This window comes from Arthrobacter sp. D1-29 (assembly GCF_054130585.1).
On sequence record NZ_CP096383.1, the window covers coordinates 1,941,253 to 1,998,194 of the forward strand.

At 62.8% G+C, this 56,942-nt stretch carries 53 protein-coding genes, 7 tRNA genes, 1 pseudogene and 1 riboswitch (1 of these 62 running past the window's edge); of the genes and pseudogenes, 46 read left to right on the forward strand and 15 right to left on the reverse strand.

The features are described 5' to 3' along the window. Positions 1–4 precede the first annotated feature (4 nt). Both M1E17_RS08985 and M1E17_RS08990 read right to left on the reverse strand, forming a co-directional pair. On the reverse strand, positions 5–466 hold the full coding sequence (locus M1E17_RS08985) for a SufE family protein (RefSeq protein ID WP_457967661.1): 462 nt from the start codon (positions 464–466) through the stop codon (positions 5–7). Between the two features lie 54 nt (positions 467–520). Continuing rightward, the gene (locus tag M1E17_RS08990) at positions 521–1,438 is read right to left on the reverse strand and encodes a sulfurtransferase (protein ID WP_457966815.1); all 918 of its coding nucleotides are present in this window, start codon (positions 1,436–1,438) and stop codon (positions 521–523) included. Between the two features lie 217 nt (positions 1,439–1,655). Between M1E17_RS08990 and zapE the strand changes: the two genes are divergently transcribed. Next, positions 1,656–2,693 (forward strand): cell division protein ZapE, encoded by a 1,038-nt coding sequence (zapE, locus tag M1E17_RS08995; RefSeq protein WP_457966816.1) that lies wholly within the window; start codon positions 1,656–1,658, stop codon positions 2,691–2,693. 147 nt (positions 2,694–2,840) lie between these two features. Here the strand turns inward: zapE and M1E17_RS09000 are convergent, their stop codons facing one another. The 7 genes from M1E17_RS09000 to M1E17_RS09030 form a co-directional block, all read right to left on the reverse strand. Next, entirely contained in the window at positions 2,841–4,055 is a 1,215-nt protein-coding gene (locus M1E17_RS09000) for a benzoate/H(+) symporter BenE family transporter (RefSeq protein ID WP_457966817.1), read from the reverse strand. 206 nt (positions 4,056–4,261) lie between these two features. Beyond that, the gene (locus tag M1E17_RS09005) at positions 4,262–4,510 is read right to left on the reverse strand and encodes an antitoxin (RefSeq protein WP_457966818.1); all 249 of its coding nucleotides are present in this window, start codon (positions 4,508–4,510) and stop codon (positions 4,262–4,264) included. Positions 4,511–4,741: 231 nt separating this feature from the next. Next, positions 4,742–4,813: transfer RNA gene (locus tag M1E17_RS09010), tRNA-Val, on the reverse strand. Positions 4,814–4,874: 61 nt separating this feature from the next. After that, positions 4,875–4,947: transfer RNA gene (locus M1E17_RS09015), tRNA-Gly, on the reverse strand. 54 nt (positions 4,948–5,001) lie between these two features. After that, positions 5,002–5,076 (reverse strand) — tRNA-Val (locus M1E17_RS09020). 40 nt (positions 5,077–5,116) lie between these two features. Further along, positions 5,117–5,187, reverse strand: a tRNA-Cys gene (locus tag M1E17_RS09025). Positions 5,188–5,234: 47 nt separating this feature from the next. Continuing rightward, a tRNA-Gly gene (locus tag M1E17_RS09030) sits at positions 5,235–5,307 on the reverse strand. 272 nt (positions 5,308–5,579) lie between these two features. Here M1E17_RS09030 and M1E17_RS09035 point away from each other — a divergent pair. From M1E17_RS09035 to hisF, 14 genes are all read left to right on the forward strand, one after another. Beyond that, positions 5,580–5,651: transfer RNA gene (locus M1E17_RS09035), tRNA-Val, on the forward strand. 92 nt (positions 5,652–5,743) lie between these two features. Beyond that, positions 5,744–6,604, forward strand: a complete 861-nt coding sequence (locus M1E17_RS09040; protein WP_457966819.1) for a cytochrome — start codon at positions 5,744–5,746, stop codon at positions 6,602–6,604. Positions 6,605–6,698: 94 nt separating this feature from the next. Next, on the forward strand, positions 6,699–7,316 hold the full coding sequence (gene def, locus M1E17_RS09045) for a peptide deformylase (RefSeq protein ID WP_457966820.1): 618 nt from the start codon (positions 6,699–6,701) through the stop codon (positions 7,314–7,316). Beyond that, on the forward strand, positions 7,313–8,233 hold the full coding sequence (fmt, locus tag M1E17_RS09050) for a methionyl-tRNA formyltransferase (RefSeq protein WP_457966821.1): 921 nt from the start codon (positions 7,313–7,315) through the stop codon (positions 8,231–8,233). Before def ends, fmt begins: the two co-directional genes overlap by 4 nt. After that, positions 8,230–9,846 (forward strand): RsmB/NOP family class I SAM-dependent RNA methyltransferase, encoded by a 1,617-nt coding sequence (locus M1E17_RS09055; protein WP_457966822.1) that lies wholly within the window; start codon positions 8,230–8,232, stop codon positions 9,844–9,846. The genes fmt and M1E17_RS09055 overlap by 4 nt, the downstream gene beginning before the upstream one ends. Before the next feature lie 77 nt (positions 9,847–9,923). Beyond that, entirely contained in the window at positions 9,924–10,604 is a 681-nt protein-coding gene (gene rpe / locus M1E17_RS09060; RefSeq protein WP_457966823.1) for a ribulose-phosphate 3-epimerase, read from the forward strand. A gap of 40 nt (positions 10,605–10,644) precedes the next feature. Further along, positions 10,645–10,799, forward strand: a riboswitch (FMN riboswitch). Positions 10,800–11,121: 322 nt separating this feature from the next. Continuing rightward, positions 11,122–12,189: a bifunctional diaminohydroxyphosphoribosylaminopyrimidine deaminase/5-amino-6-(5-phosphoribosylamino)uracil reductase RibD gene (ribD, locus tag M1E17_RS09065; protein ID WP_457967663.1), complete on the forward strand. Its 1,068-nt coding sequence runs from the start codon at positions 11,122–11,124 to the stop codon at positions 12,187–12,189. Continuing rightward, the gene (locus tag M1E17_RS09070; RefSeq protein WP_457966824.1) at positions 12,189–12,911 is read left to right on the forward strand and encodes a riboflavin synthase; all 723 of its coding nucleotides are present in this window, start codon (positions 12,189–12,191) and stop codon (positions 12,909–12,911) included. The genes ribD and M1E17_RS09070 overlap by 1 nt, the downstream gene beginning before the upstream one ends. Then, positions 12,908–13,639 (forward strand): 3,4-dihydroxy-2-butanone-4-phosphate synthase, encoded by a 732-nt coding sequence (gene ribB / locus M1E17_RS09075; protein ID WP_457966825.1) that lies wholly within the window; start codon positions 12,908–12,910, stop codon positions 13,637–13,639. The genes M1E17_RS09070 and ribB overlap by 4 nt, the downstream gene beginning before the upstream one ends. Continuing rightward, positions 13,636–14,427, forward strand: coding sequence for a GTP cyclohydrolase II (ribA, locus tag M1E17_RS09080; RefSeq protein ID WP_457966826.1), 792 nt, complete (start codon positions 13,636–13,638; stop codon positions 14,425–14,427). Before ribB ends, ribA begins: the two co-directional genes overlap by 4 nt. 18 nt (positions 14,428–14,445) lie before the next feature. Then, positions 14,446–14,931, forward strand: coding sequence for a 6,7-dimethyl-8-ribityllumazine synthase (ribH, locus tag M1E17_RS09085; RefSeq protein WP_267278685.1), 486 nt, complete (start codon positions 14,446–14,448; stop codon positions 14,929–14,931). 96 nt (positions 14,932–15,027) lie between these two features. After that, a complete protein-coding gene (locus M1E17_RS09090) occupies positions 15,028–15,291 on the forward strand; it encodes a phosphoribosyl-ATP diphosphatase (RefSeq protein ID WP_028270786.1) in 264 nt (87 codons plus the stop codon). Positions 15,292–15,384: 93 nt separating this feature from the next. Next, positions 15,385–16,245 (forward strand): ATP phosphoribosyltransferase, encoded by an 861-nt coding sequence (gene hisG / locus M1E17_RS09095; RefSeq protein ID WP_457966827.1) that lies wholly within the window; start codon positions 15,385–15,387, stop codon positions 16,243–16,245. Between the two features lie 58 nt (positions 16,246–16,303). Continuing rightward, a complete protein-coding gene (gene hisF / locus M1E17_RS09100; RefSeq protein ID WP_457966828.1) occupies positions 16,304–17,080 on the forward strand; it encodes an imidazole glycerol phosphate synthase subunit HisF in 777 nt (258 codons plus the stop codon). A 79-nt stretch (positions 17,081–17,159) separates the two neighbouring features. Here the strand turns inward: hisF and M1E17_RS09105 are convergent, their stop codons facing one another. Then, positions 17,160–17,804 carry a TIGR03085 family metal-binding protein gene (locus M1E17_RS09105; protein ID WP_457967665.1) on the reverse strand — a complete coding sequence of 215 codons (645 nt, stop codon included), beginning with the start codon at positions 17,802–17,804 and terminating at the stop codon, positions 17,160–17,162. Between the two features lie 111 nt (positions 17,805–17,915). Between M1E17_RS09105 and hisI the strand changes: the two genes are divergently transcribed. The 11 genes from hisI (at position 17,916) to pyk (ending at position 33,446) form a co-directional block, all read left to right on the forward strand. Next, the gene (hisI, locus tag M1E17_RS09110; RefSeq protein ID WP_457966829.1) at positions 17,916–18,401 is read left to right on the forward strand and encodes a phosphoribosyl-AMP cyclohydrolase; all 486 of its coding nucleotides are present in this window, start codon (positions 17,916–17,918) and stop codon (positions 18,399–18,401) included. 127 nt (positions 18,402–18,528) lie between these two features. Continuing rightward, on the forward strand, positions 18,529–20,130 hold the full coding sequence (locus M1E17_RS09115; RefSeq protein WP_457967667.1) for an anthranilate synthase component I: 1,602 nt from the start codon (positions 18,529–18,531) through the stop codon (positions 20,128–20,130). Continuing rightward, positions 20,130–20,795 (forward strand): Trp biosynthesis-associated membrane protein, encoded by a 666-nt coding sequence (locus tag M1E17_RS09120; protein ID WP_457966830.1) that lies wholly within the window; start codon positions 20,130–20,132, stop codon positions 20,793–20,795. The genes M1E17_RS09115 and M1E17_RS09120 overlap by 1 nt, the downstream gene beginning before the upstream one ends. Positions 20,796–20,903: 108 nt before the next feature. Next, the gene (locus tag M1E17_RS09125; RefSeq protein WP_457966831.1) at positions 20,904–21,191 is read left to right on the forward strand and encodes an HGxxPAAW family protein; all 288 of its coding nucleotides are present in this window, start codon (positions 20,904–20,906) and stop codon (positions 21,189–21,191) included. Beyond that, positions 21,191–22,012, forward strand: a complete 822-nt coding sequence (gene trpC, locus M1E17_RS09130; protein WP_457966832.1) for an indole-3-glycerol phosphate synthase TrpC — start codon at positions 21,191–21,193, stop codon at positions 22,010–22,012. Before M1E17_RS09125 ends, trpC begins: the two co-directional genes overlap by 1 nt. Positions 22,013–22,151: 139 nt before the next feature. After that, positions 22,152–23,567, forward strand: coding sequence for a tryptophan synthase subunit beta (gene trpB / locus M1E17_RS09135; RefSeq protein ID WP_457966833.1), 1,416 nt, complete (start codon positions 22,152–22,154; stop codon positions 23,565–23,567). Beyond that, positions 23,567–24,373, forward strand: coding sequence for a tryptophan synthase subunit alpha (trpA, locus tag M1E17_RS09140; RefSeq protein ID WP_457966834.1), 807 nt, complete (start codon positions 23,567–23,569; stop codon positions 24,371–24,373). The genes trpB and trpA overlap by 1 nt, the downstream gene beginning before the upstream one ends. Before the next feature lie 4 nt (positions 24,374–24,377). After that, on the forward strand, positions 24,378–25,532 hold the full coding sequence (gene lgt, locus M1E17_RS09145; protein ID WP_457966835.1) for a prolipoprotein diacylglyceryl transferase: 1,155 nt from the start codon (positions 24,378–24,380) through the stop codon (positions 25,530–25,532). Between the two features lie 264 nt (positions 25,533–25,796). Beyond that, a complete protein-coding gene (gene gltB / locus M1E17_RS09150; protein WP_457966836.1) occupies positions 25,797–30,413 on the forward strand; it encodes a glutamate synthase large subunit in 4,617 nt (1,538 codons plus the stop codon). Then, the gene (locus tag M1E17_RS09155; RefSeq protein WP_457966837.1) at positions 30,406–31,863 is read left to right on the forward strand and encodes a glutamate synthase subunit beta; all 1,458 of its coding nucleotides are present in this window, start codon (positions 30,406–30,408) and stop codon (positions 31,861–31,863) included. The genes gltB and M1E17_RS09155 overlap by 8 nt, the downstream gene beginning before the upstream one ends. A gap of 95 nt (positions 31,864–31,958) precedes the next feature. Further along, entirely contained in the window at positions 31,959–33,446 is a 1,488-nt protein-coding gene (gene pyk, locus M1E17_RS09160; RefSeq protein ID WP_457966838.1) for a pyruvate kinase, read from the forward strand. A gap of 99 nt (positions 33,447–33,545) precedes the next feature. Here the strand turns inward: pyk and M1E17_RS09165 are convergent, their stop codons facing one another. Then, positions 33,546–34,151, reverse strand: coding sequence for an ANTAR domain-containing response regulator (locus tag M1E17_RS09165; RefSeq protein WP_267278698.1), 606 nt, complete (start codon positions 34,149–34,151; stop codon positions 33,546–33,548). 207 nt (positions 34,152–34,358) lie between these two features. On the opposite strand from M1E17_RS09165, the gene M1E17_RS09170 reads away from it, so the two are divergent. Further along, positions 34,359–34,440, forward strand: a tRNA-Leu gene (locus M1E17_RS09170). Between the two features lie 87 nt (positions 34,441–34,527). Next, a complete protein-coding gene (locus tag M1E17_RS09175; protein ID WP_457966839.1) occupies positions 34,528–35,658 on the forward strand; it encodes a tyrosine-type recombinase/integrase in 1,131 nt (376 codons plus the stop codon). 38 nt (positions 35,659–35,696) lie between these two features. On the opposite strand, the gene M1E17_RS09180 is transcribed toward M1E17_RS09175, so the two are convergent. Then, complete coding sequence (locus M1E17_RS09180) at positions 35,697–35,975, reverse strand: hypothetical protein (RefSeq protein ID WP_457966840.1); 279 nt, start codon at positions 35,973–35,975, stop codon at positions 35,697–35,699. Between the two features lie 253 nt (positions 35,976–36,228). On the opposite strand from M1E17_RS09180, the gene M1E17_RS09185 reads away from it, so the two are divergent. Genes M1E17_RS09185 through M1E17_RS09200 form a run of 4 tightly spaced genes read left to right on the forward strand, consistent with a single transcriptional unit; the run spans position 36,229 to position 39,410 of the window. Next, a complete protein-coding gene (locus M1E17_RS09185) occupies positions 36,229–36,717 on the forward strand; it encodes a hypothetical protein (RefSeq protein WP_457966841.1) in 489 nt (162 codons plus the stop codon). Continuing rightward, positions 36,714–37,745 (forward strand): hypothetical protein, encoded by a 1,032-nt coding sequence (locus M1E17_RS09190; protein WP_457966842.1) that lies wholly within the window; start codon positions 36,714–36,716, stop codon positions 37,743–37,745. Before M1E17_RS09185 ends, M1E17_RS09190 begins: the two co-directional genes overlap by 4 nt. Then, positions 37,742–38,203 carry a hypothetical protein gene (locus M1E17_RS09195; RefSeq protein WP_457966843.1) on the forward strand — a complete coding sequence of 154 codons (462 nt, stop codon included), beginning with the start codon at positions 37,742–37,744 and terminating at the stop codon, positions 38,201–38,203. Before M1E17_RS09190 ends, M1E17_RS09195 begins: the two co-directional genes overlap by 4 nt. Continuing rightward, the gene (locus M1E17_RS09200) at positions 38,178–39,410 is read left to right on the forward strand and encodes an alpha/beta hydrolase family protein (protein ID WP_457966844.1); all 1,233 of its coding nucleotides are present in this window, start codon (positions 38,178–38,180) and stop codon (positions 39,408–39,410) included. Before M1E17_RS09195 ends, M1E17_RS09200 begins: the two co-directional genes overlap by 26 nt. A gap of 37 nt (positions 39,411–39,447) precedes the next feature. Here the strand turns inward: M1E17_RS09200 and M1E17_RS09205 are convergent, their stop codons facing one another. Then, complete coding sequence (locus M1E17_RS09205) at positions 39,448–39,726, reverse strand: ArsR/SmtB family transcription factor (protein WP_457966845.1); 279 nt, start codon at positions 39,724–39,726, stop codon at positions 39,448–39,450. Between the two features lie 202 nt (positions 39,727–39,928). Here M1E17_RS09205 and M1E17_RS09210 point away from each other — a divergent pair, with 202 nt between their 5' ends. Further along, positions 39,929–40,435, forward strand: a complete 507-nt coding sequence (locus M1E17_RS09210) for a hypothetical protein (RefSeq protein ID WP_457966846.1) — start codon at positions 39,929–39,931, stop codon at positions 40,433–40,435. Here the strand turns inward: M1E17_RS09210 and M1E17_RS09215 are convergent. Further along, positions 40,389–40,712, reverse strand: coding sequence for an ArsR/SmtB family transcription factor (locus M1E17_RS09215; protein ID WP_457966847.1), 324 nt, complete (start codon positions 40,710–40,712; stop codon positions 40,389–40,391). The two genes, M1E17_RS09210 and M1E17_RS09215, sit on opposite strands and share 47 nt — an antisense overlap. A gap of 310 nt (positions 40,713–41,022) precedes the next feature. Here M1E17_RS09215 and M1E17_RS09220 point away from each other — a divergent pair. From M1E17_RS09220 to M1E17_RS09255, 8 genes and pseudogenes are all read left to right on the forward strand, one after another. After that, positions 41,023–41,223 (forward strand): annotated as a pseudogene (locus M1E17_RS09220) (sigma factor); the annotation flags it as partial. Between the two features lie 207 nt (positions 41,224–41,430). Then, a complete protein-coding gene (locus tag M1E17_RS09225; RefSeq protein ID WP_457967979.1) occupies positions 41,431–41,808 on the forward strand; it encodes a hypothetical protein in 378 nt (125 codons plus the stop codon). 50 nt (positions 41,809–41,858) lie between these two features. Beyond that, the gene (locus tag M1E17_RS09230; RefSeq protein ID WP_457966848.1) at positions 41,859–42,587 is read left to right on the forward strand and encodes a hypothetical protein; all 729 of its coding nucleotides are present in this window, start codon (positions 41,859–41,861) and stop codon (positions 42,585–42,587) included. A 335-nt stretch (positions 42,588–42,922) separates the two neighbouring features. After that, entirely contained in the window at positions 42,923–43,717 is a 795-nt protein-coding gene (locus tag M1E17_RS09235) for a C40 family peptidase (protein WP_457966849.1), read from the forward strand. Positions 43,718–45,564: 1,847 nt separating this feature from the next. After that, on the forward strand, positions 45,565–47,385 hold the full coding sequence (locus tag M1E17_RS09240) for an AAA family ATPase (protein ID WP_457966850.1): 1,821 nt from the start codon (positions 45,565–45,567) through the stop codon (positions 47,383–47,385). A gap of 484 nt (positions 47,386–47,869) precedes the next feature. Further along, entirely contained in the window at positions 47,870–48,256 is a 387-nt protein-coding gene (locus M1E17_RS09245) for a GHKL domain-containing protein (RefSeq protein ID WP_457966851.1), read from the forward strand. Then, positions 48,256–49,659, forward strand: a complete 1,404-nt coding sequence (locus M1E17_RS09250) for a response regulator (RefSeq protein ID WP_457966852.1) — start codon at positions 48,256–48,258, stop codon at positions 49,657–49,659. Before M1E17_RS09245 ends, M1E17_RS09250 begins: the two co-directional genes overlap by 1 nt. Before the next feature lie 351 nt (positions 49,660–50,010). After that, positions 50,011–50,145 (forward strand): hypothetical protein, encoded by a 135-nt coding sequence (locus M1E17_RS09255; RefSeq protein WP_457966853.1) that lies wholly within the window; start codon positions 50,011–50,013, stop codon positions 50,143–50,145. A gap of 129 nt (positions 50,146–50,274) precedes the next feature. On the opposite strand, the gene M1E17_RS09260 is transcribed toward M1E17_RS09255, so the two are convergent. Further along, entirely contained in the window at positions 50,275–51,474 is a 1,200-nt protein-coding gene (locus tag M1E17_RS09260) for a hypothetical protein (protein ID WP_457966854.1), read from the reverse strand. A 281-nt stretch (positions 51,475–51,755) separates the two neighbouring features. Between M1E17_RS09260 and M1E17_RS09265 the strand changes: the two genes are divergently transcribed. The 5 genes from M1E17_RS09265 to pglX form a co-directional block, all read left to right on the forward strand. Beyond that, positions 51,756–51,956: a helix-turn-helix domain-containing protein gene (locus tag M1E17_RS09265; RefSeq protein ID WP_347783594.1), complete on the forward strand. Its 201-nt coding sequence runs from the start codon at positions 51,756–51,758 to the stop codon at positions 51,954–51,956. A gap of 74 nt (positions 51,957–52,030) precedes the next feature. Beyond that, the gene (locus M1E17_RS09270) at positions 52,031–52,663 is read left to right on the forward strand and encodes a DUF1819 family protein (protein ID WP_457966855.1); all 633 of its coding nucleotides are present in this window, start codon (positions 52,031–52,033) and stop codon (positions 52,661–52,663) included. Next, a complete protein-coding gene (locus M1E17_RS09275) occupies positions 52,660–53,259 on the forward strand; it encodes a DUF1788 domain-containing protein (protein ID WP_457966856.1) in 600 nt (199 codons plus the stop codon). The genes M1E17_RS09270 and M1E17_RS09275 overlap by 4 nt, the downstream gene beginning before the upstream one ends. Before the next feature lie 4 nt (positions 53,260–53,263). Further along, on the forward strand, positions 53,264–56,749 hold the full coding sequence (brxC, locus tag M1E17_RS09280) for a BREX system P-loop protein BrxC (protein ID WP_457966857.1): 3,486 nt from the start codon (positions 53,264–53,266) through the stop codon (positions 56,747–56,749). Further along, a protein-coding gene (gene pglX, locus M1E17_RS09285; protein WP_457966858.1) for a BREX-1 system adenine-specific DNA-methyltransferase PglX crosses the window boundary here: on the forward strand, positions 56,749–56,942 show its start. Its footprint extends 3,256 nt past the window's final position; 194 of the gene's 3,450 nt are visible here — the first part of the coding sequence; the start codon lies at positions 56,749–56,751; its stop codon lies beyond the right edge, outside the window. Before brxC ends, pglX begins: the two co-directional genes overlap by 1 nt.

Sequence of the window (56,942 nt, forward strand, 5' to 3'; positions counted from 1 at the left end):
GGGTTTAGGCGTGAAGCCGCGTGGTGGCGGCAACCTTGCGCTTGATGCGGCCCAGCATGGCCGTCATGCCACGCATCCGCAGCGGCGTGATGGCGCGGGTGAGGCCCAGCAGTTCCGGCATGTCGTCGGGGACCGCCAGGATCTCGGCCGCAGTGAGACCGTCAAGTCCTTCATGCAGTACACCTGCGAACCCACGCGTCGTGGGCGCTTCCGGCGGTGCTTTGAAGTACAGCCGGACAGCGTCCGCGGAGCCGTCGTCGTTCTTCTGCGTCTCGATGGTGAGGAACAGCGGCGACTGGCATTCCACCACCTGCTCCAGGAGTTCAGGATGGTTCTTCAACCTGTCCGGAAGCTCAGGCAGCCCGCGCGAGAACTCGAGCAGCAACTGCAGCCGGTCCGGTTCGGACAGGGCCTGGAAGTCATCAACGATTTCCGCCAGTGCGGCGGGCAGGGCATGTGTGTTCATCATGTCCAGCTTACGCAGGTTTCAGGCGGGCGTCCGCGCACAAACCGGGCCGCCTCAGTTGGCCGCGGGCACGGTGCCGCGCTCGGCGCCCTTGACGATGGGGACACGGACGGCGTTGCCCCACTCGGTCCAGGAACCGTCATAGTTGCGGACAGTGTCGAAGCCCAGCAGGTACTTGAGGGCAAACCAGGTGTGGCTGGACCGCTCACCGATGCGGCAGTAGGCCACCACGTCGTCGCCCTCGCTGAGGCCTGCCTCGCCGAGGTACAGGGCTTCAAGTTCTTCGCGGCTGCGGTAGGTTCCGTCCGCAGCGGCTGCGCGGGCCCACGGAATGGATGCCGCCGTCGGGATGTGGCCGCCGCGGAGGGCGCCTTCCTCGGGGTAGGCAGGCATGTGGGTCCGCTGCCCGGTGTATTCCTCGGGGGAGCGTACGTCGATGAGGGGGTTCCCGAAGTGGGCCAGGACGTCTTCCTTGAAGGCGCGGATGGGGGCGTCGTTGCGCTCCACCACCGGGTATTCGCCGGGGGCCGGCGTGGAGGTGTCAGTGGTCAGTTCCCGGCCTTCGGCAATCCACTTGTCCCTGCCGCCGTCCAGCAGCCGGACGTCCTCGTGGCCAAAGAGCGTGAAAACCCACAGGGCATAGGCAGCCCACCAGTTGGACTTGTCGCCGTAGACCACCACGGTGCTGTCGCGGGAGATGCCCTTGGCAGCCACGAGGGCTGCGAACGCCTTGCCGTCCACGTAGTCCCGGGTCACTTCGTCGTTCAGGTCTGTGTGCCAGTCGATCTTGACGGCGCCGGGTATATGGCCCGTCTCATAAAGGAGGACGTCTTCATCGGACTCCACCACCACAAGCTTTCCGTCGGCAACGGCGCCGGTTTCAAGGGCGGCGGCGAGCCATTCGGTGGAAACCAGCCGCTCGGGGCGGGCATAGGCGGCGAACTTCTCGTTCTGTTCAACGGGGTAGGACATGGTGATGGCCTTTCACTGAAACCTACGGCGGACCTGCAGTAGGACGTTGGTAACCTGTTCCAACACTAACCACGGCCGGGAGTGATTTCCGCTTTGCGTTAACAGAGGGAAATATGGCCTTCGTCACGCCCTGCCGCCCGTGCCCGCCAAGGCGGGGGAGCCCTGCCGTATTGCCGGTATTCTTTCTGGGGACACGTCACCAGCAGAACGGACCACCTTGGTACAGATCGAACAGCTTGCCGCCCGGACTCCCAAAGTTTCGGTGGATGAGCTCCTCAAGGGTTTCTTTCCCTCGCCGAGGTTTGGCCAGGTCTCTTTTGCCAGCTACCGTCCGGACCCCCAGCAGCCCAGCCAGGCTTCCGCGGTCAGGGCACTGGAAGGATTTGCGGGCAGTGTGGGTGCCGGCGAGGGCGCCGGCCTCTTCAAGAGGCTCTTTGCCAAGAAGGACGTATCCCGGGCGGGCATCTATCTGGACGGTGGATTCGGCGTCGGGAAAACCCACCTGCTGGCCTCGACGTGGCACGCTGTCCCCGGCCCGAAAGCCTTCGGCACCTTTGTGGAGTACACCAACCTGGTGGGCGCACTGTCCTTCCGCAAGACCGTGGAGGCCCTGAGCCACTACAAGCTGGTGTGCATCGATGAATTCGAGCTGGACGATCCCGGCGATACTGTCCTGATGTCCAGGCTGATGCGGGAACTCGCTGACGCCGGTGTCAAGCTCGCCGCGACGTCCAACACCCTTCCCGGCTCGCTGGGAGATGGCCGGTTTGCCGCCGTTGACTTCCAGCGTGAAATCCAGGTGCTGGCAGACCAGTTCGACGTCGTCCGGATCGACGGCGAGGACTACCGCCACCGCGGCCTGCCCGCCGCTCCCGCTCCGCTGAAGAACAGCCAGCTGACCGCGCACATGAAGGCCGAATTCGACGGCAAGACAGTGGCGCAGGACGAATTCAGCACCTTGATCAGCCACCTGGCCGGTGTGCACCCCAGCCGCTACCGGAAGCTCATTGACGGCATCGACGGCGTGGTGTGGCGCAACGTTGAGACCATTACCGAACAGGCTGTGGCGCTGCGTTTTGTGGTCCTCGCGGACCGGCTGTACGACAAGGACGTTCCCATCCTGGCCAGCGGCGTTCCCTTTGACCAGCTGTTCACCGACGAGATGATGCACGGCGGGTACAGCAAGAAGTACTTCCGCGCGGTTTCGCGGCTGACTGCCCTTGCCCGGGAGGGCCAGAACCACGAGCCGTCCTAAGGATCTGCGCCTGCCGTTGTAACTGCGGCGGTGCTTCCCGTGGTGCCGCCCGAGCCGAATCGGGGCACTTCGACACGGACACGCCGCCGTTCCAGCCTGTTTCCTGGGTTTTGTGGTCCAAAGTGCCCCACGACGGCGGGGCCAACTTCAGCCTTGTGGCTTGCGGTCCTTGAAAATCCAACGCACCGCCAGGCCGGCCGCCAGTGCCCAGAATGCTGCCCCGATCCCGGCAAAGCTGAGTCCGGAGGCCGCGATGAGGAAAGTTATTGACGCGGCGGTCCGGTCCTCGGGTACGGCCAGGGCGGAGGAAACAGAAGCTGCCAGCGTGCCGATCAGGGCCAGGCCTGCCACTGCCTCCAGCATTCCCGGGGGAGCGGACGTCACCACCGCCACGAGGGCGGCAGAGAAGAGCGCCAGCACCGTATAGGCAAGGCCGGAGGTAAAAGCCGCAATCCACCGTTTCTTCCTGTCCTGGCCCGCTTCGGGGCCGGCAGCAAGGGCTGCGCTGAGGGCGGCAAGGTTGATGGCATGGCCGCCGAACGGAGCACTGAGCATGGTGCCGGCTCCGGTAAGCAGCATGGACGGGGCCCACGGCGTGGTGTAGCCAAAGGACTTGAGCACGGCCACCCCCGGGATGTTCTGCGATGCCATGGTCACGATGAAAAGCGGCAACGCAATTCCGGCAATTGCCTGCAGACTGAACGCCGGTGTGGTCCAGATAAGTTCCGGAAGCAGGCCCGCCTGGGTGGGGGCTGGACCGTCAATGGCCACCTGGATTCCGATGACGGCCAGTGCCACCAGCAGCGACGACGGTACCGACCAGCGGGGCGCGAACTTCATCATGAGCAGCCAGCAGATGATTACCGGGGCCACCAGTACCGGGGTGCTGCCCAGTGCTTTGAAGGGTGCCAGGCACAGGGACAGCAGTACGCCGGCCAGCATCGCCTGCGCCAGGGGCTCAGGAATACGGGTAAACAGCCGGCCCAGTGCCGGGATGAGGCCCGTCAGGGCAATCAGGACGCCCGTGATGAGGAAAGCGCCGACGGCGGCCGGCCAGCCGCCGTCGACTCCTCCGGAACCGGCAAGGAGTGCCGCTCCGGGGGTGGACCACGCCAGGGTCACCGGGACTTTGGAGCGCCAGGAAAGCCACAGGACCCCGAGTCCGAAGACCAGGGTCAGGGCCAGCAGGCCTGAAGCCGCCTGCCGGGGATCGGCGCCAACTGCCTGAAGTCCGGCGAGCACTACGGCAAAGGATGAGGTAAAGCCCACCAGGGCGGTGACAATGCCGGCGACGATGGGCTGGGAGAGGCGGTGAAGACTGCGGGAAGCTGATACCGGGGTGGCTGCGGGGGACTCAGGCATAACCAGCACGTTACCGGGAGGGATGCTTTGACTTGTAACACGCGGCGTCCTGAAACGCGTGGTGTCCTGAAACTCGGGGTCCTGAAACCGGAGTGCCAGCCCACGGCGGCGAGGATGCCTCCTTAAATGCCAAAGGTGCAGGTGCCGCCTCGCGGCGGGACCTGCACCCCCTTGACGTGTAGGGCAAAGCCCTGGCCAAATCCTGCTTACGGAGCCCTGTCTGCCGGAGGAGCCGGCGGTACCTGCCCGCTGGCAGGTGGCTGGTCAGGTGTTCCGTCGTTTTTGTCAACGAATCTGGAAGCGCCATCCTGGATTTTGTCCACGTGACCTGCGTACTTGCCGCCGGTTTTCGTGTCGACAAAATCGCCGGCCTTGGTGATGCCGTCCTTGATGGCCTGCTCGTTGCCATGGATGAGACCTTGAGCCTTGCCCTTAAGATCGTCAATCAGTCCCACGAGCACCTCCCTTCAATCGCGGAGCCAGGTCGCTCCTCGCGCAACCGATCTTAGCCCTGTTGCCGGAGCATTCCAAGGTCTTTGACAAAAGTTGTCAAGTGTTGGTCAGTAAGGCTGGGGGGTTGGGAAGGGTGGGCACATTTGGAGTCGATGCGGGGCAGATCGGCAGGAAGTGCCGGTCCTGTGACAGGCAAGTGCAATAAAAAAGCAGCTCCGTCAGAGCTGCTGCTGTGGGCGATACTGGGATCGAACCAGTGACCTCTTCCGTGTCAGGGAAGCGCGCTACCGCTGCGCCAATCGCCCGGAACCGGAAGTCCGGCCATCTCTTCAGGAACTTGTGTGCCTAAGACATGGGGAAGAAGAGAGCGGACGACGAGATTCGAACTCGCGACATCCACCTTGGCAAGGTGGTGCTCTACCAGCTGAGCTACGTCCGCAATGCATCGGTTCCGCCGGGGCCGAACCTACTGCAAGAAGCAAGTTTCCTTGCCTGGTGGGCGATACTGGGATCGAACCAGTGACCTCTTCCGTGTCAGGGAAGCGCGCTACCGCTGCGCCAATCGCCCATTGCCATCCGGCCTGAACCGGAAACCATGGTTTTCACCGAGGTGGGTACGGGATTCGAACCCGTGTATACGGCTTTGCAGGCCGCTGCCTCGCCTCTCGGCCAACCCACCGTGTAAGCGTCGATTCCGAAGAATCATTGCCGTGACAGTGTCCTGCGAGCGGACGACGAGATTCGAACTCGCGACATCCACCTTGGCAAGGTGGTGCTCTACCAGCTGAGCTACGTCCGCATTTTGGAGTGCGAATTCCGTGCCGTTACCGGCATTTCCTCGCGTTCCAACGAGTAAAAACTCTATAGGAGGTTCAGGGAATCTCCAAATCGCCGGGCGTCGGGCGGTCATAAGGGGCCTGGATCCCTGCAATCTAGGGGTTTTTCTAAATTACAGGCGTGTAATTTGCGCTGGATTCGGCAATGATTTGCTGGCGGTTTGCTGGCGTTCTTCCGGCCATGAGCAACGGATTTCCAAAACCCTCCAGGGTGGGCTAGCATTCAAATGCATCGGGGCGATTGGCGCAGTGGTAGCGCGCTTCGTTCACACCGAAGAGGTCACTGGTTCGAACCCAGTATCGCCCACCGAGGAATCTGGTCCGTTTCTGCTCATTCGAGTGGAAACGGACCTTTTTTGTGCGTGCCTTTCTGTCACCCCCTTGTGAAAGAGTCTTTCTATGACTGATCCACTTCTTGCCCACGCCACGGAGTATGGCCGCATGTATGCGCGGTCCACCACTGAGCAGTTCTCCGTTCCGTCCATCACCACTGTCATCGGCCAGCAGCCGCACGGCCTTGACGGCTGGTTCGGATACATGGGGGCCAGCAGCCTGGCGAAGGATCCGCTGCTGGCTGACTGCCTGGGCAGCCCCGCCAAGATCAGGCAGGCCGTCAACCGGGCCTCCAAGGCGGCCGAGACCTACCGTGATGAAGCAGCCCGGCGTGGTGACCGTGTCCACAGCTACTGCGAGCAGGTTGCCCTCCGCGCCCTGGGCCGGCCCCACACCATGAAGGAAACGCGGGAAGCACTCGCGGCTAACGGGGAGGAAGCCTTCGCCGTCCGCTTTGACGAATGGTGGGAGCTGTTTGGTGTGGAGCCCATAGCCCCGGAAATCACTGTCTGGAACAAGTCCGTTGGCTACGCCGGAACCCTGGACCTGGTGGCCCGGATCAATGGCCGCATCTGCCTCATCGACTACAAAACAAAAGGCACCACCCGTGAGGGCACCGTCAAACCGCTCGATGACAAGGTGGTCATGCAGCTGGTGGCCGGCATGAAGGCTGAAGAAAGCCTGGTGGATGCCGTCGCGGGGGAATGGGAGGCCTGGAAATACGGGGAGAACCCCGTCCTCCTGGCTGTGGCGATTGGTGAGACGGAAGTCCGCCCGGTCCGGGCCAACCCGGAAGTCCTCAAACACCACTGGTGGAAGTTCTGCGCGCTGAGGCGGGTTTGGGAGCTGTCGGCGGACACCATCAGCGCAGGCTCCGCCCTGCTTCCGGTTGCTCCACCACCCTTGGCGCAGGTCCGGATGGCCTAGCGGCCGGTCTCCGCAAGTAAAGTCCCTGCCCTCAAGTACCTGCACCTAAACTGGATTGGTTCCCTTTACCGTCCACCGTGAGGAAAAACAGCACATGGCCATTCTGAATATCCGCATCATCGGTGATCCTGTGCTGCGCACAGTCGCCGATCCCGTGACGGAATTCGGGCCGGAGCTGGCCAAGCTCGTAGCAGACATGACCGAAACCATGGAGGACGTGGACGGTGCGGGGCTCGCTGCCCCGCAAATAGGCGTAAGCCAGCGGGTCTTCACCTACCGCATCGACGGCGTCGAGGGCCACATCATCAACCCCGTCCTGGAAAACAGCGACGACTACCAGCCGGACCAGGTGGAAGGCTGCCTCTCCATCCCCGGGCTTGGTTTCCCGGTCCGCCGTTTCCGGGCCACCCGGGTCACGGGCGCTGACCTCCACGGCAATCCCGTCACCGTGGAGGGCGAAGGCATGCTGGCACGGTGCTTCCAGCATGAGACGGACCACCTGGACGGCATTCTCTACACTGACAGGCTGGAGGGCGAGGATCGGAAGGCAGCCCTGCGCTCCATCCGCAACGCCAACTATGACGCCGTCACGGAACGCACGACGGCGGAGCGCGCCAAATCTGTCGGGTCCAGTTTCGGCGGCGCAAGCTTTGGTGCCGCGGCAAGTTTTGGTGCCGCTGCCGGGACGAATCCGGCCGGCCGCAGCAAATGAGGGTACTTTTCGCCGGGACCCCTGCCGTGGCGGTCCCATCGCTGGACGCCCTCGTCCAGGCAGGTTTCGACGTCGTGGCGGTCCTGACCCGGCCGGACGCGCCGATCGGCCGTAAACGCGTGATGACGCCGTCGCCCGTTGCGGCGCGGGCCATGGAGCTGGGCATCGAGGTCATCCATGCCGCCCGCGTGGATGAGTCCGTCACGGCGAAGATCGCCGGGGTGAAACCGGACGTGGCCGCCATCGTGGCCTACGGCGGGCTGATTCCCCGCGCGGCCCTTGATATTCCCCGGCACGGTTGGATCAACCTGCACTTTTCGCTTCTTCCCGCCTGGCGCGGCGCAGCTCCCGTGCAGCGGGCCGTGATGGCCGGCGATGACATCACAGGGGCCGTCACCTTCCTTCTGGAGGAAGGGCTGGACACTGGTCCCGTCTTCGGGACACTCACGGAGCAGGTTGGCCCTGACGACACCGCAGGAGAGCTGCTCGAGCGGCTGTCCCACAGCGGTGCGGTCCTCCTGAGCCAGACGCTGTCAGCAGTGGAGGCAGGCAGGGCCGTTCCCGAGCCCCAGCAGGGCGATGTTTCGCTGGCTCCCAAGCTGACCCTCGACGACGGCCGGATCCATTGGAACCAGCCGGCACTGGCCATCGGCAGAAGGGCCCGCGGGGTTACCCCGGAGCCTGGCGCCTGGACCACCCTGGACGCCCAGCGCGTCAAACTCGAGCCGGTGCGGCTCCGGCCGGAAATCCAGGACCTGGCCCCCGGTGCTGTGGCGGTTGACGGGAAGAGCGTCCTGGTGGGGACGGGATCCCACGCCGTGGAGCTGACCCGGATCCAGCCCGCCGGCAAAAAGATGATGGCCGCCGCTGATTGGGCGCGCGGCATGGCTTCCCTTGAAAGCGTGGTGTTCGAATGAGCGGGTCCGGCGGAAATCCAGGCGGCCGCGGCCAAAGTGGCCGCGGCCAAAGCGGCCGCAGCCAGGGCGGCAGTGGCGGACAAGGCAGTGGCGGACAACGCGGCGGCGGGGGGCCGCGGGACGGCAGCCAGCGCAACGCGCAGGGCCGGGAACGGAACCGCGGCCCGCAGCGCAGCTTCACGGAGAATGCCCCGGCACAGCGCACCCGGAGGGCAGATCCGGCTCGGCTGGTGGCCTTCGAAGTCCTGCGGGCTGTAGCGGCCGAGGACGCCTACGCCAACCTGGTGCTGCCTGCTCGGATCCGGCACCACGGGCTGGACAAACGCGACGCCGGCTTCGCCACCGAACTCAGCTACGGGGCACTCCGTGGCCAGGGGACGTATGACGCCATCCTGGCCCGGTGCGTCGACAGGCCGCTGGATCAGCTGGATCCCGCCATCCTGGACGCCCTTCGGATCGGCACCCACCAGCTGCTGGCCATGCGTGTCCCTGCCCATGCCGCGCTGGACCAGACTGTTGGCCTGGCCCGCGCTGTTATTGGAGCGGGCCCGTCCGCCCTCATCAACGCGGTGCTGCGCAAGGTGACAGCGCACACGCTCGAGGAATGGCTGGAGCTGCTGGTCGCCGGGGAAACCGATGAAACCAAGGTATCCTCCATTCGCTATGCCCACCCGGAATGGATTGTGCGCGCCATGCGCCAATCGCTGGTGGCGCATGGCCGCCCGGCCACCGAAATCAATGAACTGCTCGACGCCGATAACGCCGCTCCCGTAGTCAACCTGGTTGCGTTGCCGGGGCTGGGGAGCCTGGATGAGGCGCTCGAGAACGGTGCAACACCTGGCGGGCTTGTGGAAGGTTCCGCACTGTCCAGCGGCGGCGACCTTGGCCGCCTCGCATCAGTACGGGCCGGGAGCACCCGTGTCCAGGACGTGGGCTCCCAGCTGGTAGCCCGGGCCATGGCGGCTGCAGACGTTCTGCCGCGTGCCGCGGCTGGTACGGACGGCGGGGCCACGGACGAGTCATGGCTGGACCTGTGTGCAGGGCCCGGCGGCAAGGCTGCGCTTCTGGCCGCCCTCGCCAAACAGCAGGGCGCCACACTCCTGGCCAACGAACCTGCCCCGCACCGGGCCAAGCTGGTCAGCCAGGCCCTGGCCGCCGTGCCGAAGGACGTCTGGCAGGTGCGCACCGGCGACGGCCGCGAACTGGGCACCGAACAGCCGGAATCCTTCGACCGCGTCCTGGTGGATGTGCCCTGCAGCGGGCTCGGTGCGCTCCGCCGCCGCCCGGAATCCCGATGGCGCCGTACCCCCAAAGACCTTGCCGACCTGGGGCCGCTGCAGCGTGACCTCCTCAAGTCCGCCCTTGCCGCCGTCCGCCCGGGGGGAGTGGTGGCCTATGTGACCTGCTCACCGCATCCTGCCGAAACCACAGCCGTGGTCACCGATGCCCTCCGGAAGCGGGATGACTTTGAGCTGCTGGATGCCGGTGCCGCGCTGGATAAAGTGAGCCTCACCGGCAACCTCGGCGCGGGCAACGGGTCCACCGCCCAGCTGTGGCCGCACGTCCACAGCACTGACGCCATGTTCCTTGCCCTCATCCGCAAAAAAGCCTGACCTGTCATTACCGGGCAGTGCCAGACAGCCTTCCGGATGCAGAAGTCGTATCCCGCAGACCCAGTGAAAGGTTCACCATGACCCAATGCTGCATCAACCCGAGCATCCTCTCCGCAGACTTCGTCAACCTCGAAGCCGAACTGCAGCGCATCGGCAATGCCGACGCCGTGCACGTTGACGTGATGGACAACCATTTTGTTCCCAACCTCACTATTGGCCTGCCCGTGGTCCAGCGGATCCAGGCTGTCAGCCCGGTGCCCCTGGACGCCCACCTGATGATTTCCGACGCCGACCGCTGGGCCCCCGGATTTGCCGAGGCCGGGCTTGCTTCGGTGACCTTCCATGCCGAGGCATCCATCGCACCGGTCAAGCTTGCCCGTGAGCTGCGTGCGCGCGGATCCAAGGCGGGGATGGCACTGCGGCCGGGAACGCCGGTGGAACCGTATCTTGACATGCTCTCCGAGCTGGACATGCTGCTGATCATGACGGTGGAGCCCGGCTTCGGCGGGCAGTCCTTCCTGGACCTGACGCTCCCCAAGATCCGCCGTGCCCGGGCGGCCATAGACGGATCGGGGATCGGGGTGGCCATCCAGGTGGACGGGGGCATCACGGAGGAAACCATCGTCCGGGCAGCCGAAGCCGGTGCCAACGTCTTTGTCGCGGGTTCCGCGGTTTACGGCGCAGAGGACCCCGCAGCTGCCATCGAGCGGCTGCGCGCTGCTGGCAGCCAAACATTAAGTGCTGTGTCGGCGGAATAGTCTGGAGCCCTTCGGGGTTGTGGCAGAATAGCAACACACAATACGTGCTCCGGGGTCGGTGTAAGTCCGAACCGGCGGTGATAGTCCGCGACCCGCGAGCCGGTGCTTTTCCACTTCAGGAGAAGAGCCGGCGGACGGTTGAACCGGTGAAATTCCGGTACCGACAGTTAAAGTCTGGATGAGAGAAGCACGTACAGCTGTATCCGTGGTGTCCTGTGACGCCCCGTTTTTCCGCTGTCGTATACCCCCGGAGCCATCGCGGTTCTAGAGGGAAGGAACGACACACAGATATGAACCCCTTGCGATGGCTCTTTGATGCCAGGACCTCTGCACGTGCAGGGTCCGCCTTTACCGATCCGGTGGCCAGTCCGTGACGGCGGCACCCGAGCAGCGGATCGAAGCCCGGCCCGCCACACAGCCGGCTACCCAACAGCCAGCCACCCAACGCACAGTCACCCATCAGGCAGCGCCGCCCGACGGCGTCGTGACCGCTTTCACCGCTGCGGAAACGGCTGCCATGGATGCCGCCCTTGAAGAAGCCCTGCGGGGGCCGCGTGGTGCGAATCCGCTGGTGGGCGCCGTCGTCGTGGATGCCGAGGGCAAACAACTTGTCACCGGATACCACCGCGGCGCAGGTACCGCGCACGCGGAAGCTGACGCGATTGCACAGGCAGCGGCCGCCGGAGTTGACCTCCGCGGTTCAACCATGGTGGTCACGCTGGAACCCTGCAACCACTCCGGGCGCACGGGCCCCTGCGCCCAGGCGATCATCAGTGCTGGCATCACGGATGTTATTTACGCCGTCGATGACCCCCATGACCCCGCTGCCGGGGGCGCGGCCACGCTGCGGGAGGCAGGTGTTAGTGTCCGCAGCGGCCTTGCAGCCAGCGAGGCGCTGGAACTGAACCGACAGTGGTTCCAGGCAGTTGCCGCGAAACGTCCCTTCGTGACGCTTCACATCGCCCAGACCCTGGACAGCCGGATCGCGGCCGAGGATGGCACCAGCCAATGGATTTCGAGCCCCGAATCCCTGGCCGACAATCATGCCCTGAGGGCCCGGATCGATGCCATCCTGGTGGGAACCCAGACTGTCCTGGTGGACAACCCGCGGCTGACCGCCCGTGACGCGGGCGGGGCCCCCGCTGGAAAGCAGCCATTGCGGGCAGTCATGGGGCTGCGGGACATTCCTGCCGATGCCGCCGTCCGCGGCGACGACGGCCGCGTTCTTCATCTGCCCACGCGTGATCCACGGGAAGCGCTGTCGCTGCTTTATGCCGCGGGCGTCCGCCACCTGATGGTGGAGGGAGGATCGCGGATCCTCAGTGCGTTCCTCACCGCAGAACTCGTGGACGAACTCATCGTCTACCTCGCCCCCACGCTGCTCGGGTCCGGGACGCCTGCCCTGAACGGGCTGGGGGTCAGCACCCTCGCGGATGCCCAGCAGTGGGAATGGGACGCGTCCGACGGCGGCGCGGTGCGCACGCTTGGCCGCGACCTGAGACTTCACCTGCATCCGCAACGAATCGAAGCTTTGGCACCACAACCATCCCGCGCCGGCGCGGAACAAGCCTTGGGAGGCTACTGATGTTTACCGGAATTATTGCCGAACAGGGCCACGTGCTGTCCGTTGACAGGGACGGCGATGCCAGCGCCACCGTCAGGCTGCACGCCCCGGGCACCACGGAAGGGCTTGGCTTGGGCGGTTCCATCGCCGTGAACGGCGTCTGCCTGACTGCGACCGAGATCAACGGCAAGGAATTCAGCGTCGACGTGATGGGCGAAACCCTGGTCCGCACCACCATCGGCGAACTGGCCTCCGGCGACTCGGTCAACCTTGAGCGCTGCGTGCAGGCCGGGGGAAGGCTGGACGGGCACGTCGTCCAGGGGCATGTGGACGGCGTTGGACGGCTGCTGGAACGCGAAGCCCTGGGGAACTGGGAACGGCTCCGCTTCGGCGTGCCCGCCAACCTTGCCCGCTACATTGCAGAGAAGGGCTCCATCGCAATCGACGGCGTCTCCCTCACCGTGACGGCCGTCAGCCCCGCCCCCGAAGCTGAACCGTGGTTTGAAGTGGGGCTGATCCCCACCACTCTGGCCGAGACCGGACTGGGTGAAAAAACGGTAGGCAGCCGGGTCAACCTTGAAGTTGACGTCCTCGCCAAGTACACCGAGCGGCTCCTTGCTTTCAGTGCAGGCGCTTCCAGCAGCTTCGGCAGCGGCACCAGTGCCGCCACCAGCGCCAGCACTGTCAGCAGCGCCAGCGCATCCAGCAGCACGGTCACCAGCGGCGCAGGCGGTGCACGATGAACGGGACGGCCCGGCTGGAGCCGATATCCGCGCCAGCCTTGAAAGTTGCTCCAGCCCTGGGACTTGATCCGGTCGAGGACGCAATCCGTGCCATTGCCAACGGCAGGCCCGTGCTGGTGGTGGACAACGAGGACCGCGAAAACGAAGGTGACATCATCTTCGCGGCCCAGCACGCCACACCGGCCCTGATGGGCTGGACGATCCGGTACAGCTCAGGGGTCATCTGCGTCCCGCTGTCAGGTGAACGCGCCGACGCCTTGGCGCTGCCGCCCATGGTGCTGGTCAACGAGGACGCCAAGGGTACGGCGTACACGGTTTCCTGCGATGCCGCAGTGGGCGTGAGCACCGGCATTTCTGCGACGGACCGCGCCCTGACGGCCAGGGTCCTGGCGGATCCGGCCGCCGGGCCTGCCTCCGTGACCAGGCCTGGGCATATTTTCCCCTTGCGGGCCGTTAATGGGGGAGTGCGTGAGCGTCCCGGCCACACCGAGGCCGCTGTTGACCTCTGCCGGCTCGCCGGACTGGAGCCGGTGGGCGTGATCGCGGAAGTTGTCTATGACGACGGAGAAATGATGCGCTTGGACGGACTGCGGAGCTTCGCTGCTGAACACGGCTGCCCCCTGATCTCGATCGAGGATCTGGTGGCTTACCTTGGAGCAGGGCCCGCGGCCACCGCGGAGAGAGGTACCCGGGCCACGAACCCGGGAGGAGAAGAGGAGATACGATGACGGCTTCCGGAGCTACTGACGACAGTCACCAGAACGGCCACCATGGGAACAGCCACCACAGTAATGGCCAGCACAGCAACGGCCACCACAGTAACGGCCACCACAAGGGACAAACCGGCAACACCAAAGTCCTCCACCCCGTTAGCGGCGGTCCCATCGTTCAGCTTCCCACGGCGTTCGGTGACTTTGTGGCGCAGGCGTGGACCGACCTGGTCACCGGTGCCGAGCACCTTGCCGTCAGTTCACCCAATCCGCCCAAAGACGGCAAGGCGCCGCTGGTCCGGCTGCACTCGGAATGCCTCACCGGGGATATCTTCGGGTCCTACCGGTGTGACTGCGGTGAGCAGCTGGCTTACGCCCTGGAGATGATCCAGGAGTTCGGCGGAACCCTGCTGTACCTGCGCGGCCAGGAGGGCCGGGGCATCGGATTGGCCAACAAGATCAAGGCCTACGCCCTCCAGGAAGCCGGTTTCGACACGGTGGAGGCCAATGAGCAGCTGGGGCTGCCGGTGGATGCCCGGTGCTACAACGCCGCGGCGCAGGTGTTGGCGGAGATGGGCCTCCACGAGGTCCGGCTGCTGAGCAACAACCCGGACAAGCAGAACAGGCTGGCCAAGGCCGGCGTGAAGGTGGTGGAGATGGTTCCCACGGAGGTGCCTTCCCGCGACCAGAACATCCGGTACCTGCAGACGAAAAAAGACCGGATGGAACACCGGCTCACGCTGGACACCCACATCGCCACAGTGCCTGCCATCGCGGCAGACACTTTCGACCACGAACAAGACTGAACGGATCACGATTTACGCATGAGCGGACACGGCGCACCAGATATTGACCTCACCACCCTCAACCCGGCCGAGACGGCCCAGCTCCGGCTGGCCATTGTGGCCGCCAGCTGGCACACCCAGATTATGGACGGGCTCCTGGACGGTGCCCTCCGCGCCGCCAAGGACGCCGGCATCAGCGAACCCACAGTGGTGAGGGTTCCGGGCAGCTTCGAACTTCCGGTCGCTGCCGCGCGGCTGGCACCGCACTTCGACGCGGTGGTTGCCCTCGGCGTCGTCATCCGGGGCGGTACACCGCACTTTGAGTACGTCTGCCAGGCCGCGACGTCGGGACTGACCGATGTCAGCGTCTCCACAGGAGTGCCGGTGGGCTTCGGCGTCCTGACCTGCGACACAGAGCAGCAGGGCCTGGACCGGGCCGGGCTGCCGGGATCCAAGGAAGACAAGGGCCATGAGGCAGTTACCGCGGCGCTGGCCACCGCCGTCGTACTCAAGCAGTACCGCTAGCAAAGAAACGGGTGCGGGGTGTCTTCCGTCACACCGCACCCGTCATGCTACGGCCCGACAGGCGCCCCCGGGCCCGCAGCAAGTAGGCTGTAGGGCGTGAAGAATTTCGAGACGCTGTTCGCTGAACTGAGTGAGAAGGCAGCCACCCGTCCGGCAGGCTCCCGCACCGTCGCTGAATTGGAGTCCGGAGTCCACGGCATTGGCAAGAAAGTCGTGGAGGAAGCGGCCGAAGTATGGATGGCCGCAGAGTATGAATCCGACGAGGCCGCGGCCGAGGAGATCTCCCAGTTGCTCTACCACCTGCAGGTCCTGATGCTCGCCAAAGGACTGACCCTGGAAGACGTCTACAAGCATCTGTAGCCACTGCGGCACCCCGGCGGACGGAGAACTCCGCCGGTGCCCCGCGTGGCCCGTTTGCCTGATCAATAGACCTCCCAACCAAGAAAGACCCCCATGCTGCGAGTAGCCGTACCCAACAAGGGCTCCCTGTCCGAAGCCGCCTCCGAAATGCTGTCCGAAGCCGGTTACCGCCAGCGCCGCGACACCCGCGAGCTGGTCATGGTGGACCCTGACAATGACATCGAATTCTTCTTCCTCCGCCCGCGCGACATCGCCGTCTATGTCGGCCAGGGAACGCTCGACGTCGGCATCACCGGCCGCGACCTGCTGCTGGACGCCGAAGTGGAAGCGGAGGAACTGCTCCCGCTCGGCTTTGCCGCCTCAACCTTCCGCTTCGCCGGCCCCGTGGGCGACTTCGCCAAGGTGGAGGAACTTGAAGGCAAACGGCTGGCCACCAGCTATGACGGCCTCCTGCGCGGCTACCTCGCCGGGCTGGGGATCAACGCCAGGGTTGTCCGCCTCGACGGGGCCGTGGAATCATCCGTACGCCTCGGCGTGGCTGACGCCATCGCCGACGTCGTGGAGACCGGCAGCACCCTCAAGGCGGCCGGAATGGAAATCTTCGGTGATCCCATCCTCAAATCCGAAGCCGTCCTGATCCGCCGCACCGGAGAGGGTGGAGCCGCCAACGGCACTGCCAAGGAGATCGAGGTCCTGATCCGCCGGCTCCAGGGTGTCCTGGTGGCGCGCCAGTATGTCCTGATGGACTACGACATCCGCAAGGAACTGGTGGAACGCGCCGCGGCCCTGACCCCCGGCCTTGAGTCACCCACCGTGTCGCCGCTGCGGGACTCCGACTGGGTGGCTGTCCGCTCAATGGTGCCCAAGAGGGAAACCAACCGGATCATGGACGAGCTCTACGACCTCGGCGCACGCGCCATCCTGGTCAGCAGCATCCACGCCTGCCGTATCTGAGCCTTCCGCCCGGACAACGCCGGCCAGCAGAATCCACCACTGAATTCCAGGAGTACCCATGGCTGTAGCCGTACGCGTCATTCCATGCCTCGACGTCGACGCCGGCCGCGTCGTTAAGGGCGTCAACTTCGAGGGCCTGCGGGACGCCGGAGACCCGGTGGAACTGGCGCACCGGTACGACAATGCCGGCGCGGATGAGCTGACCTTCCTGGACGTCACAGCATCCTCGGGCAACCGGGAAACCACCTTCGACGTGGTCCGCCGCACTGCCGAGGAAGTCTTCATTCCGCTGTGTGTCGGCGGCGGAGTGCGGGGCGTGGCCGAGGTGGACAAGCTGCTGCGGTTCGGGGCGGACAAGGCGTCCATCAACACCGCCGCCGTGGCACGCCCGGAGGTCATTGACGAGATCACGCGCCACTTTGGCTCGCAGGTGCTTGTCCTTTCCCTGGACGCACGCCGCACCCGCCCGGGGTCTGTCCCCACGCCGTCGGGCTTTGAGGTCACCACCCACGGCGGCCGTACCGGGACCGGCATCGACGCCATTGCCTGGGCGAAGGAAGCGGCGGAGCGCGGTGTTGGCGAGATCCTGCTGAACTCCATTGACGCCGACGGCACCAAGGATGGATTCGACCTCGAGCTCATCCGGCTGGTGCGTGCGGCGGTGAAGGTTCCCATCATCGCCTCAGGCGGAGCAGGGGAACCCGCGCACTTCCCGCCCGCGGTAGCTGCGGGCGCCGACGCCGTGCTGGCCGCGTCGATCTTCCACTGGGGGCCTGACGACATGATGTCCCAGGTCAAGGACGCCATCCGGAATGCAGGCTTCGAGGTCCGCTAGCGCGTCTTCCAACCCAAGTGGGTAGCGCTAAGTGTCGTTTTGAGGGCTCATAACCACACTTAGCGCTACCCAGTTGGGGTTAGAGGCCTACTTCTGCTGACTGGAGAAGCGCGACGGCGTCCGGCTGGCCTTCGAAGGTGACCAGCGCATGGCGGGTCCGGCCGTGGGCGTGCATCAGCAGCTCGCCCGGCTCACCCACAATGGCCACGGATACCGGGGCGCGCTTGGCCACGTGGCGCGGACCTGAGGGCCGGACCAGCACAATACCAAGATCAACCCCGCGATAAAGGATGGCGGCGCGCTTGATGAGTTCATCCCAGAGCGCTTCCGAATAGGCCTCGTCGAGCGCGCGGGGTGCCCAGCGGTCCACAGCGCGGCGGACGTCCTCGGTGTGGACGAAGTATTCGATCAGGTTGGAGCTCTCGTCCAGGGCCTTGATGTTCATGGGTGACAGTGCAGGCGGACCGGCGCGGAACGTGTTGACCAGCCCCGCGTAGTCCTCAGCCGTTTTCAGCTTCGCGGCGAGTTTCGCCGTTGCCTTGTCCGAGGCTTTGGACAGCCTCTTGATGATGAGGCCCAATCCCACGGCCGCCTTGCGTTCGCGCAGGTAAAGGTGCGCGGCAAGGTCCCTGGTGCGCCAGCCTTTGCAGAGCGTGGGGGCATCAGGACCGGCCGCAAGCAGGGTCTCGGCCAGGACTTCTCGGGACGGGTCGACGAAATGCATCACTTGTGAAACTAGCACGACACCCGGGGAGATGGGCAGCAGAACCGCCACCAGGGCCGTGCTCTTGTTCACACTCCTGACGGCATGCGCAGAGGCACTAGACTTGGTCTGATGTCTGAGCAGCCCGCCCCCCAGCCAACCCCTGATTCCGCCGTGCCCGCAGGCCTTTCGGCGGGGTACACCGATGGACCTGCAGGCGTCCCCATGGGAAGCCTGCCCGCCGGCCCGCTTCCGGAAGACGTTGCCGCTGCGCTGAAGCGGGACGGTGCCGGACTGGTGGCGGCCATAGTGCAGCAGTTCGACACCGATGAGGTGCTGATGCTCGGGTGGATGGATGACGAGGCATTGCACCGGACCATGACCAGCGGACGGGTAACGTTCTATTCCCGCTCCCGCCAGGAGTATTGGCGCAAGGGGGACACGTCCGGGCATGTCCAGTGGGTCAAGTCAGTGGCCCTCGACTGCGACGGCGACGCCCTGCTGGTTCGCGTGGACCAGGTGGGCGCCGCCTGCCACACCGGTACCCGCACCTGTTTCGACGGCAGGGAACTGCAGGTCAGTACAGTAAGCACCGACGGCGCAGGCCAGGCGGGCTGAGCCCGCTGGCTGCCGGGCAGGGCGGTCCAGTCCCGCAGCACCCTGAATATTCTGAGTTTTCGACAGCACACCGCGGATGTCCGCCACCATGCGGGCGCCCTACAAGAACAGGCGGAGAGCCATAGCCATGCAGGACCTTGGAATCATCAGCCCGGGCCTCGAGGAGTTCCGCGAACTCGCCGGCACCAGCCGTGTCATCCCCGTCCGGCTCAAGGTCCTGGCGGACGCCGAGACGCCCATCGGCCTGTACCGGAAGCTCGCCCAGGGGCAGCCCGGGACCTTCCTGATGGAGTCCGCGGCCGTGGGCGGGACCTGGTCCCGCTACTCCTTCATCGGCGCGAATTCCCGGGCAACGCTCACCACCAAGGACGGCGAGGCGCACTGGTTGGGCCAGCCGCCCGTGGGGGTGCCGGTGAACGGGAACCCGGTTGATGCCATCAGGGACACCATCGACGCGCTCCGCACCGACAGGTTCGAGGGGCTGCCGCCGTTTACCTCAGGCCTGGTGGGATTCCTGGGCTGGGAAACCGTCCGGCACTGGGAGCGGCTGACCAGCCCGCCGGAGGACGATCTCCAGCTGCCGGAAATGGCGCTGAACCTGGTGTCCGACATGGCCGTCCATGACAACGTGGACGGCACGGTGCTCCTGATCGCCAACGCGATCAATTTCGACGACAGCTCCGAACGGGTGGACGAGGCCTGGCACGACGCCGTAGCCCGGGTCAAGGCACTCCTCACCCAGATCAGCACGCCTGTGGCGCAGCCCGTGTCCGTCCTGGAGCCAGCTGCTTTGGATTTCGCTTCCAGCGTCCAGGAGCGCTGGGACGAGCCTGCCTACCTGGCGGCGCTGGACCGCGGCAAGGAAGCGATTGTCGACGGCGAGGTGTTCCAGGTGGTAATTTCGCGCCGCTTCGAGATGGAATGCGGAGCCTCTCCGCTTGACGTCTACCGCGTCCTGCGGAACACCAACCCCAGCCCCTACATGTACATCTTCAGCCTTGAGGACGCCGACGGCCGCGAGTACTCGATCGTTGGTTCCTCGCCCGAGGCCCTGGTGACAGTCACGGGCAAGGAAGTCATCACGCATCCCATCGCCGGTTCGCGGCCCAGGGGCAAGACGGTGGAGGGTGACAAAGCCCTGGCCGAGGAACTCCTGGCAGACCAAAAGGAACGCGCCGAGCACCTGATGCTGGTGGACCTGTCCCGCAACGATCTCTCCAAGGTCTGCGTGGCGGGAACCGTAGACGTGACGCAGTTTATGGAAGTGGAGCGCTTCAGCCACATCATGCACCTGGTGTCCACGGTGGTGGGCCAACTGGCGCCGGGGGCCAAGGCCTACGACGTCCTGAAGGCAACTTTCCCTGCCGGGACACTGTCCGGGGCCCCCAAGCCCCGCGCACTGCGCCTGTTGGACGAACTCGAACCCCACCGCCGCGGCATCTACGGCGGCGTGGTGGGCTACCTGGACTTCGCGGGGGACATGGACATGGCCATCGCCATCCGGTCCGCGCTGCTCCGCGAGGGACGCGCCTACGTGCAGGCGGGAGGCGGCATTGTTGCTGATTCTGTCAATCCTACGGAGGCGCTGGAAACCGTGAATAAGGCGGCCGCTCCGCTGCGGGCCGTCCACACCGCGGGATCGCTGCACAACATTTCGGCGGACACCATTTCCGCGGACACCGTTCCCGATGCCGGAAGCGCCGGCCATACCAGCCGGACGAACCACTGATGCCCGTTCCCGAGACAGCGGCCGGCCGGACCGACAAAGCAGCAGGAGCCCCCGGCTGGGCACGGAAGTCCACGGTGGTCCTGCTGATCGCCGCGCTGGCCCTGGCTGTTTTCGGCACCACTACCCAGACGTGGATGACGGTCAGCCTGGATCCGGACCAGGTGGGCCAGGCCGGCAGTGCCCAAAGCACACTTCAGGTCCAGGGCAGCAAAGCCGCCACGGCGGTGACAGCACTGGCCCTTGTCGCGCTGGCAGGGGGACTGGCCGCATCCATCGCCGGCAGGATCGCCCGCTGGGTCGCCGCCGCCATCATCGTCCTGGCTGCAGCCGGCATTGTTGCTGCCGCAGCCACGGTGCTTGCGGACCCGCTGGCTGCGGCGCAGGGTTCCATCGCGGCCGCCACCGGCGTCACCGGCAGTGACGCGAAAGTGTCACTCACCGCCTTCCCGGCCATCGCCGTCGTGATCGGCATCCTGCTGGCGCTGGGAGCCATGCTGATCATTCCGGCAGGACGCTACTGGAAGTCACGGACAAAATATGACGCCGCCACCTATGACGCAGCCAAAGATGACGCCGCAGTCCCCGGCGGTGCAGCCACGCCGGCAGGCCCCGTAGACGATATTGACAGCTGGGACAGGCTCTCCCGCGGCGACGATCCCACCTGACCGGAGCAGGCCGGAAGGTCCGGGGGAGCAGTCCCGCGCCCTGCCGGTAAGCAGGTCCCGGTTAAAAAATGGCAGAATGTAAGCAGTATTCACCCTGAGGAGATTTCCATGAGCAAAGCACCTGCGTCCGTTTCCAAGTCAGGCACCCGGACGGTTGCCCCCGGCGCCGTCGACCACAGCCAGGAACTTGGCCACGGCAACAGCCCGGCAGCCTGGACCTGCGTGATCGTTATGCTGGTAGGCGCCCTCGTTTCGTCCATCGCGTTTGTGATCAACAGCACCCCCATCTTCATCGCCGGCGCAGCCGTGATGGTCCTCGGCCTGATCCTCGGTTACATCATGCGCAAGGCAGGCTACGGCGTCGAAGGCAGCAAGCTGAAGAACTCCGGCCACTGATGGCGACTGTTCTCGATGACATCAATGCCGGTGTCAGGGAGGATATGGAGGCCAGGAAGCGCCTCGTTTCGATCACCGAACTGAAGGACCGGGCGGCGGCTGCGGCTCCGGCCCGGGATGCCTGGGCTGCGCTTGGCGGCCCCTCCGAACGGCGGGACCAGCTTAAAGTCATCGCGGAAATCAAGCGCCGCAGTCCCTCCAAGGGTGACCTCGCCGCGATCGTGGACCCGGCATCCCTGGCGGAACAGTATGCCGACGGCGGTGCGGCAGTCATCAGCGTCCTGACCGAACAGCGGCGCTTCAACGGCTCGCTCGCGGACCTGGACGCCGTCCGGGCCCGCGTTGATGTCCCGCTGCTGCGCAAGGACTTCACGCTGGACGAGTACCAGATCTGGGAAGCCCGCGCCCACGGCGCGGACCTGATCCTGCTGATCGTTGCCGCGCTTTCGGATTCCCAGCTCCAGGATTTCAGTGCACTCAGCCGGGAACTCGGCATGAACGTGCTGGTGGAGACGCACACGGAAGAGGAAATCGAACGCGCCGTGGCTGCGGAAGCGCGGATCATTGGCGTGAACGTGCGGAACCTGAAGACGCTCGACGTCGACCGTTCCGTTTTTGCCTCCCTCGCCGGGATGATTCCCGCCGGGGCGCTGGTCATCGCCGAATCCGGCGTGCGCGGCGTGGATGATGTTACCCATTACGCCGCCAGCGGCGCGAACGCCATCCTGGTGGGCGAGGCCCTGGTCAGCGATTCCACTCCCCGAGAGCGGATCGCAGAGTTTACGGCGGCGGGGGCTGCCGCGATCGCTGCACGGGCTTGACCACCTGCGGGCCCGCAGCGGCAACAGGCACCGAAAGCCTGAAGGCCTGGAGCGCTGCTGCCCGCCTTTGCACCGCGCGGGCCATGGGCCCGCGGCACCACACTTCTGAAACGATCAACTGAACAGGACGGTGAGACTGATGGTTGACGCACCTTCAGGGAACGCTGACAACAACGCCGCGGATGCATTCCTGCAGGGCGGCTCCCTCAAGCACGCCCCTGGGCCCTACTTCGGCGGGTACGGCGGACGCTGGATGCCCGAGTCCCTCATCGCCGCCCTGGATGAACTGGAAGACACCTTCGAAAAGGCCAAGGCGGATCCTGACTTCCTCGCCCAGATCGCGGACCTGAACAAAAACTACTCGGGCCGGCCCTCCCTCCTGACCGAAGCCAAGCGCTTCTCCGAGCACGCCGGCGGCGCCAGGGTTTTCCTCAAGCGTGAGGACCTGAACCACACCGGATCGCACAAGATCAACAACGTGCTGGGGCAGGCCCTCCTGGCCAAGCGGATGGGCAAGACCCGTGTCATCGCCGAGACCGGGGCAGGACAGCACGGCGTGGCCAGCGCCACGGCCGCCGCCCTGCTGGGCCTTGAATGCGTTGTGTACATGGGTGCTGAAGACTGCCGCCGGCAGGCACTGAACGTGGCGCGGATGCAGCTGCTGGGTGCCACCGTGGTTCCTGTGGTCAACGGTTCCCAGACCCTCAAGGACGCCATCAACGACGCCCTCCGGGACTGGGTCAGCAACGTGGACACCACCCACTACCTCCTGGGCACCGCCGCCGGGGCGCATCCGTTCCCGGCCATGGTCCGGTTCTTCCACGAAGTGATCGGCGAGGAAGCCCGGGCGCAGATCCTGGACCAGGCCGGAAAGCTTCCGGACGCCGTCTGCGCCTGCATCGGCGGCGGCTCCAACGCCATCGGCATCTTCCACGGTTTCCTGGACGATCCCGAGGTCAAAATCTACGGCTTCGAGGCCGGCGGTGACGGGGTGGACACCGGACGCCACGCTGCCACCATTACGCTCGGCAAGCCGGGCGTCCTGCACGGCGCACGGTCCTACCTCATGCAGGACGACGACGGCCAGACCATCGAGTCCCACTCCATTTCGGCAGGCCTGGACTACCCGGGTGTGGGGCCGGAGCATGCCTACCTCGCCGACATCGGCCGGGTCAGCTATGAACCCATTACGGACAGCGAAGCGATGGACGCCTTCAAGCTGCTGTGCCAGACCGAGGGCATCATTCCGGCCATCGAGTCCTCGCACGCCCTGGCCGGCGCCATCAAGGTGGGCAAGCGGCTGACCGAAGGCAAGGCCAACCCTTCCGAGACAGTGGTCATCGTCAACCTCTCGGGCCGTGGCGACAAGGACGTGGAGACAGCCGCGGAATGGTTCGACATGCTGGATGAGGAGGGCAAGGTGAAGGGCACCAACCTCTCCACCCGCAAGCCCAAGGGCCCCTCGGACAGGGCAGCCACCGAAGCCGTTCCTGCCGCCAGCAATGCAGGGATCAAAGCGGGGATCAACGCGGACAATAGCGAGGACCAGAAGTGATGACTGAACAGACGGCCAGCAAGTCGGCAGCTGCCATCGACCGTGCCCGTGACGCCGGACGCTCAGCCCTGGTGTGCTACCTGCCCGCCGGTTACCCGGATGTCCAGTCCACCATCGACGCCGGCATCGCCATGGCGAAGAACGGCGCGGACCTGATCGAAATCGGCATTCCGTACTCAGACCCGGTGATGGACGGTCCTGTTATCCAGGCAGCCACCACAGAGGCCATCGCCAACGGCTTCCGGGTTGAAAGCGTGTTCGACGTCGTTGCGGGGATCACCGCGGCAACCGACGTCGCCGTGCTGGTGATGACCTACTGGAACCCTGTGGTCAGGATGGGCGTGGACGAGTTCTCCCGCCGGCTGGCCGAGGCCGGGGGAGCGGGACTTATTACGCCGGACCTCATCCCGGATGAAGCGTCTGAATGGTTCGCGGCCTCCGACAAGTACGGACTGGACCGGGTTTTCCTCGTGGCACCTTCCTCCTCTCCCGAGCGCCTGGCCATGACGGTCAAGGCCAGCCGCGGCTTCGTCTACGCAGTCTCCATCATGGGAGTCACCGGGACCCGGCAGGATGTCAGCAGCAGCGCCGAACAGCTCGTCGCGGACACGCATGCCGCAGGTGCCGAGCGTGTGTGCGTGGGGCTTGGCGTGTCCAACGCCGGCCACGTCCGCGAGATCGCCGCCTACGCGGACGGCGTGATTGTGGGCACCGCACTGGTGGCTGCCATCCGCGACGGCGGAGTCCCCGCAGTTGCCGATCTCACCAGGGAACTCAGCGCGGGACTCGTCAGGGAAGAAGCCTAACCACATGCAGACCCTCATTTACGCAGCAGGCATGGTGCCCGCCGCGATCCCCAGCCCGGACTGGTCCGGCTTCGACATCCCGCTGCCGTGGGGTTCGCTGCGCATCCACGCCTATGCCCTCTGCATCCTTGCCGGCATCATCGTTGGCCTTTGGCTCACGTCCATCCGGTGGGCCCGGCGGGGTGCGCCCGAAGGCAGCGTGTGGGACATCGTCATCTGGGCGATTCCGTTCGGCATCATCGGCGGCCGGCTTTACCACGTGGTGTCATCCCCGGACGCCTACTTCGGCCCGGGCTTCGACGGCACCGGTGACCTCTCGCTCATCCCGCAGATCCAGCGTGGCGGGCTGGGGATCTGGGGAGCGGTGGTGCTGGGAGTCCTCGGAGCCTGGATCGGCTGCCGGCGTTCCGGCGTCAAGCTCAGCGCGTTCCTGGACGCTGCCGCGCCCGGCCTGCTCCTGGCGCAGGCCGTGGGCCGCTGGGGAAACTACTTCAACCAGGAACTCTTCGGCGGGCCCACCACCCTCCCTTGGGGCCTGCAGATTGACGCTGACAACGCCAATTTCCCGGCCGGCATGCCAACAGACACCCTGTTCCACCCCACCTTCCTGTACGAGTCGCTGTGGAACATCGCCGGAGTGCTGATCCTGCTGGCTCTCGACCGGAGGTTCCACTTCCGGCGCGGACGGCTCTTCTGGCTCTACGCCGTGTACTACACGCTGGGCCGGGTCTGGATCGAAGCCATGCGCATCGATGAAGCCGAGCAGATCAGCCTCCTCGGGATCACGGCCAGGCTGAATGTCTGGACCAGCATTGTGGTCCTGCTGGTGGCGTTGGCCGCTTTCATCCTGCTCGGAATGAAGGGCCGTCCGGAGCCGGACAGCCCCTATCTGGCCGGTCAGGAACCCGCCGGGAACAAGGACGAGGACAACGAGGAGGAGGAAGGCAAACCGGTCCGGGATGCGGACTCTGTTGTCTCAGATAGTGAATCGCGTGATAATCTCCCTGATAACCAAAGCGGTTCCGGCCATTCATCCACCCCCAAGGAAGATGTGCCGGCATCTCCGGCGGGCACCACGTCCATACCGGAGTCGCCGGTGGCCGGAAGTTCCGGCCACAAAGCCACAGGATCCGCGCCGGAGGCTGGCACCAGCAAGTAGTACGCCGGCAGGCAGGGCAGCAGAGTCACCTCTCGAAGCGCCCGCACACCACAGCGTCGTGGCATCGGGGCCCACCCCGGAAAGCAAGAGCTGCTGACCGGTCCAAGCCCGGGTCAGGGGTCTGCGTAACTGTTAGTTCAGCAGACCGGCCTGGCCTACAATTTCCAATAGCAATAAACACTTTGTTGTGCCCATCACACAGGCTGACGAGTGGGGCCAACGTTGTCCCTTCCATACGCACGATCAGGAGGAAGGACGTCTCCCATGACCCAAACTCTTCACACTCCCAGTTGGTCCGAACCGGACCAGCCTGTGTCCGCCATGTCGCCATTCAAGCGCTTCGCGGCCCTTCCGGAGGCACGTGGGCTCTACAACCCGGAGCAGGAGAAGGACGCCTGCGGTCTTGCAATTATCGCCACCCTCCGCGGTGAGCCCGGCTACGACATTGTTGATGCCGCCCTGACTGCCCTGCGCAACCTCGAGCACCGCGGTGCCGTGGGCGCGGACGAAGGAACCGGCGACGGCGCCGGACTCCTGATGCAGATCCCGGACGAGTTCTTCCGGGCAGTCACCGAATTTGAACTCCCGGCCCCCGGCCAGTACGTTGCGGGCACAGCTTTCCTCCCTTCCGAGCAGCGCGAAGCCGAGGCCGCAAAGGCCGGAATCGAAGGCCTGGCCGCGGACGAGGGCCTGGTGGTCCTTGGCTGGCGCGAAGTGCCTATCGTCGCAGACCTGGTCGGTGCCATGGCCCGTGCCTGCATGCCGTACTTCTCGCAGCCGTTCCTTACCTCGGCCACCGGCGAGGAACTGGACCGCAACGAGCTGGACTCCCGGGCCTGGCGCCTCCGCAAGCGCGCGCAGAACAAGTTCGGGGTGTACTTCCCGTCGCTGTCCTCCCGGACCATCGTCTACAAGGGCATGCTCACCACCGCCCAGCTGGAGCCGTTCTACCCGGACCTCTCGGACAAGCGGTTCAAGACCAAGCTGGCCATCGTCCACTCCCGGTTCTCCACCAACACGTTCCCGTCCTGGCCGCTGGCCCAGCCGTTCCGCACCATCGCGCACAACGGCGAAATCAACACGGTCAAGGGCAACCGGAACTGGATGCGTGCCCGCCAGTCGCAGCTTGCCAACCCGCTCCTGGGGGACTCCCCGGAGGAGCTGTACCCCATCTGCACGCCCGGCGCGTCAGACTCCGCGTCATTTGACGAGGTGGCGGAGTTGCTTTGGCTGTCCGGCCGGCCCATCACGCACTCGATCATGATGATGATCCCCGAGGCCTGGGAAAACCACGCCACCATGGATCCGGCACGGCGCGCGTTTTATGAATACCACTCCCTGCTGATGGAACCGTGGGACGGCCCTGCCGCCGTATCCTTCACCGACGGCAACCTGGTGGGTGCCACCCTTGACCGCAACGGACTGCGCCCCGGACGCTACTGGATCACCGAGGACGGCCTGATCGTCTTCGCCTCCGAAGTCGGCGTGATCGACGTCGAAGCTTCCAAGGTGGTCAAGAAGGGTCGCGTTTCGCCGGGCAAGATGTTCCTGGTGGACACCGACAGCGGCCGCATCATCGACGACGAAGAGGTCAAGGCCGAGGTCGCCGCGGCGAACCCGTGGGCCGAGTGGGTCAAGGACAACCTGATCGACCTCAACGAACTCCCCGAGCGCGAGCACGTGGTCCACACCGCCGCCTCGGTGAACATCCGCCAGCGCACCTTCGGCTACACCACCGAAGAGCTCAAGATCCTGCTCGGCCCGATGGCCCGCACCGGCGCAGAGCCGCTGGGTGCCATGGGTTCCGATACCCCCGTTGCCGTGCTGTCCAAGCGTCCGCGGCTGCTCTTTGACTACTTTGTACAGTCCTTCGCGCAGGTCACCAACCCGCCGCTGGACGCCATTCGCGAAGAGCTTGTCACGTCCCTGACCTGTGCCATCGGCCCCAACGGGAACCTGCTGGATACCAAGCAGGTCCGCCAGCCCCAGGTTTCGCTGCCGTTCCCGGTGATCAACAACGACCAGCTGGCCAAGATCGCCAACATCGAAAACGCCGACGGCGACAAGGTGGCCATGAAGGTCCGCGGCCTCTACCGCCCGGAAGGCGGCGAGAACGCGCTCCGCGCCCGGCTCACCGAGATCTGCGAGCAGGTCTCCGGTGCCATCAACCGCGGTGTGCAGTACGTGGTGCTGTCCGACCGTGACTCCAACGCGCAGTGGGCACCCATCCCATCGCTGCTGCTGGTCAGCGCCGTGCACCACCACCTGCTCCGCAGCGCCAACCGCACCAAGACCGCCCTGGTGGTTGAGGCCGGCGACGTCCGGGAAACGCACCACGTGGCCGTGCTGGTGGGCTACGGTGCTTCGGCCGTGAACCCGTACCTGGCCATGGAATCGGTGGAACAGCTCATCGCCTCCGGCGACGTTGTGGGCGTGACCCCGCAGGACGGCGTCTACAACCTCATCAAGGGCCTGGGCAAGGGTGTCCTGAAGATCATGTCCAAGATGGGCATCTCCACGGTCGCCTCCTACACCGGCGCGCAGACGTTCGAGGCCCTGGGCCTGGGGCAGGAACTGGTGGACGAATTCTTCGCCGGAACGCACTCCCAGCTTGGCGGTGTGGGCCTTGACGTCATCGCCGCTGAAGTTTCGGCGCGACACCAGATGGCCTACCCGGAAGGTGGCATCGAGCTGCCGCACCGGCCCCTGCTGGGCGGCGGCGAGTACCAGTGGCGCCGCGACGGCGAGCCGCACCTGTTCAACCCCGAGACGGTTTTCCGCCTGCAGCACGCCACGCGTGAGCGCCGGTACGACATCTTCAAGTCCTACACCAAGGGCGTGGACGACCAGTCCGAGAACCTGATGACCCTCCGCGGCCTGCTCAAGTTCAAGACCGGCGAGCGTCCCGCAGTTCCGCTGGAGGAAGTGGAGCCCGTCTCCAGCATCGTCAAGCGGTTCTCCACGGGTGCCATGAGCTACGGCTCCATCTCCCAGGAGGCGCACGAAACCCTGGCGATCGCCATGAACCAGTTGGGCGGCAAGTCCAACACCGGTGAAGGCGGCGAGGACGTGGACCGCCTGCTGGACCCGAAGCGCCGCTCCGCTGTGAAGCAGATCGCCTCCGGCCGGTTTGGTGTGACCAGCCTCTACCTGAGCAACGCCGACGACATCCAGATCAAGATGGCGCAGGGTGCCAAGCCCGGCGAAGGCGGTCAGCTGATGGCGCAGAAGGTCTACCCCTGGGTGGCCCGGACGCGGCACTCAACCCCCGGCGTCGGACTGATCTCCCCGCCTCCGCACCACGACATCTACTCGATCGAGGACCTCGCTCAGCTCATCTACGATGCGAAGCGCGCCAACCCCTCGGCCCGTGTACACGTCAAGCTGGTGTCGGAAGTCGGGATCGGCACTGTGGCGTCCGGCGTGACCAAGGCGAAGGCCGACGTCGTACTGGTTTCCGGCCATGACGGCGGGACCGGCGCGTCCCCGTTGAACTCGCTCAAGCATGCCGGTGTGCCGTGGGAGCTGGGGCTCGCAGAGACCCAGCAGACCCTGATGCTGAACGGTCTCCGTGACCGTGTGGTGGTGCAGGTGGACGGCCAGCTGAAGACCGGCCGCGACGTCGTGATCGCGGCGCTGCTGGGCGGCGAGGAGTTCGGTTTCGCCACCGCTCCGCTGGTGGTGTCAGGCTGCATCATGATGCGCGTCTGCCACCTGGACACCTGCCCCGTGGGCGTCGCGACGCAGAACCCTGAGCTGCGTTCACGCTTCAACGGCAAGCCCGAGTTCGTGGTCAACTTCTTCGAATTCCTTGCCGAGGAAGTCCGTGAAATCCTTGCCGAACTTGGCTTCCGCAGCCTGGAGGAGGCGATCGGCCACGCCGAAATGCTGGATGCCCGCGAGGCGATCAACCACTGGAAGGCCGATGGCCTGGACCTTGATCCGATCCTGCATGGCCTCGAGTTTGATGATGATGCGCCGCTGCGCAACCTCACGTCGCAGAACCACGAGCTGGACAAGCACTTTGACCAGCGCCTGATCACCATGGCCACCGAGGCGCTGACTGACCGCAGCCCGGTCAAGATCGCCGTCGATGTCATCAACACGGACCGCTCTGTGGGAACCATGCTGGGCCACGTTGTGACCAAGACGTTCAGCACTGACGTGCTGGCGACGGACACCATCGACATCACGCTGACCGGAACGGCCGGCCAGTCGCTGGGAGCCTTCCTGCCGGCCGGCATCACGCTGCGCCTGTTCGGTGACTCCAACGACTACGTGGGCAAGGGCCTTTCCGGCGGACGGATCATCGTCCGGCCGGACCGCACCAACGTGTTCAAGGCGGAAAGCAACGTCATTGCCGGAAACGTGATCGGCTACGGCGCCACCAGCGGCGAGATGTACCTCCGCGGCCAGGTGGGCGAACGCTTCCTGGTCCGCAACTCCGGCGCCACAGCCGTTGTTGAAGGCATCGGCGACCACGGCTGCGAGTACATGACGGGCGGCCAGACGCTGATTATTGGCCGCACCGGACGCAACTTCGGTGCCGGCATGTCCGGCGGCACGGCGTATGTCCTGGATCTGCAGACCACGCGCGTGAACAAGGACGCCCTGCAGAGCGGCGAACTCCAGCTCCTCGAACTCGACGCGGAGGACCGTGACATTGTCCACGGGCTCCTGGTCAAGCACCACGAAGAGACGGAATCCCTGCTGGCCGCGCGGCTGTTGGAGAACTTCGACGACACCGCTGCCCGTATTACCAAAGTGCTCCCGCGCGACTACGCGGCAGTCCTGCAAACCCGTCTTGACGCCATCGAAGAGGGCCTTGACCCCGACGGCGAAGAAGTATGGTCTCGAATCCTGGAGGTGACCGGTGGCTGATCCACGCGGATTTCTGAAAGTACGACAGCGTGAAACCCAGCCACGGCGCCCCGTTCCGGTCCGCATCATGGACTGGAAGGAAGTCTACGAGGCCCAGGAAAAAGGTGTCCTGAAGGCCCAGGCTGGCCGCTGCATGGACTGCGGCGTGCCGTTTTGCCACCAGGGCTGCCCGCTGGGGAACCTGATTCCGGAATGGAACGACCTCACGTGGCGGGACAAGGGGGAGGAAGCGATTGAGCGGCTGCACGCCACCAACAACTTCCCCGAGTTCACCGGCCGGCTTTGCCCGGCGCCGTGCGAGGCCTCCTGTGTGCTGGGCATCAACCAGCCTGCAGTAACCATCAAGCAGGTTGAAGTCTCCATCATCGACGAAGCCTGGGACAACGGCTGGGTCAACGCGCTGCCTCCCGCGCGCCTTACCGGAAAGACCGTTGCCGTCGTCGGCTCCGGCCCCGCCGGCCTGGCGGTGGCGCAGCAGCTGACCCGAGTGGGCCACACCGTGGCCGTGTACGAACGCGACGACAAGATCGGCGGGCTCCTGCGCTACGGCATCCCCGATTTCAAGATGGAAAAAGAGCAGGTGGACCGCCGCATCGAGCAGATGAAGTCGGAGGGCACCCGCTTCCGCACCGGTGTCTCCGTGGGCACTGATGTGACCTGGGAGCAGCTCCGCCGCCGGTACGACGCCGTGGTGGTCTGCACCGGTGCCACCGTTCCGCGCGACCTGCCCATCCCGGGCCGGGAGCTGGACGGCGTCCACTTCGCGATGGACTACCTTGTCCCGGCCAACCGCGTAGTTGCGGGGGAGTCCGTGGAGAACCAGATCCACGCCCGGGGCAAGCACGTTGTCATCCTGGGTGGCGGCGATACCGGCGCGGACTGCCTCGGCACTGCGCACCGCCATGGGGCAGCCTCTGTCACCACCCTGGCCATCGGCAAGCAGCCTCCCATCGAGCGGGCCGGCCACCAGCCGTGGCCCACGTTCCCCACGCTGTTCGAGATGGCCAGCGCGCATGAGGAAGGCGGCGAACGCACGTACCTCGCCTCCACCGTGGAGTTTGTCGGCGAAAACGGCAAGCTGACAGGCGTCAAGGTTGCCGAAACGGAGTTCGTGGACGGCAAGCGGCTCCCGAAGGCCGGCACCGAGCGGGTCATCCCGGCCGACCTCGTGTTCCTGTCGCTGGGCTTCACCGGCGCTGAACCCGCGGGCATCACCGAGCAGGTCAGTGCCGAGTTTGACGGACGCGGCAACGTGTCCCGTGACGGTTACTACATGACCAACACCGAGGGAATCTTCGTGGCCGGGGACGCCGGCCGCGGGCAGTCGCTTATTGTCTGGGCCATCGCTGAAGGCAGGGCATGCGCTGCAGCCGTGGACAAGTTCCTGATGGGAAGCACCATCCTTCCTGCACCCGTGGCCCCGACCGACAGGGCAATCGCGGTTCTGTGAGCGCCGGTTCATCGGCGCGGTTTATCGAGGGTTTGACCCCTCGAGTTCATCTCCACAACAACTTAATCAATGCAGCAAACTACTAGGGTAGGTATATGAGACGCGCTAAAATTGTGGCCACTTTCGGACCGGCAATTGCCAGCTTTGAAAACACCCTCGCGGTGTTGGAAGCCGGCGTTGATGTTGCCCGGATGAACATGAGCCACGGCGACTATTCCGTGCACGACAACACCTACGAGAACGTCCGCAAGGCTTCGGCCAAGCTGAGCAAGCCCGTTGCGATCATGGCAGACCTCCAGGGTCCCAAGATCCGCCTGGGCCGGTTTGTTGACGGCCCGCACGCGCTGGCCGTTGGCGACATCTTCACCATCACCACCGAAGACGTTCCCGGCACCAAGGAAATCTGCTCCACCACGCTCAAGAGCCTCACCGAGGACGTCAACCCGGGCGATGCCCTGCTGATCGACGACGGCAAGGTGGCACTGCGTGCCATCGAGGTTGACGACGTCAAGGTAGTGGCCGAAGTGACCGTGGGCGGCATGGTGTCCAACAATAAGGGCATCAACCTTCCCGGCGTGGCAGTCAACGTTCCCGCATTGAGCGAAAAAGACGAGGACGACCTCCGCTGGGCCATGCGCCGCGGCGTTGACCTCGTAGCTCTTTCGTTCGTCCGCGACGCCTCCGACATTGTCCGCGTTCACGAGATCATGGATGAGGAAGGCCGCCGTGTGCCGGTCATCGCCAAGATCGAAAAGCCGCAGGCAGTGGAGCAGCTCCACGAGATCATCGACGCGTTCGACGCCATCATGGTGGCCCGTGGCGACCTCGGCGTGGAACTTCCCCTGGAGGAAGTGCCCATCGTCCAGAAGCGCGCCATTGAACTGGCCCGCCGCTGGGCCAAGCCGGTCATCGTGGCAACCCAGGTGCTGGAATCCATGATCGACAACCCGCGGCCCACCCGTGCAGAGGCTTCTGACTGCGCCAACGCCGTGCTCGATGGTGCTGACGCTGTCATGCTCTCCGGCGAGACCAGCGTGGGCAAGTACCCCATCGAAACCGTCAAGGTCATGGCCCGGATCATCGAATCCACCGAGGTCCATGGCCTGGAGCGCGTCCCCCCGCTGGGGACCAAGCCCAAGACCCGTGGCGGCGCCATCACCCGTGCCGCCGTCGAAATCGCCGACCAGCTGGAAGCAAAGTACATCTGTACCTTCACCCAGTCCGGTGACTCTGCACGCCGCCTGTCCCGCCTGCGTCCCATCAAACCGGTCTTCGCGTTCACTCCGGTGGAGCACGTGTGGAACCAGCTGGCTCTCACGTGGGGAATCCAGCCGGTGCTGGTCCCCATGGTGGGCCACACCGACGAGATGACCGCCCAGGTTGACCGCAGTCTGCTGGAAATGGAACTGGTGGAAGACGGCGACCTGGTGGTCATCGCTGCCGGTTCCCCTCCCGGAAAGGCCGGTTCCACGAACTCGCTGAAGGTCCACAAGGTGGGCGACCTCGCCGATACCACCGGTCCTGGCGATACAGCCGGGAACAAGGAAAAGCTTGGCCCGTGGCCGGAAAAGAAGAAGAAGTAAGCAGCTGAAAAGGGGATGGTCCCCGCCGGTTTGAACTGGCGGGGACCCTCCCTTTTTGCTGTTCTTGTTTTGCTGTTGCTTTGTTTGCCTGGCGCCGCGTCAGTTGACCTGGTTGATGATGGTTTCGGCCACCTCACGCATGCTCAGGCGGCGGTCCATGGAGGTCTTCTGGATCCAGCGGAACGCCTCAGGCTCGGTGAGGCCCATCTTGGTGGTCAGGAGGCTCTTGGCGCGCTCCACAAGCTTGCGGGTGGCGAACTGCTCCTGCAGGTCCGACACCTCGCTCTCGAGGGCCTTGATCTCCTCGTGGCGGGAGAGGGCGATCTCCAGGGCCGGAATGAGGTCGGCGGGCGTAAACGGCTTGACCACGTAGGCCATGGCGCCGGCGTCGCGTGCCCGCTCCACAAGCTCCTTCTGGCTGAAGGCCGTCAGCAGGACCACGGGCGCGATGCGGGCCTTGACGATCTTCTCGGCGGCGGAGATTCCGTCCATAACCGGCATCTTGACGTCCATCAGGACGAGGTCAGGCTTAAGTTCCTCCGCGAGCTGCACGGCCTTCTCGCCGTTGTCAGCCTCGCCCACCACGTCGTAGCCCTCGCCGCGCAGGATCTCGATGATGTCGAGGCGGATGAGGGTTTCATCCTCGGCCACAATGACGCGGCGCGCCGGCTGGGACGTGGATTTTGACTCCGTCGGTTCAGTCACGGGATCTCCTAGGAAAGGTACGGCGGGAACATCACTATCTTAGGCGCGCCCGCGTTCTGTACTTGATCTGCATGGGTTGATTGCGGCGTCGGCGGCGCGATTCTGGAATTCAGCCTATCTGGAGGTAGAGTAATTCCGCGTACGTGAAGCAATCGCGTTGCTCACAATCAGCTGTGGGCGTACCCTGTTTGCTTCCGTATCTTCCGCGCCCGAGTGGCGGAATTGGCAGACGCGCCGCACTCAAAATGCGGTATCGAAAGGTGTGTGGGTTCGAGTCCCACCTCGGGCACAGTGTTTCCGCAGGTCAGAGGCCTGTTTTCACTTTGGGTGTTGACAAAACAGCCTAAAGTGTTGACAGGGGCGTACCGTTTTTTGTGTGGCCAGCATTCGCAAACGCATCAAAAAGGACGGTACAGCGTCCTTCATGGTTCTCTGGCGGGATCCAAAGAGCCGCGAGCAGCAGGGCCTGACTGTCGCCACCGAAGCCGAAGCTGAAACCCTTAAACGACTTCTGGACGCCAACGGTCAGTCATTCGAAATCGCCCAGCACGCCATACTCTCCAACCAAGCTCGGGTTCCCACCGTAGCCGAGGTCGTCCAGGAACATATCGACCTGCTGATTCGTCCATCCAGCGGAACTGTCAGAACTTATCAAGTGATGCTCGATCGTCATATCCGAGACTCAATCGGCCACATTCCTGCGGACAAGCTCGACTATCGGCACCTGAATCATTGGGTGAAATCGATGATGGCCAAGGGTAAGGCCCCGAAGACGATCCACAATGTTCACGGCCTCATCTCGGCAGCGATGAATACTGCAGAAATGCTCCAGTACATCCCCAAGAATCCTTGCCGTGGCGTGCAATTGCCTAGCATCGACAAGGCTGAGGATGAAGCGATGTTCCTCACCCATACCGAGTTCAACATGATCCTGGAGGTGATGGGGGAGCGGTACAAAACCTTCACGAGCTTTCTGGTTATGACGGGAACCAGATTTGGGGAGGCTACCGCGCTGAAGGTGGCGGATGTCGATTTGCTCGCCAAGCCGCCCACGGTGCGGGTCAACAAGGCCTGGAAACGGGATGGCCAGTCCCAGTTCTACATTGGCGCCACAAAGACGGGTGCGGGAAAGCGGACGATCGGCCTCAACCCGGCGCTCGTGGATCTCCTCGTACCCCTGGTGGCGAGCCGCACCGGCGATGAGCTCCTCTTTACGACTCCCAAGGGGGAGCGTATTGTCCATAGGCTGTATTGGCACTATTACTGGGTTCCAGCCGTGCAGGCGGCGCAATCGCATGGACTTAAAAAGTCCCCGCGCATCCACGATCTGCGGCACACGCACGCATCATGGCTGATCCAAGATGGCGTAAACCTGTTCACCATCTCGCGGAGGCTCGGCCACACATCAACCAGAACCACCGAGCAGGTCTACGGACACCTGATGCCGGAAGCCCTGCAGGCGGGTGCGGATGCGACGGAGCGTTCGATTTCCGGGTTTGTTCGCTGACGGGGTATGCTGCGCGGCCTATGCAACCTGCGGTTGAGTCACTTGGCAGATGCGAGTCGTCGTACTCTCGCCCGGGTTCCGATGAGCCGCTCCTTCGACGCCGTCTTTGCATCGGCAGGGGCACGGTTTGACATGCTGCCGGGTTGAACCTCACTCAGCCGGGCAATCTCCATGATGTGCTCTGAGGTGAAGATAATCTTCCCCTTTCCCCAGCACGCATGGGGAAACCGCCCGCTGGCGGCGCCATCCCGGAGCCAGGCCTCAGTGCACCGCATCAGGGCAGCTGCCTCGGCCGGCTCGAAGAATTCAAGATCCATCGGAACTCTCTTCTATCTCGATTGCTTCGGCTGTTCATGCAGATTGATGCTGCAGAAAACATGACCCGATGCCAGAGCACGTTCAACACCCGAACAGGACATCTTGAATCTCTCGTTAGCCCGGTCTCTGGACATGTCCAGAGACCGGGGGTTCAATTGAGGTCTGGTGGTCGTCACTTGTCGTGTGCGGCAGGGCTCTATCGGACGGACGCTGGCTTTGAATTGGGATGAAACAGGCATATGGGGGATGCTCATGGAAGTTCGTTCACACTTGGAAGCAGTTCCGGCAGTACGCGCAGAAGATGCCTTCAAAGTGCTTCTGCTGCCTGCACATCTAACGCTTGAGCGCCTTGTCGAAGTTGTCGAGGGGATCCGCAACCGGCGCATTGAGATTGAGGTTTCCGGAGCACTCACTGGAGGGTCTGTCTGCGGCCTATGGCTGTCGACGGACACGGCGGAGATCATCTTGCACGCCGCGACCCCATCAGCGCTTCACAGGCAGCAATTCATACTTCACGAGCTAGGCCACATGGTTCTCCGCCATGACGAGTTGGTTCTCCCCTCCGATTACGCCGACATCCTCTTTCCTGATCTGCCGCGTGAGCTGGTTTCGAGAGTGTTTGCTCGAAGCAGCTTCTTGGACGACTTCGAGGCCGCAGCCGAAACTCTGGCAGACCTCTTCGCGGCTGCAATCCGGGACAGTACCGTCGAACCACGATCGTTCGAGAGGATTTTCGGATGATCCAGATCATCGTGGCCTCCCTGATCTGGGGGCTCGTCCTATGTTTGCTGCCCGGAATCCGATGGCGCGCTGACCAAAGTATCCTGGTGGCGGGTGTGACCATCGCGACGGCGCTCACGCTAAACATCGATCCGGTCTACATAGCCGGAGATGCGCTACTGGGCCGTCGTAATGTCCTGGATCTGCTCGCAAACATCCTGATGGTCGTCGGCATATATTTCCTATCCAGGGCAATCCTTCGTGCGGCCGATCCCGGCGAGCTCCCGGCACGGCAGGACCACGTCGGTCTCGCTGCATTGGGCCTTGTGATTGTTGGGCTTACTGCATGCTTCGCCAATGTGGCTGCCCCCTATTCCTCGACGAGTTTCATGAAAGACTTCGGCGACCAATGGTCAGCCGCCGCCTATTCCGCCGTCCAATTTGGCTACATTGGAGTCGTCGTATCCATTACCGGCTACACGTGTTTCAGATTCCTTGGCCATATGTCCAAGCCATACTTCCGTGTCGCCTTCGCCCTCATCGGTGTTGGCTGTTCGTTGGCGGTAGTACTAGTTCTGGCTGTTCTGGGAATGGACATCCTCCACCTGCAGGGTGACTTGGAAGGGATGACCGCCCTTTCGCTTGTTTACGATATTGCCTTGGTCGGAGCCATGGCCTTTCTGTGTGCAGGACTTGCATTGCCGCCCATGGCTCGCATGCTTTCCCGCAAGAGGGAATCCAAGATGGAGGCCACCTTCATTCCTCGCCTCGCTAAGGTTTGGGAAAAAACTACGGATCCGAGACCAGAGGTCCGCCTTCTGTCCTCAGCCCAAATTGCGGATCGCCGTGAGTCAGTGAGGTGGCGCCTCCACAGGATGCTGGTCGAAATCCAGGATGCCCTTCTGATCGATCCTGAGCTCTCGAGGTTGCTGGATGATCGGGACCGGCAGATCCTAAACCTGGTGGAGCGATATCTGGCCGCACCTCCTTCAGGGAAGGAAGACCGAAGGGGTCCCCACGCTGTCGGCCGGGGGGAGCACGCCCTATGACGGAATCAGAGGCCAACTCTTCGGAAACGCCACAAGCAAGACTCGCTCGAAAGCTGAACCTCCTGCTTGACCTCTTCGAGTCGAAAGGGGAAGATCCCGTCACCTATCGACAGATCAGCCATCACATGGCGCAGCGCGGAACACCGTTGTCACGCTCGCGCTGGGCGTACATGCGGAGCGGGGACAGCTCGCTGGCCACCGATGAGGCGCTCTTGCGGAATCTCGCTGTATTTTTCGGTGTCGACTCGGATTACCTGCTGGATGACTCAGGTGACGTTCCTCAACTCGTTGACGCCCAGCTTGAGTTGCTGCGCATTTTGCGTGAAGCTCGTGTGCGGAACTTTGCCGCACGGCAGCTACAGGGAATTTCCCCTGAAACCCTCATGCGGCTTCGTAAAGCAATCGATGAACGGCTGGGAGGTGGCCACCAGGGTGGCAAAGAAGACAGCACTTCGTAGCCTTATTGGGCTGGCGACGGCGGCCACGGCCGGGAGCGCGGGAGCTTTTCTTGGCGCGGCGTATTTTGCCCGCCAGGTTGTCGTTCCAAAGACCACCCGCAGCGAGGACCTTCCCATCCGAAGGGTCTCTCGAGACGCCGAAGGCTCGCTGCAAATCGAGCTGCCTGCATCACCACAGACAAGGGCACCCGGGCGTTACAGCCTTTGGTTCGCCAACGGTTCCGGCCATGCCTGTCTTGGCAGGGTTACGAAGACGGACACTGAAGCAGGCACAGTTACACGTGTGGTGGAGCGGGTCGACTCCGGTGACTTGCCGTCCGCCAGGGCAGGAATCTGGAGCGGATATGTTTTCTCCAAACCGGACCAGCTAGACCTGCCTTATTCAGTAGTTCAGATCCCGACTGAGCACGGCACTGCGCCCGCATGGAAGTTCGTGCCGGCCACTGCTTCCCTCGTTCCTAACGTATGGGCGATACATATCCATGGGATGGGCGGAACCAGAGCAGGTGCTCTCCGTGGGGTCCCAGTTGCAAATCGGCTGGGCCACACATCGCTGGTCGTCTCATTTCGGAATGACCGCGAGGCGACAGAATCGACTGACGCTCGCTACATGTTGGGGCAAACTGAATGGCTCGACGTCGAAGCTGCGATCAGATTCGCCATTAGCGAGGGCGCCCAGAAGATACTGCTATTCGGCTGGTCCTTGGGCGGATCCATCGCCTTACAATTGGCAAATTTGTCGGCCTACTCCCGACATATCTCTGGGCTCATACTCGATGCCCCCGTTATGGACTGGAGTAGGACCTTGACTTCAAACGCGCAGGCAAGCGGGCTCCCGGTTCCCGTGGCAGCTTTAGGACTGCGCCTCATGCAGTCCAGGACGTTCCGGTGGGTCACGGGGCTAGAAGAGCCACTCAATTTTCAATCGTTGGACTGGGTGGAGCGCGCGTCTGAGCTCAAGAAACCGGTATTGCTTTTGCATGGAAAAGGGGACCTTTCAACGCCCTTCGAAGTGTCGGAGCTCGCTGCCAACCTTCGTCCTGACCTGATTCAATTGGTCCCTTTCGACGTCGAGGGTCATTCGCAGGAATGGAATGTTGATATTGAAAAGTGGGAAGGAGCAGTGGCTGACTGGATCGTGAGCCTGAACGGAGAAGTAAAGGAAGAGGACGAAGCCGGAGAGTTGGCGGACGCCTCGGCCGAGTAGGTGCTCGCACTATTTCACCGATTCGCCTATTTCGCTTTCAATCGATTGGCATCAAGGAGCCTGTCGCAACGACATCGCCGGCGAAAACGGCTGCAAGGACTTCAAGCTGCGCCCGAACTTGTTCCGGGCAAGCTTCGAACCTCCCATCTGATACGCGTACAACAAACCCAGCAGAGTGCAGCTGCGCAAGGTGACGGCGGATGGCTGACGACGATGCTTGGAGTCCGGTGCCAATTTCGCCACAGGTCGAGGGTCCGTTTCTGATAAGGAAGCGGAGAATTTGGCTTCGTGTTCGGTTCATCAAGAGGTTCGTCATGGGGACCAAGTTTGAGCAAGGATGAAAAGAATTGGCGCTGTAGACGGGTCTACAGCAGCAGGTTACTCCTCCTCCAGCCCTCTGGGAAGCGTCCGGTCAACCTTTTTGAGGTCGATTGCCCCTTTCATATGACTCGCGGAATACTGGGGGCAAGACACATGATCGATTCTGACCGGCCTAAGGTCTCATGAAGGGGTGGGCGATGATTGCTGACGAGGCAAGCCTTGATGGGGGACTATCCCCACAAGCCAGGCTTGCCCGCCGTCTGAATCTGATGCTCGACGTCGTGGTCGCCGAGCGTGGAAAGCCAATTACTTTCCGCGAGGTTCAGGGAGAGCTGGCGGCCAGAGGCATCAAGCTCTCGCGCGCCCGCTGGTTCTACATGAAGGACGGCAGAGGTCGGCTGGTGAGTGATCCGGCGCTTCTCAAAGCTCTTTGCGACATCTTCAAAGTTGACGCCTCCTATCTCCAGATAGGCAATGATGCCGATCTGCCCGAGCGCATCGATTCCCAGCTCGAGTTCGTCAAATCCCTGCGGGCGGCTCGAGTGAAGTCCTTCGCCGTTCGAACTCTTGGCGACGTCTCCCCGGAAACGCTGCGCGCCATCTCCGAATACCTCAATGAGGACATCCGCCGCCACCCTGGTGGCGAACAGGCAGCAGCTAGCCCTCCAGCAGATACTGAAGATGAGCGTCAAGCAGCTCCTTGATACGGGGAGTGTTCGCTGAATAGCGGGGAGAGCGGCCGTGCCGGCGGCCGGCTTCCACGTCCACGATGATGGCGCCTGCTTCTTCCAGGGCCAACAGATGCTTGGCCACGCTGGGCTCCCCAGCGCTGACGGAAGCAACAATATCCCCACGCGTCGCTGGTCCATGGGCTGAAAGGTACCGAAGGATCTCGTTCCGTGCCCGATTGCCAAAAGTTGCCACGGCAGCCTCAACATCGGACGACCATGCGTCGTCGTGCGGCTGGGTGATACGTGGCATGGAACCATTCTTACTGAACACCTCCGAAAAAGTAAGAACTGCACTCTTGACGATACTTTAATTATCTTTGACAATATTTTTCATAGCCTATTCACAAGTGGTTGAAAGCAACGCTGAGGCCACGTTCGAGGTGCCGAGCGTTTGTTGGCGCCGGAGGTATTGGAAACTGTCAGTCGAAGCGGTGAAGACCATGCGAGTCGAAACCAAGGCGAATCAAGCCGAACCAAACCAATCCAAGTCGACGAGCGTCGACGTCTCCCTGCTAAATCCCCTTGCATCTGAAGAAATCTCAGTCGGTGTTGACCAGATGATGGTTGCAGTCGAAGGGGTACGGCGCTATGTCGTATCGCACTTGTCGCGGATTGGGCGGCTGTGCGACGTCGACGATGTCATGCAGGACATTCGGGTGGCCGTCTGGGACGGAGTCTCCCGAGGTCGGTACCGACCATTCCCTGGTGTTCGGTTCGCCGCCTGGGTGCAGGGTGTAGCAATCAATATCTGTTCTGCACATATACGTCGCGAGCTAGCACATCAGACACTCCCACTGCTCCTTGACCCCGGGACTGCGGAGGACTCAACGACGTTCGATGCATTGACTGTTATCGCCAGGCACCGCCACGAGGACAGGAGCGCCGAAAGGGTTGTCGACCAAGAGTGGGCTCAGACGCTGCTTGGCCTAACACGCGCCGCTGTGTCCCCGGAAATCTGGGGCCTCGCGATGGACAGTCTTACAGAACCGCGCAAGTACGGCCCACCCTCGCCCCAAGATCGGCGCCGCTGGAATGCTGTGACCGTGGTGCGCCAGACAGCAAAGACGATCAACCAAGCGCTGGACGTTGATCCGGGAACCGTCCGGAATATGCAGGACCTGAGCCGGTGTGCCGTTGAATGCCTGCCCAGCCCGCTCCTGCGTGGAGTAGCCGACTCAATTGTGCGTCCTGATGTACGCGGACCAGAGCGTGGCAAGGCCATAGCCGCGTTGGCAGTCGAACTCGGCGTCACAGAACGCTATGTGGCCGTCCAGATTGGCTGCGCCAGGCGGCTGTATCAAACTGCGTGGCGGACCCTTCGTGGAGCAACGATTTCGACCCGCTAAGTCATGCACTCAACCCGCTTGTTCGCCATGAACGGCAAGGGGAGGCAAATATGTCTATGTCACGAGAAACGGTGAGAGGTCTACGTCGCCGCCGGCGCCTATGGATCTTTGCTGCGATCGTGGTGGCCGGTGTTGCTGCCACGTTCGTCTTGTTTGGGTCTCCGCGTCCGCCGTCAACGAGGACGACGACGGTTCCAATCCCACCGCCGCTAGCCTCCGCCACCGGTCGTCCGTCGCCATCCGCTCCGTCTGTTTCAACGGGCTCGACGACGACGCCAGCCACCGAGAAAACGAGCGCGATTGAGGTTCCACGCACCACGAACTATCGAGCGCTGGCAACAGCCGCTGCCGAGGCCATTTACAGCTGGGACACGCGAACGTCGTCGTACTCGGAGGTCTACACCCGCCTCCGTGGCTGGTGGGACGTCCTGCCGGACGGATCGAACCCACTGGCTGTCTTTGCTCAGGAATTTGAAGCCACGGGTATCAACGCCGGAACTTTTGCTTCTTTGGCCGGGCAGGGGGCCTTCCGTACGGCCACGGCCGAATCCATGACCTGTGACGAGGAGTTGGCGGAGGTGCGGCAGCGTCCGGCTCCGTGGTTGGGTATGCACGTCTGCACCGTCTCCCTGCGAGTGGTGGATCAGACGGCCAGTAGCCGTAACGCCTACACGGCACCAGTCAGCATCATGGTCAATTGTCCGCCGGCTGCAACTGCCCCGCCTGACCGATGCATGATGGTGGGCTTCTACGCGACCTCAAGCAGGATCGTGTACTGATGCCATTCCCTGCGATTTTGATGGCAGTGGCAAAGCGCCGTGCACTGCTCCACGCCGCGATAGCCATGGCAACGGTCGTGGCACTGATGTTAGGCGTAGTGTTCTGCGCATTCGTTACCGTGCTGGTCGCTAGTCGGTCGGGCGAGGCCTCCGTTTGCACGTCCATGGGTCCTGTGGGCGAGGGGCCTTCGAGCAGACGTGGTGGTGGGCTGGAAATCCACGTTGGCGGCCGGGAACCAGTCTGGCTCACTCCACGCCAGGTCACGGTAGCGAGCGGCTACATTTCGGTCGGGAAGCAACTTGGAATCCCTAGGGACGCCTGGATTATCGCAATCATGATGGCTCTTCAGGAATCGACTCTTAGGGTCCTCGCAAACTCGAATGTCCCGGCCTCGTTCCAGTTTCCGCACGATGGTGTCGGAAGCGATCATGACTCGATTGGGAGTGCTCAGCAGCGACCGGCTGCAGGCTGGGGGAGCGTTGAGCAGCTGATGGACCTTGGTTATAACGCACGTGCATTCTATGGCGGGCCGTCGGGGCCTAATCGTGGCAGCCCGCGGGGCTTGCTCGACGTTCCTGGTTGGCAATCGCTGGACAAAGGACAAGCTGCTCAGGCCGTCCAAGTTTCGGCTTTTCCCGAGCTGTACTCGCGGTGGGAGTCTCAGGCAACCGCTATAGTCAGCTCGCTCGAGGGTGCCACTGCGCCGGCAAAATGCGCGGATGCGGTGAAGGTTTCCGCGCCTTCCGTTGCACACGAGAACCTTACCCAGATCCGCAAGGATGTCTTGCGGTTTACGCAAGCCGGTGTGGGTGGAACGTACATCTGGGGTGGTGAACAGTTCAAAGCGTGGGACTGCTCTGGATACGTCCAGTGGATCTATAGTCAGGTCGGAATCAACCTTCCACGCGTGGAACAGTGGAGGGTGGGGGAGCGGACCGAGAGCCCGCAGCCCGGCGACTTGGTTGTCCAGAATCCCCAAGGGCCGGGCAACTGGGGCCATGTCGGCATCTATGCAGGTGACGGCATGATGTACAGTGCGCTGAATCCATCGGCAGGGACTTTGCTTCATCCCGTGGATTGGAACCCCGGCAGCGCGTATTTTGACTTGTTGGGTGGCCGATTGGCGTAGTCGACGATTTTCCGTGAGTCAATAAGGACCGTTTGAGGCCCTTCCGGTAATGGCAGCGACGCGAAACTCCCGAAGCATCGTCTCGGTGATGGTGAGTCCGTCCTTGGAAAAGTCTGTTTTGCTAGTACATGCACCGGCTGGAGCGATTGCGCCGAAGGAATTGAACTGCTTCCGTTCGACAAGGCAAGCTACTTGCGTCGGCCGCTCGGTGACCTCTGCCTTCCCGCCACCCTGGCAGGAGGTTGTTCAGCTGCTCCTCCTTGGCCGTGTCCATTCTTCCAGCGGGTAGTCAATGCGCTGCCAATGCAGCCACAAACCCAACGTGATGGTTTCGCCCGTCCAGTATTGTCCGTTCCAGTTAGTGAACATGTGGTGATCACAGTGGAGCAGGCTTGTTTGTGCTGGATGCGCAGGCATATGTTGTGCTCGTTTACGAGCACGTAATCCATCCATCACATAGACCTACATTTGCCAGCGGGTCCCTGATAAGTGCGCTTATCGGAGCATGGATAACGCGTACCGTCGCGTGAGACGCTAAGACGATGTCCAGCATCACGTCACCTCTTCCTAAGCTATGGACTGACTGGTGTGATGTCACCGGGACCCCACTTGAAGACCGCGACGAGACCGTTCTCTCTCGTTTCGCTCGGCAGGCTGGGCCATCGCAGCGATTGCTGGCTTCGCTCCGAACGGAAGAGACCAAAACCGAACCCCGGGTGACAGCTTGGCCTGCAGCACACCGCGCAGACTCCGGTGCGCTCGAATCGCTATTGCGACAGGGCGCTGCGCGAATCAACAACCCCGCGACGTTCTGGATAGATCGACTGCGTCTTCGTCGACTGATGTTCGCCGGCGTGCTGCTCGCACCGATCCATCAAGGCGGACTCGGCCTCACAAGGGATCAGGCGCTTGGGCTGACCCCTGCTTCGTTCAAAGAACTGCGCACCGGGATTGGAACCTCGGAAGAAGAGGCGGCCTGCCCAGCATGCGCTGTATGGTCGTGGCTCGAGGTGCTCGGCACGAACACTGGCTGGGCCTCGGCCACGGTCAGGTCGCTCGCGCACCGCCGTGATGAACCAGCAGGGGTACATCGCCATAGTCTCAAGGACCCGAGCCCTGAATGGTCTGACTGGCCAGACTGCCCAAACCTCTTGCCGGCGATCGATCGTTGGGGCTACTTGGACTTATAGGCCTCGATGCACCGGTCATCACTGTCTTTGCTGATCGGAACAATGCCCTGGCTGCTTGAAGCTGCTCCGATCGACCAGCCAAAAGAGACTCAACAGCCCACAGCATCAGTGCCTCACATCTCGCCGGAAGAAGAGGCTGAGGTTCTCGCCCGAGCCGATGAACTCAATGCTCGAGTCAGCGCCATCCTTGCGGAATTCGGGTAACCCATGCACCGCGCCAGAGACGTCATGTCAACTTGGGTCGTTGCGCCTATGTCCGCCGGTTCCCGGCTAGAGTTGCCGGGAGTCCATAGATCCAATCGGAGGCGGCAGTGCAGTTTGAGGAAGCGAACAGACTTGAGGAGCGGTGGGCCAACAAGGGCAACCCGCCGTGCGACCATCCGCAGTTATCAAAGGAGTACCACGGAGGAATGGACAGTGGCGACTACCGCTGTACGACCTGCGGCGCGACATTCACCGGCAACGAGTTTCGTCAGTGGCGTGCAGGGAAGACAGATGTCTGAACCCAGGCGAGAGACACGGCCCCCAAGTCATGATCGTTCGAGGGGCTTCCCGCATCCATTTTCCGACTGAGACCTAGCACGCACGGCCTTCCCGCTTAGGGTGAGCTTGTAGTCTCGTGTGTGAGACCCGATACCAATGCGAAAGGCGCTCCCAATGTGGGTTTCCAGACTCCGGATCAACGGAGGCTTTCTCAATGGGCTGAACGTTTCGTTCGTTCGGGGGCTGAACGTCGTCATCGGCTCCCGGGGCGTTGGTAAGACGACGTTTCTGGAATTGCTGCGGCACGCACTTGGAGCCGAGCACGCCGACAAGCATCGGCGACAGCAGCGTGAGCAGTTCCTATCCGCGGTATTGGGCGTAGGCGAGGTGATCGTCGATCTGGAAGACGAGACCGGCGCGACACAGGTCATTGTCGACGCGAAGGGGCGTGGGCGAGACCGCGATTTGTCTCACTCTTTGCTCGTCCTCGGACAGAGCGAGCTAGAAGAGATTGCTTCTGACGCGGCCAACCGGCTCAAGCTCCTGGACCTCCGTGCGGGAGAAGAAGCCACCGCAATGCCGCGAGACGAACTCGGCCAACTTTCTCGCGAGATGTTCGATCTTCGCGGCCAGTTGCAGAAGTGCGAAGAAGAGTCTCTCAAACGCGCGGGCCTTGAAGCTGACCTGCAGATCTATCGGTCACAAGAAGAATCATTGGTTGGCGATGCGCAGGGCCCGCTCGCTGCTCAGCGCGACACTCTCCGCGAGATCGAAGCGCGTTCGAGCGCGATAGTCCGGAAGAGTTCGAACCTTCGGAACGCGAAAGAACTCTTGGGTCGGATGAGTGCTGCTGTCGACACCGTGCACCAGATTCTCGCCAAACTCGACACGCTTGACAGCGAGTTCATCGCAGACGAAGTACCCCTCGCTGCGGCTCTTCACACGGTTCGCACAGACGCCGACAGTCTTCGAAACTCGGTCGGCGTCCTCGATGGAGATGTGTCCGGACACATCGCGAGGGCCACAGGCGAGGATTCAAAGCTTCGTGAAACCGCGGCACCCCTGCGGGAGAACCTCGAGCAGGCAGAGGCGGGGCTGGGACAGATCACCGCCCAGATTCGCAACGTTGATGCCCAGCTGCAAGAACTTGATGACAACGACAAGAAGATTGTAGTGCTGTCAGCAGAACTGCAGTCGCTTAAGGACCGGCGAGATGCCGCTTTCGCCCGCGTCGAAGCGAAAGAGGAACGTCTGTTTCGTGCACGGCAAGCCGTTGCTGAATCCACGTCACGCCAGATCGACCATCACATCGTGGTCGTAGTCGAGCATCTTGCGGACGCGTCCGAACTTCGTGAGGTCCTCACCGACAGCCTCAAAGGCACTCACACCAGAGCAACCCTCATCGACTCGCTTGCGGCGCGCGTACTTCCCAAGATGCTCCTGGAGATGGTCGAGGCGCACGATGTCGACGGACTCGCGTCGGCAGGGGATCTCTCTCAAGAGCAGGCCGCGCGCGTGATTGGTGGGCTCGACTCCGCCGACGGAGTCGAACGTCTCGCAAAGGTTTGTCTCAGGGACAGCGTCGACTTCCTTCTCCGCGACGGTGCCGTGGACAAGAGCGTCGACAATTTGTCCGCTGGGCAGAAGTGCGCCGTGACGCTGCCGATCGTGCTGTCCGAACGAGAACGGACATTGATCCTCGATCAGCCCGAAGATCATCTCGATAACGCGTACCTAGTAGATCACGTCGTGACGGCGATGAACCACCGCACGGGCGACCAGGTCCAGACGATCGTCGCAACGCACAACGCAAACATCCCTGTGCTCGGAGCGGCGGGGCGGGTGTTCGTCTTGGCGAGCGACGGGCAACACGGCGAAGTGCTCGACTCGGGGGCATTCGACTCGCCACCGGTTATCTCCGCAATCACAACCATCATGGAGGGCGGTCGCGAAGCCTTCGAGCGACGAGCCCGGTTCTACAGCAGCAATGACTAGCCACGGTGAGCCCGGGCTCGATTGGCTCGATGATTCTCTGAACTCGGAGTCGCCTTCCGCGAGGTTGCGCGCCGCCGCGTGGATCAAGGCAAACCCGGAAGCAGTTCCGGTGCGCGTACTCATGCGTGCGATGCAGCGAGAGTCTGTGCCGCAGATTCGTCAAATGTTCAATGACGTGCTCGCGACCCGAGAATCTCTGACGAATGCAGTGGGGCCAGATTCATCGGGCGAGGGAGTGCAGTCATCACATGGGAGTATCCCGGAACTAGCGCGACTGATCCGGCATGAGCTCTCGCCGCCGCTCGGTTGGATCCGCAAGGCAGCAAGCCACGAAGTCGCAGAATTTCAGCGAAGTGCGACGAGTGACGCGGTCAATCGATTGGAGCGCCGCATTGACGCCCTAGTCGCGCTTATACGTGAGGGGTCCGACTTGGAGCTTGTGGAGTGCGACCTAGAGCGGACACTGCGCGAATGCTGGCCCGACATGACTACCGAGCCGAGTTTCGTGCCAGCTCCGGACCTCGGCGATCGCCCAGCGCTCATCGTCACAGACATCGGTCTCTTCGAAATACTCTTGGCGAATGTCTATCAGAACGCAATAGACGCATCGCTGGAAACGGACGAAGAACGCCCCATCGAGGTGAGCTGGAGCGTGGTGGGCGAACGGTTCTGGGTACGCGTGTCCAACCCATTCGCAGGCACCCAGTTCGACATCCAAGACGTCGAGACAACGGGAATATCCACGAAAAGCGGGCACCAAGGGATCGGTATGGCCCTCATCAAGACGGCGACAGGGAAGCTCGGATACGGCTTCAGGATTGCAGGCCGAAGCGGAGCCGCAACTTTCACGCTCACTGGAGGACGAGGCTGATGGCCAACCCGTGTGCCATATTGGTTGATGATGATCGGCAGCAGCTCGCGGAGGCATCTTCGACAATTGCTGACGCAGGCTACGAACTGATCACTTTCGAATCAGTCGAGAAAGCGCTTGCCTTCGTGGAAGAGACCGACCAGCTAATCGACCTCTTCGTACTGGATCGAAAGTTGCCCATGCGCGCAGGCGAGAACGCCGTGGATGAGCTTGGTGATGAGCTTTTTCGGATCGTCACGTCCACCCACCCCGACTCACGAGTCATCGTCTTCAGCGGATACACCGATTTCGACCATGCGCAGGAGACGATGGAAGGCGCGGGCTTCGTCTTCCAGAAAGGAGACGTGCGCATAGACCGAGTGTCTGTGCTTCGTAAGTCTCAGTTCGACAAGTTTGAACGCCTGATCAAGGATCTGCGGGAAGTCATCGCTGGCTTCGACCTCGTTGAAGTCACGGTGAATGGCGCGATCGACGCGCGTCAGAGGCGAGTACTCCGACGAATTGCACATCACTATGGCGCATCATCCATTTCCGCGAAACCGCTCGCTGGCGGTCTGACAGGCGCACCCGTCTGGCGCTGTGAACTGGTATCTCCAAGCGGTCCCATCGCGGACGTGGTGGCAAAGGTTGGCGGGGCGATCCCGGCTGCCGGGGGACTACAAGATCTGCTCGCGAAGGACGCAATAGCGCGTCGTGTCGATGTCATAGGCGGCCTCATGGGCGGCTCAATAGTCGCTATCTTGCAGCTTGCTGGCACGTCCCCAATTTCACTAATGCGCCTTATCGGTTCCCACGACATGGAAGCGGCGAGGATCACCGAAGTGCTTCGCGCGAGTCTCGATGCGCTTGAGCAATCGCCCGCGCGAACAGTGCCACTTCGAGACATCATCGGACAGATCATCGCCTGGGAGAACTTTGTCCGCGAGCTTTCCGTGCTCGGCCTAAGCCCTCCCACTCCTCAGCTGTGGGTCACCACGTCTTCGGTGATGAGCCACACCGATCTGCATGCAGCGAATATTCTAGTGTGCGGCGATCTACCTGTCATTATCGACTCGGACGAAAACGAATTCTCTAGCTCGCTCCGGGACCCCGTGGTTCTTATGATGTCTAGCTGGGTTCATCCTGACTCGCCGTTCCTTGGGGAGGACTGGCCCTCGGTAGACGACATTTCCGAGCGGTTTGGCGAGGCATCGTTCGCGCGTGGTTCTTTGTCTCCCGCCTGGTACGCCACGATCCTGAGCTGGATGGACTCTCGAAGCGCTTCGGCTCGCGAATATTGGTCGGTGGTGCTTGCCTATGGTGTTCGTCAACTGCGGTTCGAGAACGTTCGCACCAACCCAGACCTGAAGGCAAGGGTTGAGGCTGTGGTATCTCTGGCTCATAGGCGGCTCGAAGAGACTTAATGGCGTCAACCGGAACTTCTCGTCCTCGTCGAGGCAGCTGACGTGAACCACTCGTCCCATCGCACTCTATGCCCGCCAATCCAAGGAGACGCACACTTCTGTACCGATCAGCCAAAGAGCCCGCAACTATGCGTGATTCACCGGGCGTGACTTCGGCCTGAAACTAGGGTGGCCCCCGCCCAGTGGGCGGGGGTCAGCGTGTTCTTGTGAGCGAGGGTGCCTCGCGGCCGCCTCGGGGTCGCTGGATTCCACAATGCCCACGTGGCGGCTTCCCAGCACGGTCTGGTCCGACCTTAATGAAGTAGTCCGGCGTCAGGAAGCACCAGCATATAGCCAAGGCGGTGCAGATCAATGCCAGGTCTGGCCGCAACAGCAGCGGCCTTCCTTGTGCTCCTGGATGACAAGGACCCGTTCCTCTCCGAGCCGGATGATGTCTTCGTAACTGAGCGTGGGTCCAGTGCAGCATCGGCGGCCGGCTGCCGGTAGGGGTGTCTTGGTGTATGTGGAAAACCGATTGGACTCTCGAATCCAGGCGCGGTATCCCCAACGAACTGTTGCTCGACCGCGCGATCAGGCCAGAAGAAGATCTGCCCTTGCCCTGCCGCGGCGCGCTGATCATGATGACACGGCATTCGAGTGTTGAGCCTCCACCGCCTCCTCGTCGAACTGGGCATCAACTGGCACGAGCTGATGGATCTCACCCGAAGGAAGCGCGAGGTACTGCACAGTATCGGGCGGATCGACGCGTGGAGGTGCCACCCGTTCACGAAAAGCTGTCTGCCGGCCAGCGATCGACTTCTTGGTCTTATGCCAACGACCAGTGAGCTCCAGCGTGGCGAGTGCCTCGGTGACCTGAGCCTCGCGGCTCTCAGCCCTTCTCACATCCGCTGCGTCTCGCTCAAGAGACTTTCGAAAGGCAAGGTATGGGTTGCCAGGATCGGCAAGCGCTGCTTTCGCGGCGTCGGCGAGAAGCGCTTTTCGTCCGAGGGCGACAGCGGCACGAGCGAAGTGAAGTTCGCGAAAGAAATGGTCGAGATCTTTCGTCTTGCCGCCGAGGGCTTTTTCCAGTTTGCGATAGTCAACAGCACCGCTGCCCACACCAGACTCCGGGAGTGACTGGATGGCAGACCAGGTTTGCTCCAAGAATATGTCCGCGTTGTGGAACTCCTCGCCGGCACTTTGCTGAACAACGTCCAGATCAGGAAGCCCGCCGTCGAGCATGGAACTGATTGCTTTGGACAGTCGTTTGTCCGTCGTTCGTTGGGCCGCAATACGCATGTCTACATATCGCTTCTCCTGACGTCCAAGGATTGTCTCGACCCGCCGCTGATGAACCCTCTGTTCCCGCTGGGCGAGCATGTCCAGAGCCATCACCGAGGCACCCACTGCCAAGATCGGCCAACCAGCAACCGCGGCACCTCCGACCCCCACCGGATACAGAACAGCCTGAGCTGAGATACTGGCGGGTCCGCGCGCGAATCCGCGGAACCCGCTGGTGCCAACCGCGCGAACAAGCTCGGCACCCTTCGGCAGCACTACTTTGAAAAGTGTGGCACTCTTCGGATCCACTGCACGGACGACGTTGGTGAGTGCCTGCTGAATGGCAGCATTCACTGGAACCGACTTGTACTTTGTTAGCTCAATGTCGGTGATCGGGTGGTACTCGAGCGCCATAGGAATTGAAGCGACCTCAAGTGCCTCCTCGACCGAAGTGGATGCGCCGGTTGCAGACAAGACAGCCTCTGGAACCAGGATCCCCGAAACGGGGAGAACCTGAACGGGTGCCAAGGTCTCCCTGGGCGAAGGCTCAGTCACCAGTGGGGTTCTTGCCACGTTGTCTCCGCGAGCACTTCTGTGCCTGCGAAGAGTGAGAGTAAGGAGCCCGCCAGCGGATACGACGACTGCGACTGCCAACGCGATCCAGAGTTCGGTCATTGCGACAGCCTAACGTGATATTCCAGACGATGTCTGCAGGTCAAGCCTCGCAACTCATGCAGGCTTAACCCGTTCAAACCCAGTCAAACCCTAAGAAGACGTGCAGTGGCAGCTAGGATGGCTTTGACCCAACGTTGCCAATCCCGACTGGAGGCTCCACCGTGGCCGAACCATGGCTGTCCGCCGATGGCATTGCCGCGCACCTGGGGATCACGAAGGACACGGTCTACACATGGATCAGTGACAAACGCATGCCGGCCCACAAGGTCGGCAGGCTCTGGAAGTTCCAGGCAAGCGAGGTAGACGAGTGGGTCCGCAGCGGAGGCTCTGCAGCATCGAGCGACGACGAGACGCCGAGCTGACGGCCGCACCTGAAGGAATACCTCTCTGACAACGCCAAAACTACTTGCCTGAAAAACTGAAAGGAGGGTTACACGTGATCGAGCAGCATGCCGAGGCGCAGCGCTATGCACTCTCATTTACCAGTGGTGCCCTCCTCATGCGTGAGGCGGCGATCATTGCGCCCATTTACTTGCGTGAACGCGACTGGGCAAGAGTTCGAACGGTGGTCGCGGGGGAGAACCTGCTTCAGGCTCGTACAGTTGCCTCTGGGCTCAGGCTTGCGCGTGAGGTTATCCAACGGCTCACCGTGCTGACCGACGACGAAATCAAGCTACTCATCGAGGGGACCTCTACCGAGCGCGGACACTTGATGTGGGCGGCGGCCTGCCGTCGATATGACCTGATTGGTGAGTTCGCTGAGGAGATCGTACGCGAGCGGTTCCTCTTGCTTACGCCGTCGCTCGATCTCAACGATTTCGACAGCTTCACGCGAAGCAAGTCTTTGTGGCACACGGAGCTGTCTGAACTCAAGGACTCCACGCGGCGCAAGCTGCGTTCAAACTTGTTCCGGATGCTTAATGAGGCAGGGTTGCTTTCCAACAGCGGGCACATACAGCCGGCGATGATGTCTCAAAGGGTGGCCACCGCCTTGGCCGCGCGTGGTCCGAATGACCTGCGATTCTTCCCAACCAACGATGCTGTTACTTCTGGGAGGGCCCAACCGTGACACGGACCGACCTATCCAAACAGGAAGAGCACCTGTTCGCAGTTCTCAGTGGCAGACGATTTCTCCAGATGGAGGGCCTGAGCAACGAGGTACCGTTCTTCATTTACCCCTACGACCCTGAGGATGCACTCGCGGTTGCGGGGTCGAAGAAGCGCATCAAGAATCGCCTGGCGAACAAGGGCATCGTCGTGCGCGAGGTCAACCTCTACGATCTGTCCGTGGAGATTCTTAAGGAACGCGGAGTCTGGGATCGGCTGATCGCGCTTGAACCCGAGCAGGACAAGGCGGATTTCCGTGAGTTGCTCCAAGGGATGCTCGATCCGCAGCTACACATCGCGGCCGCCATCCGGGCCAAGCTCGGCGAGGCTGACTTCGACATCCTCTTCCTCACAGGCATTGGTGAGGTCTTCCCATACATCCGCTCCCACAACGTGCTGCACAACTTGCAGAGCGTCGTGACTGACAAGCCGATGCTTACGTTTTTCCCAGGCCGCTATGAGCAGTCCGACACGCTGGGGTCGTCCCTGGTGCTGTTCGGTCGACTCAAAGACGACCAGTTTTACCGAGCCAAGAACATCTTGGAACAGGAGGCTTGACTTGATGAATCTGAACCAGATCTTCGCCAAGGACGTCCAGCGCCCGATAGAGGGAGTCATCAAGGCTGACGATGCCGCGCACCTGGGCACCGAAGTTGATGAGTACGTCTTGACCAACGAGGCGGCCAAGGGCATGGAGCTGTTGCTTGAGGCATACACGGACTACACCAACGCCAACGGCGTGTGGATCTCGGGCTTCTTTGGTTCCGGTAAGTCGCACTTGTTGAAGTTGCTTGCGCACCTCCTCGGCGACGTGGAAGGCCAGGACTTCCCTCGGGCACGTGTCTCCGAGAGTTTCCGGTCCAAGGCGCAGGATGCGTTTCTTCCGGCGCTTTTGACCAAGGCTGAGCGGATCCCGGCGAAGAGCCTCCTGTTCAACATCGACCAGAAGGCCACCCTTATTACTAAGGACCAGACCGATGCCTTGCTGAAGGTGTTCGTCAAGGTCTTCGATGAGAGCCGCGGCTACTTCGGTAACCAGGGGCACGTTGCCAGGTTCGAGAGGGACCTGGACAACCGAGGCCAGTACAAGGCGTTCAAAGCCGCATATGCCCGTATCTCCGGGCGCGACTGGACGCAGGGACGTGAAGAGGGCGTGCTCGAAGAGGTCAACGTGGCCAAGGCCTACGCCGAGATAAGCGGCCAAGCCGAGGGCACGCCGGCTAACATCCTCACCAAGTACCGCAACGAGTATTCGGTCTCCATCGAGGACTTCGCCGATGAGGTGAAAGCGTGGCTCGACAAGCAAGAAGACGGCTACCGGCTGAACTTCTACGTCGATGAGGTCGGCCAGTTCATCGGATCGAACACGCACCTGATGCTAAACCTCCAGACCATCGCCGAGTCGCTGAACACCAAGTGCCAGGGCCGGGCGTGGGTGTTCGTGACCTCCCAGGAAGACATGGACAAGGTCGTCGGTGACCGTACCAGGCAGCAGGGCAACGACTTCTCCAAGATCCAGGCCCGGTTCGCCACCCGTCTGAAGCTCACGAGCGCCGATGTGGAAGAGGTCATCCGCAAGCGACTGCTGGAGAAGAACGCGGCGGGCGAGGCCACGCTGAATTCGATCTATGCAGAGCAGCACGCCAACTTCAAGACCCTGTTCGACTTCGTAGACGGCGCGAAGACGTATCGCAATTACACCGACGAGGCGCACTTCGTCGGCACCTACCCGTTTGTGAGTTACCAGTTCCCGCTGTTCCAAGCGGCGATCGAGGGCATCTCCGACCACAATGTGTTCGAGGGGCGCAACAGCTCAGTTGGTGAGCGGTCGATGCTCGGCGTCGTGCAGCAGGTCGCTAAGGGCATCGGCGATGTCGAAGTGGGCAGACTGGCGACGTTCGATCACATGTTCGCGGGCATCCGCGCTTCGTTGAAGTCAGCCGCGCAGCGTTCGATCGACGTTGCCGAGCGCAACCTGGATAACGAACTGGCTGTGCGGCTGCTCAAGGCTCTGTTCCTGGTGAAGTACGTCGAGGGCTTCCACGCCACCCCACGCAACCTGACCGTGCTGGTTTACGACCGTTTCGGACTTGACCTGCCCGCCCTGGCCAAGCAGGTGCAGGAGGCACTGACACTGCTGGAGACGCAGACGTACGTGCAGCGCAACGGCAACCTATACGAGTACCTGACCAACGAAGAGCAGGTCATCGAGGAGGAGATCAAGAACGTCGATATCGATGCCTCGGATGTCAGCGGCCGGCTCTTCAAGATCATCTCCGGCGACGTGGTTCGCACGAGCAAGTTGCGCTACGCCAAGAACGGACAGGATTTCGGCTTCGGGTACAAGCTTGACGATCAGGTGTACGGGCAGCAGCGCGAACTGACCATGCACTTCATTACGCCGGAGTACCCATTCGGCCCCGAAGAGACCCGGATGCACAGTGCGGGCAAGGACGAGCTGCGCGTCATCCTGGAGCCCGATGAGCGCGCACTTTCGGACCTGCGCCTGCTGATCAAGACGGAGAAGTACACCAAGCGCAAGCAGACGACCTCGCTGTCCGCAATCGAGGACCAAATCCTGCGCTCGAAGGCGACGCAGAACGTCGAGCGGGAGAAGGAACTCATCGAGCGCATCCGCCGCGCAGTTGGCAAGGCGGACCTCGTGATCAACGCCGCTGGCGTAACCTCCTCCTCACAGGACGCCATCGCGCGCGTTACCGATGGCTTCCAGGACCTCATCAGCCGCACTTACACCCAGCTCAGCCTGCTTGGCGGTGTTGCGTACAGTGAGCAGCAGGTTGCTGCGTTCGCCAACCCCAACCAGTCAGGCATGATCGACGATTCGTCGCTGTCGATGCTTGCTGTACCAGGTGACGAGGTGCTTTCGTTCCTGCTGCAACGCGACCGGCTTGGCGAGCAGGTAACGGTCAAGACGATCGTGGATGCATTCCAGGCCAAGCCCTACGGATGGGATCTCGCCTCGATAGAGGTCGTCATCGCCTGGCTCGTTGGAAACTCGAAGATCACGGTTACCGTCGATGGAAACGTGCTGAAGCGGACCGAGGTAGCTGCCGTTCTGCGCAATACGCAGAAGCACTCGCATTCCGTGCTTGCCCCTCAAAAGCTCTTTGACGAGCGCAAGGTCGCGACGTTCCGCAAATTCTGCACCGACTTCTTCGACGAGGCCACCCCACCGAAAGACCCGCTGGAGCTGGCTCGGCACGGCAGCGAAAAGCTCGGGGCAAAGCTCGACGAGTTGAGAGCGCTGGTGAGCGGATCGAAATACCCATTCGTGGAGCAACTGGCTGCCCCCATCGCCCTGCTCGAACAGGCTGTGGGCAAATCTGACGAGTGGTACCTGACTGAATTCATTCTTGGCGACGAATTGCTCGACGCCAAGGAAAACGTAATCGACCCTATTCAGTCGTTCCTGGGCGGCGGCCAGAAAGTCATCTACGACGAGGCCGTAGTACTGCTCACCTCGAACACGAACAACCTCGGATACCTGCCCCCAGGAAGCGAGGCCGACGTGAGGCGACTCCTGGACGATCCCAACGCCTTCCGGGGCAATCGCATGACCCAACTCAAGCAGGCCGCAGACGCCCTTGGGGCGAAAGTCGAGGACACGCTCGCCACCCATCGCAGGACGGTCATCCAGGACATCGAGGGACGCAAGTCCGAGGTACTCGCCAGCGCCTACTACGGCAATGCCACAGAAGAAGCGCAGCAGCGGGTCACCCGTACAATCGACCAGATCATCACCCACTTAGGCAGTGAGCGGCAGATCGCGCTCATCCGCGAGCAGGGTAATGGCTTTGAGGAGCGGACCTATCCCGAGCTGCTCGACCAGCTCGCATCCTCTGCCCGGTCGACGGGCGGCACGGACAGTCCGGAGCCCACACCAAGGCAGACCGTCTCGGTCAAGACGATCACAGTGCCCGGTGCCCACGGTGTGCTCGAGAACCTGGACGACGTCGACCGCTACCTCGATGCGCTCCGCGGTGCGCTGCTGAACACGCTCAACGACGGAAAGAGAATCGCGCTCTGATGGAAACCGCACCGCTGAAATCGTTCGCCACATGGGCTCGCACTGCACTCATCCGAGAGGTGTCGGCCCGCATCTCGGTCGTCCTGGCTTCGCAAGAGCTGCGCCTGGAGCAGCCTAACGCCGTCGCTGCGCTGGAGAAGGCCGTCAACGCTGCTGGCGGTGGTGACAAGGGCCGTGACGTAGTAGCAGACAA

Bases quoted from the DNA above. Each gene is read 5' to 3' on its own strand.
- M1E17_RS08985 (WP_457967661.1), bottom strand. From the start codon at position 466: ATGAACACACATGCCCTGCCCGCCGCACTGGCGGAAATCGTTGATGAC.
- M1E17_RS08990 (WP_457966815.1), bottom strand. From the start codon at position 1,438: ATGTCCTACCCCGTTGAACAGAACGAGAAGTTCGCCGCCTATGCCCGC.
- M1E17_RS09000 (WP_457966817.1), bottom strand. From the start codon at position 4,055: ATGCCTGAGTCCCCCGCAGCCACCCCGGTATCAGCTTCCCGCAGTCTT.
- M1E17_RS09040 (WP_457966819.1), top strand. From the start codon at position 5,744: ATGACTGATCCACTTCTTGCCCACGCCACGGAGTATGGCCGCATGTAT.
- def (WP_457966820.1), top strand. From the start codon at position 6,699: ATGGCCATTCTGAATATCCGCATCATCGGTGATCCTGTGCTGCGCACA.
- fmt (WP_457966821.1), top strand. From the start codon at position 7,313: ATGAGGGTACTTTTCGCCGGGACCCCTGCCGTGGCGGTCCCATCGCTG.
- M1E17_RS09055 (WP_457966822.1), top strand. From the start codon at position 8,230: ATGAGCGGGTCCGGCGGAAATCCAGGCGGCCGCGGCCAAAGTGGCCGC.
- rpe (WP_457966823.1), top strand. From the start codon at position 9,924: ATGACCCAATGCTGCATCAACCCGAGCATCCTCTCCGCAGACTTCGTC.
- ribD (WP_457967663.1), top strand. From the start codon at position 11,122: ATGGATGCCGCCCTTGAAGAAGCCCTGCGGGGGCCGCGTGGTGCGAAT.
- M1E17_RS09070 (WP_457966824.1), top strand. From the start codon at position 12,189: ATGTTTACCGGAATTATTGCCGAACAGGGCCACGTGCTGTCCGTTGAC.
- ribB (WP_457966825.1), top strand. From the start codon at position 12,908: ATGAACGGGACGGCCCGGCTGGAGCCGATATCCGCGCCAGCCTTGAAA.
- ribA (WP_457966826.1), top strand. From the start codon at position 13,636: ATGACGGCTTCCGGAGCTACTGACGACAGTCACCAGAACGGCCACCAT.
- ribH (WP_267278685.1), top strand. From the start codon at position 14,446: ATGAGCGGACACGGCGCACCAGATATTGACCTCACCACCCTCAACCCG.
- hisG (WP_457966827.1), top strand. From the start codon at position 15,385: ATGCTGCGAGTAGCCGTACCCAACAAGGGCTCCCTGTCCGAAGCCGCC.
- hisF (WP_457966828.1), top strand. From the start codon at position 16,304: ATGGCTGTAGCCGTACGCGTCATTCCATGCCTCGACGTCGACGCCGGC.
- M1E17_RS09105 (WP_457967665.1), bottom strand. From the start codon at position 17,804: ATGCATTTCGTCGACCCGTCCCGAGAAGTCCTGGCCGAGACCCTGCTT.
- hisI (WP_457966829.1), top strand. From the start codon at position 17,916: ATGTCTGAGCAGCCCGCCCCCCAGCCAACCCCTGATTCCGCCGTGCCC.
- M1E17_RS09115 (WP_457967667.1), top strand. From the start codon at position 18,529: ATGCAGGACCTTGGAATCATCAGCCCGGGCCTCGAGGAGTTCCGCGAA.
- M1E17_RS09120 (WP_457966830.1), top strand. From the start codon at position 20,130: ATGCCCGTTCCCGAGACAGCGGCCGGCCGGACCGACAAAGCAGCAGGA.
- M1E17_RS09125 (WP_457966831.1), top strand. From the start codon at position 20,904: ATGAGCAAAGCACCTGCGTCCGTTTCCAAGTCAGGCACCCGGACGGTT.
- trpC (WP_457966832.1), top strand. From the start codon at position 21,191: ATGGCGACTGTTCTCGATGACATCAATGCCGGTGTCAGGGAGGATATG.
- trpB (WP_457966833.1), top strand. From the start codon at position 22,152: ATGGTTGACGCACCTTCAGGGAACGCTGACAACAACGCCGCGGATGCA.
- trpA (WP_457966834.1), top strand. From the start codon at position 23,567: ATGACTGAACAGACGGCCAGCAAGTCGGCAGCTGCCATCGACCGTGCC.
- lgt (WP_457966835.1), top strand. From the start codon at position 24,378: ATGCAGACCCTCATTTACGCAGCAGGCATGGTGCCCGCCGCGATCCCC.
- gltB (WP_457966836.1), top strand. From the start codon at position 25,797: ATGACCCAAACTCTTCACACTCCCAGTTGGTCCGAACCGGACCAGCCT.
- pyk (WP_457966838.1), top strand. From the start codon at position 31,959: ATGAGACGCGCTAAAATTGTGGCCACTTTCGGACCGGCAATTGCCAGC.
- M1E17_RS09180 (WP_457966840.1), bottom strand. From the start codon at position 35,975: ATGGATCTTGAATTCTTCGAGCCGGCCGAGGCAGCTGCCCTGATGCGG.
- M1E17_RS09185 (WP_457966841.1), top strand. From the start codon at position 36,229: ATGGAAGTTCGTTCACACTTGGAAGCAGTTCCGGCAGTACGCGCAGAA.
- M1E17_RS09190 (WP_457966842.1), top strand. From the start codon at position 36,714: ATGATCCAGATCATCGTGGCCTCCCTGATCTGGGGGCTCGTCCTATGT.
- M1E17_RS09195 (WP_457966843.1), top strand. From the start codon at position 37,742: ATGACGGAATCAGAGGCCAACTCTTCGGAAACGCCACAAGCAAGACTC.
- M1E17_RS09205 (WP_457966845.1), bottom strand. From the start codon at position 39,726: ATGACGAACCTCTTGATGAACCGAACACGAAGCCAAATTCTCCGCTTC.
- M1E17_RS09210 (WP_457966846.1), top strand. From the start codon at position 39,929: ATGATTGCTGACGAGGCAAGCCTTGATGGGGGACTATCCCCACAAGCC.
- M1E17_RS09215 (WP_457966847.1), bottom strand. From the start codon at position 40,712: ATGCCACGTATCACCCAGCCGCACGACGACGCATGGTCGTCCGATGTT.
- M1E17_RS09225 (WP_457967979.1), top strand. From the start codon at position 41,431: ATGGACAGTCTTACAGAACCGCGCAAGTACGGCCCACCCTCGCCCCAA.
- M1E17_RS09230 (WP_457966848.1), top strand. From the start codon at position 41,859: ATGTCTATGTCACGAGAAACGGTGAGAGGTCTACGTCGCCGCCGGCGC.
- M1E17_RS09235 (WP_457966849.1), top strand. From the start codon at position 42,923: ATGATGGCTCTTCAGGAATCGACTCTTAGGGTCCTCGCAAACTCGAAT.
- M1E17_RS09240 (WP_457966850.1), top strand. From the start codon at position 45,565: ATGTGGGTTTCCAGACTCCGGATCAACGGAGGCTTTCTCAATGGGCTG.
- M1E17_RS09245 (WP_457966851.1), top strand. From the start codon at position 47,870: ATGACTACCGAGCCGAGTTTCGTGCCAGCTCCGGACCTCGGCGATCGC.
- M1E17_RS09250 (WP_457966852.1), top strand. From the start codon at position 48,256: ATGGCCAACCCGTGTGCCATATTGGTTGATGATGATCGGCAGCAGCTC.
- M1E17_RS09255 (WP_457966853.1), top strand. From the start codon at position 50,011: ATGCCAGGTCTGGCCGCAACAGCAGCGGCCTTCCTTGTGCTCCTGGAT.
- brxC (WP_457966857.1), top strand. From the start codon at position 53,264: ATGAATCTGAACCAGATCTTCGCCAAGGACGTCCAGCGCCCGATAGAG.